The 57671-nt window shown below is 34.7% G+C and carries 61 protein-coding genes, 3 pseudogenes and 1 riboswitch; of the genes and pseudogenes, 17 read left to right on the top strand and 47 right to left on the bottom strand.

Annotation, left to right across the window (positions count from 1 at the left end):
* The first annotated feature begins 201 nt into the window (after positions 1–201).
* From ACQKNX_RS07195 to ACQKNX_RS07205, 3 genes are all read left to right on the top strand, one after another.
* Complete coding sequence (locus tag ACQKNX_RS07195) at positions 202–849, top strand: cupin domain-containing protein (protein ID WP_427428274.1); 648 nt, start codon at positions 202–204, stop codon at positions 847–849.
* A 570-nt stretch (positions 850–1419) separates the two neighbouring features.
* A complete protein-coding gene (locus ACQKNX_RS07200; protein ID WP_427428275.1) occupies positions 1420–1710 on the top strand; it encodes a hypothetical protein in 291 nt (96 codons plus the stop codon).
* Positions 1711–1897: 187 nt separating this feature from the next.
* Complete coding sequence (locus ACQKNX_RS07205; protein WP_427428276.1) at positions 1898–2383, top strand: DUF3231 family protein; 486 nt, start codon at positions 1898–1900, stop codon at positions 2381–2383.
* Between the two features lie 57 nt (positions 2384–2440).
* Here the strand turns inward: ACQKNX_RS07205 and ACQKNX_RS07210 are convergent, their stop codons facing one another.
* Entirely contained in the window at positions 2441–2734 is a 294-nt protein-coding gene (locus ACQKNX_RS07210; RefSeq protein ID WP_427428277.1) for a hypothetical protein, read from the bottom strand.
* A gap of 80 nt (positions 2735–2814) precedes the next feature.
* On the bottom strand, positions 2815–4005 hold the full coding sequence (locus ACQKNX_RS07215) for an MFS transporter (RefSeq protein WP_427428278.1): 1191 nt from the start codon (positions 4003–4005) through the stop codon (positions 2815–2817).
* Positions 4006–4066: 61 nt separating this feature from the next.
* Positions 4067–4166, bottom strand: a riboswitch (purine riboswitch).
* Positions 4167–4348: 182 nt separating this feature from the next.
* On the opposite strand from ACQKNX_RS07215, the gene ACQKNX_RS07220 reads away from it, so the two are divergent.
* Positions 4349–4549 (top strand): hypothetical protein, encoded by a 201-nt coding sequence (locus ACQKNX_RS07220; RefSeq protein WP_427428279.1) that lies wholly within the window; start codon positions 4349–4351, stop codon positions 4547–4549.
* A 55-nt stretch (positions 4550–4604) separates the two neighbouring features.
* Here the strand turns inward: ACQKNX_RS07220 and lepB are convergent, their stop codons facing one another.
* From lepB to dacB, 7 genes are all read right to left on the bottom strand, one after another.
* Positions 4605–5162 carry a signal peptidase I gene (gene lepB / locus ACQKNX_RS07225; RefSeq protein WP_427428280.1) on the bottom strand — a complete coding sequence of 186 codons (558 nt, stop codon included), beginning with the start codon at positions 5160–5162 and terminating at the stop codon, positions 4605–4607.
* Positions 5163–5318: 156 nt separating this feature from the next.
* Entirely contained in the window at positions 5319–5414 is a 96-nt protein-coding gene (locus tag ACQKNX_RS07230; RefSeq protein ID WP_172771884.1) for a transcriptional regulator, read from the bottom strand.
* A gap of 355 nt (positions 5415–5769) precedes the next feature.
* On the bottom strand, positions 5770–6702 hold the full coding sequence (locus ACQKNX_RS07235; protein ID WP_427428281.1) for an LCP family protein: 933 nt from the start codon (positions 6700–6702) through the stop codon (positions 5770–5772).
* 146 nt (positions 6703–6848) lie between these two features.
* Positions 6849–8534 carry a methyl-accepting chemotaxis protein gene (locus tag ACQKNX_RS07240; RefSeq protein ID WP_427428282.1) on the bottom strand — a complete coding sequence of 562 codons (1686 nt, stop codon included), beginning with the start codon at positions 8532–8534 and terminating at the stop codon, positions 6849–6851.
* A gap of 341 nt (positions 8535–8875) precedes the next feature.
* Entirely contained in the window at positions 8876–9310 is a 435-nt protein-coding gene (locus tag ACQKNX_RS07245; protein ID WP_427428283.1) for a MarR family winged helix-turn-helix transcriptional regulator, read from the bottom strand.
* Between the two features lie 29 nt (positions 9311–9339).
* The gene (locus ACQKNX_RS07250; protein WP_340824093.1) at positions 9340–10095 is read right to left on the bottom strand and encodes an SDR family NAD(P)-dependent oxidoreductase; all 756 of its coding nucleotides are present in this window, start codon (positions 10093–10095) and stop codon (positions 9340–9342) included.
* A 90-nt stretch (positions 10096–10185) separates the two neighbouring features.
* Positions 10186–11622 (bottom strand): D-alanyl-D-alanine carboxypeptidase/D-alanyl-D-alanine endopeptidase, encoded by a 1437-nt coding sequence (gene dacB / locus ACQKNX_RS07255; protein ID WP_427428284.1) that lies wholly within the window; start codon positions 11620–11622, stop codon positions 10186–10188.
* Positions 11623–11799: 177 nt separating this feature from the next.
* Between dacB and ACQKNX_RS07260 the strand changes: the two genes are divergently transcribed.
* The 3 genes from ACQKNX_RS07260 (at position 11800) to ACQKNX_RS07270 (ending at position 14113) form a co-directional block, all read left to right on the top strand.
* Complete coding sequence (locus ACQKNX_RS07260; protein WP_427428285.1) at positions 11800–12177, top strand: hypothetical protein; 378 nt, start codon at positions 11800–11802, stop codon at positions 12175–12177.
* Positions 12178–12725: 548 nt separating this feature from the next.
* Positions 12726–13517 carry a hypothetical protein gene (locus tag ACQKNX_RS07265; protein WP_427428286.1) on the top strand — a complete coding sequence of 264 codons (792 nt, stop codon included), beginning with the start codon at positions 12726–12728 and terminating at the stop codon, positions 13515–13517.
* A 320-nt stretch (positions 13518–13837) separates the two neighbouring features.
* Positions 13838–14113 carry a hypothetical protein gene (locus ACQKNX_RS07270; protein ID WP_427428287.1) on the top strand — a complete coding sequence of 92 codons (276 nt, stop codon included), beginning with the start codon at positions 13838–13840 and terminating at the stop codon, positions 14111–14113.
* 111 nt (positions 14114–14224) lie between these two features.
* On the opposite strand, the gene ACQKNX_RS07275 is transcribed toward ACQKNX_RS07270, so the two are convergent.
* Positions 14225–15151, bottom strand: coding sequence for a S8 family peptidase (locus ACQKNX_RS07275; RefSeq protein WP_427428288.1), 927 nt, complete (start codon positions 15149–15151; stop codon positions 14225–14227).
* A 15-nt stretch (positions 15152–15166) separates the two neighbouring features.
* Entirely contained in the window at positions 15167–15346 is a 180-nt protein-coding gene (locus ACQKNX_RS07280; RefSeq protein ID WP_427428289.1) for a hypothetical protein, read from the bottom strand.
* A gap of 343 nt (positions 15347–15689) precedes the next feature.
* Here ACQKNX_RS07280 and ACQKNX_RS07285 point away from each other — a divergent pair, with 343 nt between their 5' ends.
* The gene (locus ACQKNX_RS07285; protein ID WP_427428290.1) at positions 15690–16280 is read left to right on the top strand and encodes a sigma-70 family RNA polymerase sigma factor; all 591 of its coding nucleotides are present in this window, start codon (positions 15690–15692) and stop codon (positions 16278–16280) included.
* Positions 16281–16692: 412 nt separating this feature from the next.
* On the opposite strand, the gene ACQKNX_RS07290 is transcribed toward ACQKNX_RS07285, so the two are convergent.
* Complete coding sequence (locus ACQKNX_RS07290) at positions 16693–18426, bottom strand: ABC transporter ATP-binding protein (protein WP_427428291.1); 1734 nt, start codon at positions 18424–18426, stop codon at positions 16693–16695.
* On the bottom strand, positions 18423–20165 hold the full coding sequence (locus ACQKNX_RS07295; RefSeq protein ID WP_427428292.1) for an ABC transporter ATP-binding protein: 1743 nt from the start codon (positions 20163–20165) through the stop codon (positions 18423–18425). The genes ACQKNX_RS07290 and ACQKNX_RS07295 overlap by 4 nt, the downstream gene beginning before the upstream one ends.
* 596 nt (positions 20166–20761) lie before the next feature.
* On the opposite strand from ACQKNX_RS07295, the gene crcB reads away from it, so the two are divergent.
* From crcB to thiD, 5 genes are all read left to right on the top strand, one after another.
* Positions 20762–21124: a fluoride efflux transporter CrcB gene (gene crcB / locus ACQKNX_RS07300; RefSeq protein WP_427428293.1), complete on the top strand. Its 363-nt coding sequence runs from the start codon at positions 20762–20764 to the stop codon at positions 21122–21124.
* Positions 21121–21453, top strand: coding sequence for a fluoride efflux transporter FluC (locus ACQKNX_RS07305; RefSeq protein ID WP_427428294.1), 333 nt, complete (start codon positions 21121–21123; stop codon positions 21451–21453). The genes crcB and ACQKNX_RS07305 overlap by 4 nt, the downstream gene beginning before the upstream one ends.
* A 27-nt stretch (positions 21454–21480) precedes the next feature.
* On the top strand, positions 21481–21828 hold the full coding sequence (locus ACQKNX_RS07310) for a hypothetical protein (RefSeq protein WP_427428295.1): 348 nt from the start codon (positions 21481–21483) through the stop codon (positions 21826–21828).
* Positions 21829–22018: 190 nt separating this feature from the next.
* Positions 22019–23215: a DUF418 domain-containing protein gene (locus ACQKNX_RS07315; protein ID WP_427428296.1), complete on the top strand. Its 1197-nt coding sequence runs from the start codon at positions 22019–22021 to the stop codon at positions 23213–23215.
* A 266-nt stretch (positions 23216–23481) separates the two neighbouring features.
* Positions 23482–24300, top strand: a complete 819-nt coding sequence (gene thiD, locus ACQKNX_RS07320) for a bifunctional hydroxymethylpyrimidine kinase/phosphomethylpyrimidine kinase (protein ID WP_427428297.1) — start codon at positions 23482–23484, stop codon at positions 24298–24300.
* A 93-nt stretch (positions 24301–24393) separates the two neighbouring features.
* Here thiD and ACQKNX_RS07325 read toward each other — a convergent pair whose 3' ends face one another.
* Complete coding sequence (locus ACQKNX_RS07325; protein WP_427428298.1) at positions 24394–24705, bottom strand: antibiotic biosynthesis monooxygenase family protein; 312 nt, start codon at positions 24703–24705, stop codon at positions 24394–24396.
* Positions 24706–24793: 88 nt separating this feature from the next.
* Between ACQKNX_RS07325 and ACQKNX_RS07330 the strand changes: the two genes are divergently transcribed.
* Positions 24794–25483 (top strand): ArsR/SmtB family transcription factor, encoded by a 690-nt coding sequence (locus ACQKNX_RS07330; protein ID WP_427428299.1) that lies wholly within the window; start codon positions 24794–24796, stop codon positions 25481–25483.
* A gap of 206 nt (positions 25484–25689) precedes the next feature.
* Here ACQKNX_RS07330 and ACQKNX_RS07335 read toward each other — a convergent pair whose 3' ends face one another.
* The 9 genes and pseudogenes from ACQKNX_RS07335 to ACQKNX_RS07375 all read right to left on the bottom strand — a co-directional run bounded on the left by ACQKNX_RS07335 (position 25690) and on the right by ACQKNX_RS07375 (position 33359).
* Complete coding sequence (locus ACQKNX_RS07335; protein ID WP_427428300.1) at positions 25690–26565, bottom strand: DMT family transporter; 876 nt, start codon at positions 26563–26565, stop codon at positions 25690–25692.
* A 212-nt stretch (positions 26566–26777) separates the two neighbouring features.
* Positions 26778–27965, bottom strand: a complete 1188-nt coding sequence (locus ACQKNX_RS07340; RefSeq protein ID WP_427428301.1) for an MFS transporter — start codon at positions 27963–27965, stop codon at positions 26778–26780.
* A 130-nt stretch (positions 27966–28095) separates the two neighbouring features.
* Positions 28096–28557: pseudogene (locus tag ACQKNX_RS07345) on the bottom strand (VOC family protein).
* A 244-nt stretch (positions 28558–28801) separates the two neighbouring features.
* Complete coding sequence (locus ACQKNX_RS07350) at positions 28802–29671, bottom strand: metal ABC transporter permease (RefSeq protein ID WP_427428302.1); 870 nt, start codon at positions 29669–29671, stop codon at positions 28802–28804.
* On the bottom strand, positions 29668–30540 hold the full coding sequence (locus ACQKNX_RS07355; protein ID WP_427428303.1) for a metal ABC transporter permease: 873 nt from the start codon (positions 30538–30540) through the stop codon (positions 29668–29670). The genes ACQKNX_RS07350 and ACQKNX_RS07355 overlap by 4 nt, the downstream gene beginning before the upstream one ends.
* Positions 30534–31283, bottom strand: a complete 750-nt coding sequence (locus tag ACQKNX_RS07360; protein WP_172771904.1) for a metal ABC transporter ATP-binding protein — start codon at positions 31281–31283, stop codon at positions 30534–30536. Before ACQKNX_RS07360 ends, ACQKNX_RS07355 begins: the two co-directional genes overlap by 7 nt.
* An 8-nt stretch (positions 31284–31291) precedes the next feature.
* On the bottom strand, positions 31292–32206 hold the full coding sequence (locus ACQKNX_RS07365; protein ID WP_427428304.1) for a metal ABC transporter solute-binding protein, Zn/Mn family: 915 nt from the start codon (positions 32204–32206) through the stop codon (positions 31292–31294).
* 648 nt (positions 32207–32854) lie between these two features.
* The gene (locus tag ACQKNX_RS07370; RefSeq protein ID WP_340824065.1) at positions 32855–33019 is read right to left on the bottom strand and encodes a hypothetical protein; all 165 of its coding nucleotides are present in this window, start codon (positions 33017–33019) and stop codon (positions 32855–32857) included.
* Positions 33020–33233: 214 nt separating this feature from the next.
* Positions 33234–33359, bottom strand: coding sequence for a hypothetical protein (locus tag ACQKNX_RS07375; RefSeq protein ID WP_427428305.1), 126 nt, complete (start codon positions 33357–33359; stop codon positions 33234–33236).
* 62 nt (positions 33360–33421) lie between these two features.
* Between ACQKNX_RS07375 and ACQKNX_RS07380 the strand changes: the two genes are divergently transcribed.
* Entirely contained in the window at positions 33422–34447 is a 1026-nt protein-coding gene (locus ACQKNX_RS07380) for an S-layer homology domain-containing protein (RefSeq protein WP_427428306.1), read from the top strand.
* Positions 34448–35547: 1100 nt separating this feature from the next.
* Here ACQKNX_RS07380 and ACQKNX_RS07385 read toward each other — a convergent pair.
* The 4 genes from ACQKNX_RS07385 to ACQKNX_RS07400 all read right to left on the bottom strand — a co-directional run bounded on the left by ACQKNX_RS07385 (position 35548) and on the right by ACQKNX_RS07400 (position 39863).
* On the bottom strand, positions 35548–36597 hold the full coding sequence (locus ACQKNX_RS07385; RefSeq protein WP_427428307.1) for a 2,3-butanediol dehydrogenase: 1050 nt from the start codon (positions 36595–36597) through the stop codon (positions 35548–35550).
* A gap of 20 nt (positions 36598–36617) precedes the next feature.
* Entirely contained in the window at positions 36618–37256 is a 639-nt protein-coding gene (locus ACQKNX_RS07390) for a GntR family transcriptional regulator (RefSeq protein WP_427428308.1), read from the bottom strand.
* 287 nt (positions 37257–37543) lie between these two features.
* The gene (gene ade, locus ACQKNX_RS07395; protein WP_427428309.1) at positions 37544–39289 is read right to left on the bottom strand and encodes an adenine deaminase; all 1746 of its coding nucleotides are present in this window, start codon (positions 39287–39289) and stop codon (positions 37544–37546) included.
* A gap of 124 nt (positions 39290–39413) precedes the next feature.
* Positions 39414–39863, bottom strand: a complete 450-nt coding sequence (locus tag ACQKNX_RS07400; RefSeq protein WP_427428310.1) for a pyridoxamine 5'-phosphate oxidase family protein — start codon at positions 39861–39863, stop codon at positions 39414–39416.
* 139 nt (positions 39864–40002) lie between these two features.
* Between ACQKNX_RS07400 and ACQKNX_RS07405 the strand changes: the two genes are divergently transcribed.
* Entirely contained in the window at positions 40003–40629 is a 627-nt protein-coding gene (locus ACQKNX_RS07405; protein ID WP_427428311.1) for a YczE/YyaS/YitT family protein, read from the top strand.
* Between the two features lie 65 nt (positions 40630–40694).
* Here ACQKNX_RS07405 and ACQKNX_RS07410 read toward each other — a convergent pair whose 3' ends face one another.
* The 3 genes from ACQKNX_RS07410 to ACQKNX_RS07420 form a co-directional block, all read right to left on the bottom strand.
* Positions 40695–41330 (bottom strand): 50S ribosomal protein L25/general stress protein Ctc, encoded by a 636-nt coding sequence (locus ACQKNX_RS07410; protein WP_427428312.1) that lies wholly within the window; start codon positions 41328–41330, stop codon positions 40695–40697.
* Between the two features lie 275 nt (positions 41331–41605).
* Positions 41606–42526: an S-layer homology domain-containing protein gene (locus tag ACQKNX_RS07415; RefSeq protein ID WP_427428313.1), complete on the bottom strand. Its 921-nt coding sequence runs from the start codon at positions 42524–42526 to the stop codon at positions 41606–41608.
* A 149-nt stretch (positions 42527–42675) separates the two neighbouring features.
* Positions 42676–43365, bottom strand: coding sequence for a YjjG family noncanonical pyrimidine nucleotidase (locus ACQKNX_RS07420; RefSeq protein WP_427428314.1), 690 nt, complete (start codon positions 43363–43365; stop codon positions 42676–42678).
* A gap of 379 nt (positions 43366–43744) precedes the next feature.
* On the opposite strand from ACQKNX_RS07420, the pseudogene ACQKNX_RS07425 reads away from it, so the two are divergent.
* A pseudogene (locus ACQKNX_RS07425) lies at positions 43745–44011 on the top strand (radical SAM/CxCxxxxC motif protein YfkAB); the annotation flags it as partial.
* Between the two features lie 521 nt (positions 44012–44532).
* On the opposite strand, the pseudogene ACQKNX_RS07430 reads toward ACQKNX_RS07425, so the two are convergent.
* The 17 genes and pseudogenes from ACQKNX_RS07430 to ACQKNX_RS07510 all read right to left on the bottom strand — a co-directional run.
* Positions 44533–45711, bottom strand: a pseudogene (locus ACQKNX_RS07430) (recombinase family protein); the annotation flags it as partial.
* Positions 45712–46014: 303 nt separating this feature from the next.
* Positions 46015–46575: an HNH endonuclease gene (locus tag ACQKNX_RS07435; protein ID WP_427428315.1), complete on the bottom strand. Its 561-nt coding sequence runs from the start codon at positions 46573–46575 to the stop codon at positions 46015–46017.
* Positions 46575–47093: a dihydrofolate reductase gene (locus ACQKNX_RS07440; protein ID WP_427428316.1), complete on the bottom strand. Its 519-nt coding sequence runs from the start codon at positions 47091–47093 to the stop codon at positions 46575–46577. Before ACQKNX_RS07440 ends, ACQKNX_RS07435 begins: the two co-directional genes overlap by 1 nt.
* Before the next feature lie 131 nt (positions 47094–47224).
* Positions 47225–48127, bottom strand: coding sequence for a thymidylate synthase (gene thyA / locus ACQKNX_RS07445; protein ID WP_427428317.1), 903 nt, complete (start codon positions 48125–48127; stop codon positions 47225–47227).
* A gap of 70 nt (positions 48128–48197) precedes the next feature.
* Positions 48198–48518, bottom strand: a complete 321-nt coding sequence (locus tag ACQKNX_RS07450; RefSeq protein ID WP_427428318.1) for a hypothetical protein — start codon at positions 48516–48518, stop codon at positions 48198–48200.
* A gap of 129 nt (positions 48519–48647) precedes the next feature.
* Positions 48648–49181 (bottom strand): hypothetical protein, encoded by a 534-nt coding sequence (locus ACQKNX_RS07455; RefSeq protein WP_427428319.1) that lies wholly within the window; start codon positions 49179–49181, stop codon positions 48648–48650.
* Positions 49182–49201: 20 nt separating this feature from the next.
* Positions 49202–50179 carry a class 1b ribonucleoside-diphosphate reductase subunit beta gene (gene nrdF, locus ACQKNX_RS07460; protein ID WP_427428320.1) on the bottom strand — a complete coding sequence of 326 codons (978 nt, stop codon included), beginning with the start codon at positions 50177–50179 and terminating at the stop codon, positions 49202–49204.
* Positions 50167–53412: an LAGLIDADG family homing endonuclease gene (locus ACQKNX_RS07465; protein WP_427428321.1), complete on the bottom strand. Its 3246-nt coding sequence runs from the start codon at positions 53410–53412 to the stop codon at positions 50167–50169. The genes nrdF and ACQKNX_RS07465 overlap by 13 nt, the downstream gene beginning before the upstream one ends.
* A gap of 4 nt (positions 53413–53416) precedes the next feature.
* Positions 53417–53782, bottom strand: coding sequence for a class Ib ribonucleoside-diphosphate reductase assembly flavoprotein NrdI (gene nrdI, locus ACQKNX_RS07470; protein ID WP_427428322.1), 366 nt, complete (start codon positions 53780–53782; stop codon positions 53417–53419).
* Positions 53779–54000, bottom strand: coding sequence for a glutaredoxin family protein (locus ACQKNX_RS07475; RefSeq protein ID WP_427428323.1), 222 nt, complete (start codon positions 53998–54000; stop codon positions 53779–53781). The genes nrdI and ACQKNX_RS07475 overlap by 4 nt, the downstream gene beginning before the upstream one ends.
* A 48-nt stretch (positions 54001–54048) precedes the next feature.
* Entirely contained in the window at positions 54049–54543 is a 495-nt protein-coding gene (locus ACQKNX_RS07480) for a hypothetical protein (RefSeq protein ID WP_427428324.1), read from the bottom strand.
* Between the two features lie 26 nt (positions 54544–54569).
* On the bottom strand, positions 54570–54992 hold the full coding sequence (locus tag ACQKNX_RS07485) for a hypothetical protein (protein WP_427428325.1): 423 nt from the start codon (positions 54990–54992) through the stop codon (positions 54570–54572).
* A gap of 205 nt (positions 54993–55197) precedes the next feature.
* The gene (locus ACQKNX_RS07490; RefSeq protein WP_427428326.1) at positions 55198–55575 is read right to left on the bottom strand and encodes a hypothetical protein; all 378 of its coding nucleotides are present in this window, start codon (positions 55573–55575) and stop codon (positions 55198–55200) included.
* A gap of 70 nt (positions 55576–55645) precedes the next feature.
* A complete protein-coding gene (locus tag ACQKNX_RS07495) occupies positions 55646–56350 on the bottom strand; it encodes a 3D domain-containing protein (RefSeq protein ID WP_427428327.1) in 705 nt (234 codons plus the stop codon).
* A 143-nt stretch (positions 56351–56493) separates the two neighbouring features.
* The gene (locus tag ACQKNX_RS07500; protein WP_427428328.1) at positions 56494–56925 is read right to left on the bottom strand and encodes a hypothetical protein; all 432 of its coding nucleotides are present in this window, start codon (positions 56923–56925) and stop codon (positions 56494–56496) included.
* Between the two features lie 35 nt (positions 56926–56960).
* The gene (locus ACQKNX_RS07505) at positions 56961–57149 is read right to left on the bottom strand and encodes a hypothetical protein (protein ID WP_427428329.1); all 189 of its coding nucleotides are present in this window, start codon (positions 57147–57149) and stop codon (positions 56961–56963) included.
* Between the two features lie 41 nt (positions 57150–57190).
* Complete coding sequence (locus ACQKNX_RS07510) at positions 57191–57658, bottom strand: hypothetical protein (protein WP_427428330.1); 468 nt, start codon at positions 57656–57658, stop codon at positions 57191–57193.
* Positions 57659–57671 lie beyond the last annotated feature (13 nt).

The following is a 57671-nucleotide window of genomic DNA, read 5'->3' on the forward strand; positions in this document are numbered from 1 at the left end:
GGCAAAATTAAAACTGAGCCCGGTACAATACCGAACTCAGTTTACCCAAGCTGCCTAAATGAAATAACCGTGTCTAACTTTTAGGGGTCACTTCAAAATAAAGGGAGAGGTTTTATTTTTTTAACTAACTCCAATAGGCATTCGTTTAATGCACAAACATCATTTGTCATAAACTGTGATATTGATGAACATGTTAAATATATGAAGGAAGGATGTATTGATTTGCCCATTGATTACACATCTCCATCCACACAGTTTACGTTTGATGTAAATACAAGTCCACTTTTTAGAAAGGATAATCAGAACTACATAAACATTCTTGGTATTGCTCAATTAAATAGTCTAGAAAATGTATCTCTACTTGATATTTTTTTAAGTACAAATAACGTTGTAGAGCCTCATTATCATCAAAATGCAGCAGAGCTTGTTTATTGTATTTCTGGGGCTGCTACCGTTTCCATTTTAAATCCTTTCACTAAACAAATTCAAAACTACCCAATAACACCAGGACAGGTAGCAAACATTCCACAGGGATGGTGGCATTATATTGTCGCGAGTGCAGATAACACGCACATATTAGCGATTTTTGATGCACCTACGCCAGAAGTTATTTTAGGTTCGGATATTTTGAAATTTACGCCTTCGAATATAATGGCACACACTTATTGCTTAGATGAAAGCTTATGGAAGCAAACAATTGCCCCTGTTGTTCCTTCAACCTATATCGGACCTGCAAATAATTGCAATCAACCTTCCATTACCTCACCAAATTCAATGCAAACACATCCACATTACAACTTCAATCCTTACCATTATCCATACATGTATCAAAATGGTTCCTATTATTAATAAAGTTAGGCTGTTTAAGGAAACACCTTTGCGTGTTTCCTTTCAGACTGTAGACAAACTCGAATTTGTCTACAGTCTTTTTTTATTTATAACTAATATAGGGGATGACTACTGCCGTTGATTTCCGCTACGGGCGGGCGCTTTCCGCGGGCACATCGTCAGCCGCAACCCTTGCTAACGCGCGGTTTGTTGCGTCTTACGTACTGTGCGTTCTGAGCAGGAGTCGCCCGCCCTCCGCTCCAATCAACTTTATATGTCTTGCTAACAGTCTACTATAAACGAAGGAAGGGTATCGCCAATATAAATCTAGTCTGAACAGTATGGTCAAGACGATAGTAAGAACCCATTTTTTACAATAAAAATAACAAAAGGGATTAAGATTTCTATTCTTAATCCCTTTTGTCGACAAGCTGTAAGGAAACACCTTTGAGTACTTCCTTTATTGATCGTTTAAAATTGAATAAAGCTCACTTTGTAAACACTTCAACTACAAGTGCATAAAATTTTTAAGTTTGGGAAATCTAACTATTATTCAGCACTACTTTAATACGTAAAAGAGGTGTATAAAAAATGGGCTTTCCAATTATTCATACAAACTTTTGGGATGCTGTAATAGCCGTTCCAGTTGTTATGATTATTACACAATTATTGAAAATATTTTTTCCTATTCAGCCTAAATATGTTCCAGCAATCGCGCTAGTATTAGGTTTAATTATTTCTATTTTTATTAGCCATAAACATAATTTTTTAGCTGGTGTATTTATGGGCTTTTTTTATGGATACGCAGCCATCGGGAATTATGCTTCCTTAAAGACTACTATTAAGAGCTTTAAAAATAAGAAAAAGAAGGATGCTCAATAAGGTAAGCTCCTTAGACTTCTGGCAAACAGAGGAACTGCTGGAGCTTACCCAATGTCAAGACATACATAATTCACTGCTTAGTCGAATCTATAATTGTATTATTTACAAAAATATGTATAAAAAAATCTTTTGTTTCCCATCCTAATCTCACATTCAACAACTATAAAATGAGTTAGGACGTGCAACAATGAAAATGTCAAAACGAAATATAGAATCTTTACGCTTTAAGGAAGTTTTTACAATTTGGAAACAACTTGGCGTAAACAATGGCTATATTGCTACGAACCATTTCTTTTTCAAATATGCAGTTAACAGAGACTTAAAAGTCATTATTTTGGAATTTATTCAATGTTTAAAAGAGGAAAATAAACAGCTTGAGAAGTTACTAAAAGAAAATGGTGTTCTGGCGCCGCCAATATCAATTGACCAAGGAAATTTACAAATTGCTAAAATGCGTGGAAAGGCAGCTATAAATGATTCTGAAATTAGTGCCATCCTATCCATGAATATTGCATCTTCCTTAATTTCAGTCAGTCAAGCAATGGACATGTCTTTCGAGAGCAGTCTTACGACAAAATATAGTGTTTTTCATATGAAATATGCCATTCTAGGTGCTAAGTTAATTGAGCTTAGTAATAAGAAAGGTTGGCTACTTTCTCCTTCCTCAACATAAAACCCATAGCTTCTAGTCGTCTCGCTTCAATACGAGACGACCTAAAAGGCTATCTTTTTATTCACTTAGTTCCTTTTCCCTGTTTGTAACTAATAAATAATCGAGTGCAGTCATTCTAGTTAGCTTATGTGTAAATTTAATTGCATCTGCCTGTGAGTCAAACATAAAGTTTTCGAGTTCGTCTGTTGGTATATATTGATCAGCGATTTTTCGTTTCAGTTTTCGTACAGATAAAATGTGTGAATCTTCTTCGTATAAAATTATTGCACCAACGTTTCGATAAAGCGTATGATCAACCGTTGCGACAACTTTCACATTCAATCCTTCAAATTCCGTTAAATCTACCTGCATTTATTTACCAGCCTCCCTCTCTACTCTTACATTCTAGCTTCAACAATCATAGTCCTTCTTTTTTTAGTAATTTGAGCTTATCATTGATGAACCCTTTGGATACTTCCATCTAATTGATTACTATCTGAAAGTGGCGCTCTCTTAATAGAAAAAATAGCACAACCTAACGCACATAAAACTAAAATTGCTCCGAAACTTGATAAATGCATTACAGAGCCTGTAAGAGTAAACAACGCTCCCCCCACTGCTGATCCTATCGAAATACCAATTTGTAAGGCGGCAGTATTTAAGCTTTGTTGAATATCAGATGTTTCGGGATCTGTTTGAATCAAATAGTTTTGTAATGGTGGCGTAAGTGACCAGCTAAGCGCTCCCCACAAAACAGTTACTATTAAAAATAACGGGAAGGCTACGATTGTATACGGTATTGCAAATAATACGATGGCAAAAGTTGCAATGATTAGTACGATTGATTTGCCAGTACCAATTTTGTCACTTAACCAACCACCAAACGCATTTCCGCTTACAGAAGCAAGACCGAATACTAAGTAACAAATACTAACCCAGGAAGAGTTTAAGTTAAATGCCTCTACTAAAAACGGCGTGAAGTAAGCATAAAGCATATAATGACCAGCAAGCATAAATAATGTTGTTAAATGCGCACTCGCAATTTTTAAATTAGCTAATGACTTAATTTGTGTTTTTAATGGGACAACCTCAACAACTGGCATTTTTTCCAGGAGCATGAAAATTAGAATCATAGATATGCTAGAAAGTAATGCAATCCCTAAAAAAACAGCACGCCAACCAAAAGCCTCAGTAATAAAAATACCTATCGGTACACCAATTACTAGAGCTGAACTTACACCTACAAAAATAAGCCCTAATGCTTTAGCACGATGTCTTGGTTCTACTATCTTTGTTGTAATTGTCAGAGACAAAACTATAACTAGAGCTGTACTCATCGCTGTTATGATTCTTGCAATCATGACAATGACAAAGGTAGGACTAAAATAGGTCATGACATTCCCTAATGTAAATAAAAGTAATGAAATAAGGTATAGTTTTTTCCGCTCCACTTTAGCTGTTAACGATAAAAGGACAGGGGCAGAAATTGCATATACTAGAGCAAATATCGTAATTAATTGTCCAGCCGTTGCTACAGATACGTTCAAATCTTTAGCAATGTATGGCAATATACCTCCAACAATTAGCTCTACCAATCCAACTGCAAAAGTAGTAGCAGCCAGTATAAAAACTCTCCAATTCATTTAATCACCCTTCTGTTGTACTTCCATCTTATAGTGGGCAACAATAAAAAAATCCTGACTACAAAATGAAAGAAATTTTTGTAGTCAGGATTTTATGGTTCCTGGTAGAGACCCTCAATCCATATTATTGAGGTTATACAGATCATTATTTTACTTTAGCTATAGTAGCATATTGATTTTTACGTTACAACATTTTTCTTCTTTTCAGATTCCCCAACACACATTTATTGCATTAAATGAGCTTTGATTTTAGTTATTGTATATTTTTTTGAATTTCCGCTTATATTTTTAGTCTGTCGACCATAAATAATAATAGTACACATTATAGTTATGGGGTGATTGTTTGCGTATATTAGGTTTAGTATGCTATTTTTTAATGCTATTTTATGGCGCAGAATTAGTAGTAGAAGAGCTCACAATCGATCAACCATCACCTAGATTGGACATAAAGCAAAACCCAATAAAAGAAACTGTTGAAAATTCAACAGTTTGCGTCTATTATCCTACTCACAAAATTTGTAAAGCTTTGACCGAAAATAATTAAAAATAAAGAGGCATGCTCATAAGCGCTGCCTCTTTCTGTTTTCATCGTTATTTATCTATTCGCGGCCAACGTGAAAGTGCTTAAACGGATAAACAGTTATTTTAGCTTCACCATAAATAGCTTCTTTAGCAATTAATCCGTAATGGCGACTATCATAGCTTTTCAGACGGTTATCTCCCATTACGAAATACTTACCTTCCGGCACTTTTTTCTCATTTGTTAAACCTTCTAGTGTGAAATTCTCTGTAATACGTAATTGACTCGGATCATCGGTTTGACGATTTACATAATCTTCTTTATACGCCTTACCATTTACATACAATACATCATCTATCATTTCTACTGTGTCCCCTGGAAGTCCTATAACACGTTTAATATATAATTCATCCTCAGTAGGTGATTGAAAGACAATTTGGTCAAAGCGTTCAATTTTACTCGTTTTACTTACAATAATAATGTCCTTATCCTCATATGTCGGATACATAGAAGCACCTTGTACTTTTATCGGTGCAAATAAAAATTGTTTACAGCCTAAGACGACAATTGCTGTAATAACAATAATTTTAATGTAGGATAGAATTTCTTTTTTCATATTCGTTTTTTCTGCTTGCATACTCATACCCCGATACTTTTTTTTATAGTATAGCATTTTCTATTGTATATTGACGAATAATAACACAAAATGTTTCCAAGACATGAAAAAAAGACATAAGCTCAATAGCTTCTGTCTAGGAAATAGCTTTTGTTTTTCACTTTTAGAATGGTCACTTTATGAAGCTGAGTGATGTTGCTCGTTAAATAAATCTACTGCTAAAACAATACCTACCGGCAACGCGATAGCTAATAAAATTGTTCCAATCATCATCACAATCACTCCCTCAACCATTTCTTAAATCTATTATACACTTAATTTTCTGATATTTCAAACGAAATAAAAAATTGAATTGCATTACTAACTAAAAAAATCATTCAACTAGGCATGCATCCTACCTGAATGATTTTTTTAGCATTACATAAAGATTTTAAAACAAAATAGTTGTAACTGTTTCACCATGAATTTGACTGGACTTTTTCGTACTTTACGTTTAGGTACATAGCTTTGCATGCAATTATTTAATGCTGTATACCTAAGCACCTGGGTCCTCCCATTCATTCATCTCTCTCCCTTCGTCGACATATAATTTACAACTATTGTAGCCAATTTGTTACTTTACAACCCCTTATTCTAAGTGCGTTTTTAACTCTGTTTTTATTTGTTGTAGCTCTGTTTCATCCGGAATATAGTACCAAATATGATTAATCATTTGACCCTCTCCTGCCTCAAATGATAACTGATCAATTTTATTATCCATTTTTTTATAAATACTTTGTAGCTGGATTAAATCTTTCACCGTAAAATTCATGCGGACATTGTCTCCGACAACATCAAGCATATCAGTTGCCTTCAACAACATTGATGGTGTTGAAGCTTTTTTCATAACCGCTTCAATAATTTGTCTTTGACGAATTTGACGGCCAAAATCACCCCGTGGATCTTCATAGCGTATACGTGAAAAAATAAGTGCTTCATCACCATTTAATGAAATTTCACCCTCAGGATAATGATACGAATCATAGGTTAAATCCATATCATTTTGAATAGTTACACCGCCAAGTGTATCAATTATTTGTAGGAAACCTTCCATATTTATAAATACGTAATAATCGAGTGGGATATCTAATAAATTTTCAACCGTATCCATTGCCATTGGTACGCCTCCAAATGCATAAGCATGGTTAATCTTATCCACTGTGTCATGCCCAATGATGTCTGTCCGTGTATCTCTTGGAATACTTAACATTTTCATCGTTTGTTTTTCAGGATTTACTGTAATAACAATCATTGTGTCTGAACGACCACTGTCGTCCTTTCGTTCATCAACACCTAGCATCAGCACAGAAAAAGGCTCTTTTTTCGTAATTGTTTTTTGCGTTTTGTCGGAAGAATCTGTAGTTTCTACAAGTGGTGTATTTATTTTATTCATCGTCTTTTGGATAGTATAATAAGCAGTACCTATAAAAATTAGAAAAATTGCTAATAGGCTCCCTATTATCCAAAGCCAAATCTTCTTTTTGCTCTTTTTTTCTTTAGAGCGTTTCATGTTTTTTTCCATACTTATGTCCTCTCTAGCTTTATAAAAAATTTGCCCATCTATTTGACGTATTAGGTTGGAAAAAAGTTTATATAGTCTACTTATATGCATATTGGGCGAAAAAAAGACGTACACTAGTATTTACTAAATATACATCTTTATATTCACTAGTACTTAAAATTAGCAATGCTGTTTGTTAGTTCCAAAGCTTTGTCATTTAAGCTTTCTGAAATATTGTTAATTTCCTGTAGAGTCGCTACTTGTTTGACAATTTGTTGTGCCATTTCCTCAGTGCCTTCAGCATTATTTCGAACATGCCCATCTAATTCTTGTATCGATGCTGCTATTTCTTCTGAGGAAGCTGTCATCTCCTGTGTAATCGCGGTTACTGTTGTAATATCCTCCGTCATCTCCTCGATAGCATTGACAATATTGCTAAAAGCTGTTCCTGCCTGTTCAATGACCTCGACCCCTTGCTCGACAGTTTTTTGATCTAGTAAAACTGCGGCTTCTACGTTTTTTGTTTCCTGTAAAATATCAGATGTGAGCTGGACGATAATATGTGCCGACTCTTTTGATTGGGTAGCTAATTTACGTACTTCATCTGCTACAACAGCAAAACCTTTTCCATGTTCTCCTGCTCGCGCCGCCTCAATGGCAGCATTTAGTGCAAGTAAATTAGTTTGTTCTGTAATATCCGTTATTACTTTTGTTATATTTTGAATTTCTTCAGACTGATTTGTAAGTCTTGAAATAAGCGCTGTTGTCTCTTTAGTAGAATAATAAATCATATTCATTTGTTGCTTTGCATGTTCAATCGTAACCTGCCCTGCATCCGCAGTTTCCTTCGTCTGTTTTGCCTTGCCAAGCACGGAATGTGTAGCATCAGCAATTTGCTGAATACCTTCAGTTGTTTCGTTTATTGCAAGTGAAGCTTCATTGGAAACAGTCGAAGAAATCTTAGAATTTGAAGCGATATGTTCGACAGAAGTGGCAACGCTATTCGAAGTAGTCGCAACTTGCGTTGTACTAGCAGTCAATTCCTCAGCAACAGCAGACAAATCATTAGCAGTTTCACCAGAAGCGCGAATTAACGATTGAATAGATTGCTTCATTTCATTAAAAGCACTCGCTAATGTACCGATTTCGTCTTTAGAATTAACTGGTAAATTTTGTATTGTCAAATCACCTTTTGCAATTTGCTTGACTGCTGTTGCCATCGTTTTTAGTGGATTAGCTATTTTCACTGCCGTTAAAATACTGAAAAATATACAAATACCTATTGTAATTAATCCAATGACAACGGCTGTTAGCGCACTTTTATGTACTTTTTGCTCTGCATCGTTGGCAACCTCTGAAAATTTCATTTTATTAAATGCTAACATTTCATTAGCAACACTACCCATTAAACTATTTAGTCGCCATAATTGCTGATCATATAATTCTCGAGCAGTAGATGAATCGCCTGCTTCTACAGCCGTAATAATTGTTTCAGCTACCTTATCGAAGGATTTTTTGCCTTCTTGCATTTTCTTATTGACTTCCAGCAATTGTTCATCATCAATGATGTCATTTAATTGACCGATGCCTGTTTGAATTTTTAGTTGCGTACTACGAAAATTTTGTAACGTATCCCCATTGCCATTCTCTATATACTGTTGAATATAAATACTTTGTTGCTTTGTATTACTTTGTAAATCTGAAGCAATATAAATTTGTTCTACCTGAGAATCAAGAATGTGGTTGTATTCATTTTTCATGTTTGTTAAATCGAAATATCCGTTTATAGATATTCCAATAATGCTAATAAATAATAATGCAAATGCTAGATAAAGTTTTAATTTAATTGACATGTCTTTCGATATTCCCCTTCAGCAATATGTATGAGTGAAAAAAATCCCTTATGTATCGTTTAGAATAGCAAATTTTCAGTAAATTATAAAGCTATTTTTGTCGATTTTATGAATTTTTCCAAAAAAGGACCAATATATTACGCCAAAAGATATGTAATAAAGTGAATATATTTACTCTAAATATAAATCGCGCGCATGATTATTATCCTGCAAATAAGTTTTTGATTTGTTCTAAAAGAAGCAAGTGTAATATGCCGATTTTGCAAAAAAAGACAAAATATCTTAGGAAGTAAATCCTCAAGATATTTTGTCTACAGTTTGAGCCTCTTCTTAAAGAAGCGCTATTCAGCTCTGTCTTGAATTCCTTGCACTAACTTTTCTTGAATAGACAAATATTGTGCAATTTCTTCGTCATTCAATACTTCAAAAAGTTGAATAAATACTTCCTTCCCTACCTCTTGCGCTTTGATTAAAGCACCTACACCCTCTTCGGTAATCTGCAAACGAATTGTACGTCTGTCGGCATCATCGTAAAGTCTTTCTGCTAAGCCCAGTTTCACTAATTTTTCAGCAATACTTGTCATAGCACCTTTCGTATACCCAATCGTTTCCGCTAATTCTGCTTGTCTTTGAGGACCTTTTATTTTCAGTTCACTTAAAACTAAAATTGGTGAAATACCTAACGGATACGGAAACGCTTTCGTAAAGCGTATAATATTCGCATTATTCATCTGATCAATCATATGAATGAGTTTAAAAATACTTGTCTGTGCCAAAAAAAATCCTCCTCGAACATCCGAGAATATTAGTGAAGCATGATAGAGCCACCGTCAACCATAAGCGTTTGGCCTGTGATATATTGTGAGTCCTCTGATGCTAAAAATACTGCTACGCGGCCAATGTCTTCTTCAACATCACCAAAGCGTCCCATAGGAATTTTACTTTTAACAGCTTCGTAATATTCTGGTTGTGCTTTTGCCCATGCTTGTACACCTGGTGAATTCGCAATAGGGCTAATTAAGTTTACATTAATACCGAAACGTCCCCATTCATTTGCCGCTACACGAGAAATACCACGGATTGCTTCTTTTGCAGCCGCATAGGCACCTTGTGTTTCATGTCCAGCAAGACCCGCGCCAGAAGCAAAATTAATAACATTCCCTTTTGACTCTTTTAGATGCGGTAATGCTGCTTGCATTAAATAAAATGTTGGGTAGAAACCAGTATCAAATGATAAATCTAAATCAGCTTGTGTTGTGTCTTCAATAGTTGCTTGTTTAGAAGCATGTGCATTATTAACTAATACATCTAGTTTACCGTATTTTTCAACAACTGTATCGATAATTTTATGCAAATTAGCACGATCCATTAAATTTGCTTGTAAAAACATTGATTTTGGAGAAATTTGTTGCAATTCTTTTTCCATTGCTTTCCCTGTTTCTTCATTTAAATCAACAATCGCTACGATAGCGCCTTCTTTTACCATTGCTTTTGCCATACCACTACCGATACCACCTGCACCGCCAGTAATAATTACGACTTTGTCTTGTAATTTACCCATGGATAAACATCTCCTTTTCTTAAATCCATTGAATAGTTTATCACTAAATTATTTTTAATTAAACTAGTTTGCTCAATTTTTTGAAACCCTTTACATTTCATTTGCAATTTGTTTTACTATTTCATCAATAGCGGTAATAGCTGAGCCTTTATTGGCTTGTGTTAAAATACTAAAAATATACCACTTTCCACTTTTTCCTTGAACATAGCCGCTTAAAGCATAGGTTCCCGTTATATAGCCTGTTTTAGCTGAAACACTATAACCTTTCAAACGATTTTCTAATGTAGCCCCAACCAATTTTCCTTTTCGGCCTGCATGTGGTAAGGCGTCCAAATAGGAGAAGTACCAGGACTTATTACGAACTTTATATAATAATAAGCTTTCCTGCATACTACTTACTCGGTTCTGATGATTTAAGCCAGAGCCATCTTCAAAGTACCATTGATCCATATTCAGTCCACTATCTATTCCATATGTACGAATTGCCTGTATACCTGCCGACCAGCTTCCTTCTCCAAGAAGTTCTTTCCCTATTTGCTTCGTCAACATTTCCCCCATACCGTTAATGCTTAGCTTTAAAAATCGAAAATTGATATCTTTTAATTGTATTGAATTGGATATTCCTATTCGTTGAGCATTATCTGGAACTTTTCCTACGTCGAGAGGCATTTGCTGAATACCTTTTGCTACTAATTTTTCTCGTAATACATCCAGCGTATACAATGTTGGATTATAAACGGTCACATATGTATTTTTCTCTGTACCAGCAGGTAAATTGCCTGTTACAACAATACGATCTGTTCCATATTCTCTCGTAATATTGATAGTCGATTTCCCACCCTTTTTTATAATCTTAGTTTTGTTAACAATCGGTATTGTGCTTGCATGTGGGAAAAGCTGAACACTTGCAGCTTGGCCAATTTTTGTGCCAGTCACTTTCACTTGGACATTGCCAACATCGTACTGATCATTTGGTGAAAGAGTCAGAGCCGAAATACGAGATGCATAAGATAATGCCTCATCCTCAGGTACAATACCTTTTGCTAAACGATCATCATCAAACCATGTATCATCCGCAATCAATTTCCCTGTAATTTTTGTGATGCCTAATTTTTTTATTCCATTAGCAAATGATTCTAAATGGACAGGAAGCAGTGTAGGATCTCCACCACCTTGTAAATAAATATTTCCTTGTAATACACCATTTTCAACGGGACCATCGATATACGCCTTCGTTGTAAAGCGGTAATCAGGACCAAGTAAATCTAATGCGGCAGCACTAACAAGTAATTTATGTGTTGAAGCAGGACGGATCATTTTATCACCATTATTACTGTAAATGACGTCCCCTCTTTCCATTTCTCGTACAGTAATACTATACTCATTATATTTCCAGTTTTTCGTGATTATAGTATTGATTTTAGTCGCCATTGTTTGCTCTGATGCCCAAGCTTGTTCGACAAATATTAATGGAAAACTACTGAACAACATGAATAACATCGTATAAATAATAATTTTCTTTTTCATAGACCCTCCAGTTGGAAAAATATTCACTTATTTATCCTTTATTTTAAGTAAAATTATTTATTTTTTCAATTCCGCATTAATCCGAAATCTTCAAAGAGGACAGTCATCTTTTTCTTTCGACAAGAATAGACTGTATTAGCTAGCTAAAAACACTTTCAGGAAAGGAGTTGTTTTTCGATGGGAGCAAAATGGATAAAAATTTCTATCTTCTATTTATTACTTGTTTTCGCGTTTGGACTGTTCATGCATTATACAATTCAACTTCAATGGAAGGCGACACATGCTCATATTGGTGTAGTAGGTTGGCTGACTACGGGATTTATAGGTTTAGTTTATTCTAATTTTAAAGAAGCTGCAGAAACAGGGCTCGCAAAGGCTCAGTTTTGGCTTTATAATATCGGTTTACCGTTCCTTTTAGTTGGAATGATGATGGTGTATTTAGATGTTCCACATTGGTTATTTGAGCTGTTCGTATCTGGTGGCGGTATCGCAGTTGCACTTTCTGTCCTATTATTTTTCATCAACGTCTTTCAAAATGTGAAAAGTACTTCCTAAATAAAAACAGAGGACTCCTACGGTTGATTTCCGCTACGGGCGTGCGCTTTCTGCGTAGCACTCAGTTGGCCGCAACCCTCGCTAACGCGCGGATTGTTGCATCTTACGTCCTGTGCGTTCCCGCAGGAGTCTACATGGATTTTTCCTTTGCAAGTCAAAAAATACATGGTTAACATGGAAATTGTTTGAGCGCCTGGCACCCGCCCTTCACTCCAATCAACTGAAAAAAGGCATCAAAAGTGTGAACTTCTTGACGCCTTTCGTCAGCCTTAAGCCCCGCTTAGTAAAGTGGGGCTTAGACTGTGTCAAAAATTGAATAAGAGCTGTTACATCAAGGCTTTAAGTGATTAAAATGAGAGCTATCTAGAAAAAATAGCCATTTAGAACATGTAACTTTCTCCCCAATTCAATAGCTCTTATATAATTTCAATCCCCTCTTTTGATATTACATCAAATTAATTTAGTCATAATAGCTAATTTATAATTTTTGTTTTTTCTTTTGAACATACCTCTTTTATAAAGTATAAGCCACCAAAGGAGGTATAAAAATGAATATTGCTGATATTCGAGTAAGAAAAGTGCCATCAAATGTAGTAAGTGCATTAGATCAACAAGGCCAAGCACTATTAAAAAAAGCTCTAGGGAGATTGAATAAAGAGGAATTATTCAATGCGCCCAAAATGGAACAAATACACTACGAAACTACCTATTCCGCATATGCATTCAATGAATTTAATGAACAAATCAAAACAAAAGTGACACCTAAAGTGGAACAAAAAATTAGCTTCCTACAATTCAACAACTTCCTTATTGGTAATATTTTCAAAACAATTAACACTGAGACAAACAGAATATCTTACTTAGTGAAAGTTGTATCATTAGATATAGAGCAAGGTATAAAAAAGACTATTACGTATTTAGATGATGAACTATTAAATGAATGGGAGCAGTTGTCCACGGAAAGTAAGGTAACGATACCCGAAGATTACGAGCATTTAACATCAGATGAAATAGGACAAAATGATGATGTGGTTAATGCATTGGGGTGGGGATTACCATGTCTTCAAAACGGTTGTTGTTCTTTCCGTTATAAAGGAAATCCATTTAATCCACTTGTTAGATATAACTGGTGCGGGGCTAACTGTGGAGCAGGTCCTACTGTTAATGCATTAGACAATTGCTGTAAATATCACGACCATTGTTATGATGCGAATACGAAATATCCTGAACGTTGTGGTTGTGACCGTATTATAATTGAATGTGCTAATCAGACAGATGAAGCGGGTTCATCACGTATAGTTGGGGCGTTTTCTGCAAAAATGGTTGCAATGGGCTGCTAATTTTCTTATTAATATCCACTAAAGTCATTATAGATAATGACTTTAGTGTTCTTATGTTGGCATTACCAAATGGTTAAAACCCGGTTCTACAACACCTTACCACGGTTAAATTCCAAGTGCCACCTTATTATGATTTACCCATACAAGCGCTGGACGCAACTTTAGAATTCACTCTAAGGTTGCGTCTTTAATTTATATGGTTATTCATCAAACCACGTAAAGGTGATATGGTAAATTGCTATGTCTATTATTTTTTAATATAATCAGTTTATACACGATATGACTTGAGAAAGTAAGAAAAATTAATAAGGAGGGAAATTATGCTGGGTAAAAAAGGGAAGTTATCAGCATTATTTTCTGTAGCAGGACTTATTTTAATTGCTTGCTTTTATTATTTTCAAATCGCTGCTACTGCATGGGTAATCTTAATTTTTGTTGGAGAAATTTTATTTGCCATAGGAATAATCTTTAGTGTTCTAAGCTTTATAAAAAGGGAAAAAGGATTTTGGAAATATTGCCCTTTTATTGTTTTGTGGATTTATTTTCTTGGTATATTCTTGTCAATTATACTAATTGCCATGATAGGTGAGCCTTAGATTATTTATTAATGCATCAAAATATTATACTTTTTATAAAGTAGTTACATATTTATAGACAAAGTCGAGTTTTTCGACTTTGTCTATTATTTAATTCATCAATATCACGCGTTATTTCAACTGAATTAAGCCATTTCCTACCAGACTAATTGGAAAGTCCAATTTTAATGCATGCTTTGTAAAGTAATACTTTATTTGTGCCGGTATAAGTGGTGGTGTACACGATTTAATTAACTGTAGTGCCAGTGCAGTAGCTCCTGAAACATGGGGTGTTGCCATGGAAGTACCGTTCAATTCTACATACTCGCCATTTAAATGCGTTGATAAAATACCTTCTCCTGGAGCCACAAAATCTATATTAAGATGGGAACCTGAAAATATTGAAGGGGCAAGTTGTTGATTAATTGAACCAATAGATAACGTTTCCTTATAAAAACCAGGAAATGATATTTCGTCGGTTGTAGATAAGCCATCACCCTCATTCCCCGCTGCTGAGACAATTACTATACCTAATGTATGCAATTCTTTAATAACTGTATATAACTCATCTTTATGAGTCGGACCACCTAAAGACAAATTAATAACTTGAACCTTTTCCCCGTTTTGCCCCTGCCACCTTTTGATATATTGAAGTGCACTAATTAATCCATTATATGATCCTTCACCAAAGCGATTTAAAATCTTTAAGATGAGTAACTTACAATTAGGAGCAACGCCTAATACACCCATTTCATTATTTTCAGCTGCGATAATACCTGCTACGTGTGTACCATGGCCGTTGTAATCTGTGTAAATATCTTTGTTTCCCCCATCATCAGACGTAAAATTATAGCCACCTATTATTTTGTCAGCCAAATCGGGATGTGTCGTATCAACACCTGTATCAATTATAGCAACGACGACCCCTTGTCCTTTATTGGTTTGTCCCCAAACATCCCTAGCTTTAATAATTTCTATACTAGAGGTACGATTTTGATGCTGTTTGTTTAAAGATCGGATTTTGTACGGTTTAAATGCAATTTTATTCAAAAAAATCACTCCTAACTAAATAAGTTAATCGTACAACTTACAAAAATTCCAAATTTTATTTGAGATATTTTGTGCATCCATTATTATTTCAGAAAGCAACTTTTTTTCTTCTGTATTAAGCTGTTCTGTTTCAAAGTTTTTTAAAAAGAAATATTTCGTTTTTCGAGATTGGCAAAAGCATTTGATTAAACAATCTATGTTCATTTACTTCTCTCCTCCTTAGTTCTTTTTAAATAATTTGCCTGATAGTAAAACCTTTGCAAGAAACGATACTGCTCTACATTCATTTCAATTTTACAGTCATTTATTAATCCTCCAATTCATGAATTGTTCATTAGTTAAAGAGATAATAAATCTGAAAAAGCAAAATTAATTGTATATAATAATTTTACTACCCAAAACAGAATGAATGTTCTATTTTTTTTGTTTTTTAAAAGAAAGAAATCTCTTTATTTTATATAAGCTATAAATTATTACTGGAGAGATTTATGCCAGAAATTGGCTACTAAAGAGAAGTAACTATACTTATTATAAGGGAGGGGTAAAGGTGGATATAAAAATCTTTCTAATTAATTTCGAGCGAAAAAAAATGGATCCTGTCATTCTTTTCTTTTTACAAGATCAGAAAAATCGTGATTTACTATCATCCTTTTTAGCGGAGCCATGCCTTGAAAATAAAGTCCGATTGGACAATGCTTTTAAAGTTCATTACAAAAAAGCAAAGGTAATCAGCTATATTAACAAATTAATTCATTACTATTCAATAGATTTTGATAAAAAAGTTAATCGTTATTATAGGCGAAATATATTTTTATCTTCTTTTGTAAAGGATGAAAACAATGCTCAGGAATTTCCTTCTAAACAATTAGAGCTGCAAAAAGACTTATACGATACAGTTTTAAATAACCAGGGACTTTTACAATCAATTTCAAGTGAAGAGCTGTTACATGCTATAAAAACATTATCTAGTAAACAATTATTAATATTAGATTTAAAATATAGCCAAAATTTAAGTAATAAAGAGATAGCACATATATTAAATGAGTCTCCGCAAACAATTTCCTATAATTTAAGGACTGCTATAAAAAAGTTAAGGGCTAAATTATTTAATAATGGATGTGGAAAGATTGCAAAGTAAACAAGAAATAAACTTCGAGGAAATTATTAGAAATTTTAATCATAAAATTAAAAATATTTCAAAAAATACGTCCGTACAAGAGCGCGAGGATTTAGAACAAGAAATTAAAATGAAAATCTTAGAAAAAATAGACCTGTTGAACAATATCAATTGTCCGGGTTTTTTCGATTATATAAATAACAAGAAATAAATAATCTTTTATATCAGTTATTGTTGAGGTATTTTAGATGAAGAAATTCTTCTAAAAATAAAGAGCGTCATACTTTGCTAATTTTTTGCTTAAAAATTAATTTGTCGGCACTTAAAGCCCCACTTAGTAAAGTGGGGCTTATGTTTATTTATATGCTATATAGTATTCAGGCAACTACATCACTTCCATGTTGCAGTATCTTCTAGTAGTATTGCCCTTCTATTACTGCAATGAGTTAGCTTGCATTTGATACATTTTTTCATAAATTCCGCCAAGCTCTAATAGCTCCTCGTGCGTACCGCGCTCAACAATTTTCCCACGGTCTAATACAAGAATACGGTCCGCATTTTTAATGGTTGAAAGACGGTGGGCAATGATAAACGTTGTACGACCTTTTTTCAAAACATCCATCGCATGTTGGATAATTTCTTCTGTCTCTGTATCGATATTAGATGTTGCTTCATCTAATATTAATATTGCCGGATCAAAGGCTAGTGCACGTGCAAAGGAAATTAGTTGTCGCTGACCTGAAGATAATGTACTTCCTTTTTCAATTACTGGTTCATCGTAACCATTAGGCAAGTTTACTAAGACGCGATCACCACCAACTGCTCTTAAAGATTCCTCAACTTTTTCACGTGAAATTTTCGGATTATTTAAGCTCACATTTGAAGCAATCGTTCCTGTAAATAAATATGGGTCCTGTAATACAATACCCATATGCTCACGCATTGATTGACGCGCGACCGCTGTAATATCAATACCATCGATTGAAATCTTTCCTTTTGAAGGATCATAGAAGCGGAATAATAAGTTCATAATGGAACTTTTTCCTGACCCTGTATGACCTACAAGTGCAATGGTTTCCCCTTGATGAGCTTCAAACGATAAGTTTTTCAAAACATAATCATCGTTTTTATAAGCAAAGGAAACATCCTCAAAAACGACATTCCCTTTATATCTTGGAAGACTTACTTCAGATACAGGTTCACCGTCTATATCTAACACCTCAAACACACGCTTTCCTGCAACGAGCGAGCGTTCAAGCTGAGAAAATTGGTTGACAATGTTTGTAATAGGATTAAATAATTTCGTCAAATAATCGACAAATGCATATAATGTCCCTGCAGAAATCATTTGTGTTGTCGTCATCGACTGTGTCCCAAAGTAGAAAATAAAAATGGCAAACATTAAAAGCCTTAACGTATTCACTAAATTGAATGAAGTCGCCGAATCTAGCACTAATAATTTACGCTCATAGGCATAATGCTCATTATTCATATCGTCGAATTCCTTTGTCATTTGCTGCTCACGGCGGAATGCTTGAATAATGGTCATACCCTGTATTGATTCGTTAATCATCGCATTGATATCAGCAATTTTAGTTCGAATAACATCATTATACTTCGAAGCAAATTTACGGTATAAAATCATCCATACGTAAATGATTGGCACCATTACTAATGCTAAACAAGCCATTTGCCAATTTAAAATGAACAGCGCTACATAGACACCTAAAATTGAGATTAAACTTGTTACGAAATTCGATAGCACCTGTACATATAAATTACGTACTGCCTCTGTATCATTCGTCACACGTGCCACGATTTTCCCTGCCGGTAAGTTATCAAAATATTGAATCGGTAATGTTTGAATATGCTCAAAAACGTCCTTACGTAATTTTTGAACAACGCGGTTTGCTCCCATTTGTAAATAAATATACATAAAATAACGTAATATGGCTGTTGCAATCGCCAATATTAAATACAGTATTAACAGCCATGTAATCGGCTTTATTTCTAATTTACCAATTGTCATATAATTATCGATTATATGCTTCGCAATAAAAGGCCCTACAAGCTCGGTAAATACTGCAATTGTTAAGAAGAATAAACCTAGTAATATTGGTTTTTTAAAATACATCGCATAGCGAGTTAATCGTTGACTCGTACTCATGAGGCACCTCCTTCTAGCTGTTGACGATCAAATTGCTCTTTATACCAGCCTTGTTGTGAAAGGAGCTGTTCATGTGTTCCTTGCTCTACGATTTGCCCTTCATCAAGCACAATAATCATATTTGCATGTTGAATTCCCGATAAACGATGGGTTGTAATAATGGTCGTTCGATCCTGTCGTTCTCGTTGAATATTTTCTATTATCTTCGCCTCTGTTTTAGCGTCTACAGCAGAAAGCGAATCATCGAGTATTAAAATTTCAGGGTCTTTTATTAGCGCACGAGCAATTGACACACGCTGCTTTTGACCACCTGAAAGTGATACGCCTTTTTCGCCAACAAGTGTTTCAAGCCCCATAGGGAGATGGGCTAAATCTTTTTCAAAATATGCTGCATAAATTGCTTGTTTTAGCTCTTCTTCCGTTGCATCTTCTTTCCCAAATAAAATATTTTCTCTAATTGTTCGAGAGAATAACACATGATCCTGCGGCACATACCCAATCCAATCGAGTAATTGCTCCTTTGTTTGTGATATTATATCAATCCCATCAATCGATAACTGGCCCGCTTCGATTGGATATTCACGAAGTAATTGTCGCAGGAAGGTCGTCTTTCCGGCACCTGTCTTTCCAACAATCCCAAGTGTTTGCCCCTTTTTTAGCGACAACGAAATTTGTTGAAGATTCTTCACCTGACTCATTGGATACTGGAAGGATAAATTATCGAATCCGATGGCATGCGGAGCTGCTACCGTTTGAGGTGTAGCAATATTTTGCACATCTGCTTCATAGCGCAATGTCTCCTGTACACGGTCCAATGAGGCATTCCCTTGCTGCATTACATTAATAAGTTCTCCGATTGCAAAAATTGGCCAAACTGCTAATCCTAAATAGACCGTAAATGTTACGAGTTGCCCTAACGACATCGCCTCAGTAGATACTAAGTGTGCACCGTAACCGAGTGCCACAACATAACTAATGCCAGTACCGACTTTCGTAATTGGTCCGAATAAGGCATTTATTTTCGCAGTATGCATATTTTTTTCATAAACAGTTTCACTCATCTCCGCAAATGCTGCTTCGTCCTTTTTTTCTTGAACATATGCCCGTACAACCCGAACGCCTGCTACAGACTCGAGAACACTATCATTTAATTCGCCAAAGGCATCCTGTGCCTTCATATAACGCTCATGCACAATTTTCCCTAAATATTGTATAAGTATAGCCATAATAGGCACTGGTAACATGGCAAAAATGGTTAATTTCCATGAAATCATAAAGCCCATTGCAAAAATAATACATCCCATATAAATGGTTGAATCAATAAGTGTCATAATCCCAAAGCCCGCTGTTAGGGACACGGCATTTAAATCATTCGTAGCACGCGCCATTAAATCACCCGTGCGATTTTTTTCATAAAAAGTAGGCGTCATCCGTAAAAAATGTTGCATTAAATTACGACGCAAAATTTTCTCTAAGTTAATGGCACCTTCAAATAGTCGAAATTGCCATACAAAATTTAATACATAGCCACCAACAATAATACCGCTGAAAATCAAAATATACTTCGATAAAATTGCAGTTGTCATTGTGCCTGCTGTTAAAATATCAATTATGTTCCCAAGTAAATAAGGAGGAATAACCTCTAAAGCGCTTGCAATCATTAATAGCACAATCGCTACTGTATATTGCTTCCAATATTGCTTGAAAAACCAGCTTAATTTGCTTAATACATCAAACATTTTTCATAACCTTCTTTCTCAAATTGCGTTAAATCTTTGCTACCCACTATCTAGCAATTCCTTATTGAAAATTAACTTCCTTGTGATGTTACGCATACGACATACACTCCTTTTCTAGTTCACTACAACTTTTTTGCAATAAAAAAAGACACATCCTCTCAAAAGAGCATGTGTCTCTTATAAAAGGTAAGGTGCGACCATACCTGTTATTGCATAATAAATAACAACGCTAGACATGGACAATGTATGAAGCTGTGCTTTTGTTTTGAACTGTTAAAACCATCATTGTCATGCCCTCCTTTGTTTGTTTTGTTATAGTGTTATTGAAGATTATCATATTATTGAAATAATTGTCAACATTCTAACTGTTATTTTTTATATTTCACAGGAAATAATTAACGCTTTAAAGTAGTGAATTGCTTAAAACGGTAAAAAGGAGAACGCCATGTTAAAACTTACTTTCGAATAGCTACCATCCTACCTACGTCCTTGATACAATACGAAGTAGTAGTGAATCTAAATGATGGACTTTTATTCGTAAGTTCCCTTTCAATTAAAACAATAAATGACCTTAAAAGTTAAAGGAGTCTTTGAAATTGAAAACGTTTTTGGCAATAGGTATAGGTGGATTTTTCGGCGCGATGTCCCGCTATTACCTCAGCGTGTTCCTTCCCAACACTGCTAACTTTCCAACTACAACACTTTTTATTAATTTAGTTGGGTGCTTTTGTTTAGCCTTTCTTTTTACGGCTTTTACTAACCGTACACCACTCGTACTTGGCGTTGGTACAGGCTTTTTAGGAGCCTTCACCACTTTTTCAACCTTTTCTGTAGAAACACTTTTACTCATAGAAAATAACCAATGGGTACAAGCCCTTTCTTATTGTTTAATTAGCGTATTTGGCGGTTTAGCTTGCGCTTGGCTTGGTGCTTTACTTGCAAGGGGGCGAATGCAATGATCCTTGTAGGCATAGGTGGATTTTTAGGTGCATTAACGAGATTTTACTTAGGAAAATGGATTGTCAGTACTTATCCTTGGGCAACCTTCATTATCAATATTACAGGTTCTTTTATCCTTGGTCTTTTATTTGGCAGCCATCCAAGTGAAGCATTATGGCATTTCTTAGGTATCGGTTTTTTAGGTGCTTACACAACTTTTTCGACATTCGGCTTTGAAATGCTACAACTAGTGGAAAAGAAAAAATGGGGACTAGCTTTAGCCTATATTTGTAGTACAGTATTATTAGGATTACTCTTTGCTGCACTTGGTCTTTACATTTTGGCATAATGTCCTTAACATTCAAGAGGTGATTTTTTGACACAAGCGACAATTGAACAGCTCCAAGCGTTGGAGACTGAAATAAAACATACTTTATATACATTAATTGACTTAGAACTGGACGAAGCCTATCAAGAAATGACTACCCACTTTGCTCAACTGCTCGCAAAAGTACAAGCCGCTCATTTAATTGATTATAAACTTACTGTTCTAGTTGAACCTGAAGCTTATGCTACCGAGACTTGTATATTATTAGAAAGTTTACTCGAAGCAAAGAACAGACCAAATAAAAGGCATCAGTTATTAACCCATCGGATTATTTTAAAAATTTGGTTGCGTAAAAATCGACACTTTATAAATGACTTATTACCACAAATGTTTTAAGCACCTTGGTTTTCTAAGGTGTTTTTTAAATTCCCAGTCAGTCCCCTCGACGAATAAAACACATTTATTCTATTTCAATACAACAAAATGCTCATTTTATCGAAACCTTCCTTTTCTCTTTGCGTTTATTAATTATGAACGCTACATGACAATCTATTAATTCTATATAAACTGATAAGAGGTGTTTTTTATGGAGAGAATAAAATTACTAGATGTCGCTAGAGGACTCGCTATTATTGGCACACTTGGAACGAATATTTGGGTTTTTGGATCTTCCTACCCTTTGGTAGAGGTTGATGAAGCCGAAGTTTCGGAAATTGGCTCGTACATATCTAATTTCACAAATTTCTTGACGAATGGTAAGTTTCTCGGTCTGTTAACGATTATGTTCGGTATTGGGATGCAATTGAAATATACTAGTTTTCAAAATCGAGAACTCCCCTGGTTTCGTCTATATTTATGGTCAATGATATTACTTTTTATCGATGGGCTTCTCCATTTTATATTTGTTTTTGAATTTGATGTACTAATGAGCTATTCACTAACAGGTATCCTTGTTGCTTTTATCATCCAATGCTCCGAGCGAATAATGAAAATATGTATGTATTGTGCTGGTGCTATTCATGTCCTTTACCAAGTAGGGCAAGGATTCTTTAGTGTGATTATGTCTTCTAAGCTAGCAAGGATGTTGTTTCCAAATAATCCTTATGCCAATATTAGTGCTGAACGTGATCTCGCTGAACAAGCATTAATTCGATATGATAATCAATTGCTTGAAATATCTGGGTTTACTTGGTGGGAGCAAGTCGTTTACAGGATGGAGCATTTTTGGGTGTTACGATCTGAAGCCATTATGATTTTACCAATGAATGTTTTTTTATTTTTACTTGGCGTCTTCCTCGTACGAAAAGGTTTATTGAAAATGGATGAACGCGGAATTCGACTGCAAAAACGCCTGCTATGGATTGGTTTTGGTATTGGCATTCCAATCAATGCACTATCGCTCTTTAATGTACAATTTGTCGTATTTGACCGCTACGTTTTTGCCCCTATCTTATCACTAGGCTATTTAGGCCTTGTTTTCTTGATTGCTCGCCATCAAAAGTTTGTCAAAACACAACAATATATTAGTAATGTTGGGAAAATGGCGCTTACATGCTATATTACCCAAAATATCGTATCTTCCTTTTTATTCTACAATTGGGGTCTCGGTCTTGCTAAACACTATAGTCCCCTTTTAATATATGCTTTATGGCTTGGTATTACGTTATTTATGATAGGATTTTCAACATTCTGGTTACAAAAATATAAACAAGGACCCGTTGAAACAATCTGGCGTAAACTAGGCAATATTCCTGTGAATCGCTATAAACAAAAACTAACATAATTCCAATGCATATTTACATTAAAACATGTATGTGCTTAGCGAATTAATAAGTACATACATGTTTTAAAAGCTACTTTTTCAGTTCAATTTTATGTAAGCACTCCTATAGTAGATACGAGAAATATAAACTGACATTATAAAAACTCTACTTTCTGGCTATTTTAAATCAACGACATTTATTATTAAAATAAAATAATATTCAAATATTTATTACAGTAACGTAAATCAACAAGCTATTACACAACAAGAAGAGGAGTATGCTTATTATGAAAAAAGCATGTACAATCGCAGGTTCTGCCGCACGTGGTGGGGCTGGTATTCAAGCAGATTTAAAAACTTTTCAAGAACTAGGTGTGTACGGCACTTCTGCCATTACTGCCTTCGTGGCAACACATCCTGATACAAAGCAAGGTGTTTATACACAATCACTAGAAGTTATTGAGGCACAGCTTCATACAATTTCGTCACAAATTGGCATAGATGCTTTAAAAACAGGCATGCTATTTACCAAAGAGATAATTGAGCTTGTTGCGGACTGGCTTCCTACCGCTCAAGTCAAACATGTAGTTATTGATCCTGTTATGTTTGGTAAAGTAGGGACAGCTTTAATGGAGGAAGGTGCCATGAACTCTTTAAAAGACAAGCTCTTACCTCATGCTACTATTATGACACCAAATATGCCTGAGGCCGAATATTTACTAGGGGGTAGAAACCTTTCTACTATTAGCGATTTACAGGACGCTGCCCATGATTTACATAAGCTTGGTACTCAATACGTACTTGTGAAAGGCGGACGCCTCGATGGTACCGCAACGGATGTATTATTTGATGGAGTACACATGCTAACATTAGAAGCTCCTCGTATTGATACAATTCATACAAATGGTGCAGGTTGTTCATACTCTGCAGCGATTACTGCAGGATTAGCACAAGGTCTTAGCGTTGAGGATGCAGTAATCCAAGCTAAAAAATTCGTTACAGCGGGAATACGACGTGCGATTCCTTTTGAAGCTGTTGCTGGTGCAATCGATCACCGCGCATATAAAGAGGTTGGAGAAAATAACATTACGATTACTAGATGCTAGTTTGATGTGCTTTGATTTGAAGGTAGACTAAGAAAAAATCCGCGTAACCTCTTTATAGGTACTGCGGATTTTCTCGTTTTCCTTTCGTATTGCTCATTCCCCTTGAAAAGAGTAGGCACGCATAACTTGGCATATTTCTACATGATAATGACTATACCATTTTTCTTTTCCTAATTGTTGCGCTACAGAATGCTTAGCATTGATTTTCCAATTTCGGATTGCTTCTAGCGATTCCCAGTACGATACCGTAATTCCTTGCCCTTCATGATTTCTTGTGCTCTCAACACGAAGAAAACCAGGCTGTTGTTTTGCTAATGCCTCAATCGTATTTGCCATTTTGGCATACCCAACATTGTCGCTATTCGTCCGCTGTGATGTGAAAATTACTGCATAATAACTATCCATTTTTAGTCCCCCTTCTTCCTTCTTCTCTATTGTAAACGATAAATACTTTCAATATAATCGAACTATGGAATGCAAAGGAGCTGGAATAATGAGTATTAACCCAAATATGGCTGAAGTCGCTTCTTTGCTTGGAGAGACATCAAGAGCAACCATGCTAGCTAGCTTAATGGACGGACGATTTCACACAGCTAGTGAATTGGCATATATGGCAAATATTAAACCTCAAACAGCTAGCTTTCACCTAGCTAAGCTAGTAGAAGGTAACCTAATAAAAGTCGAAAAGCAGGGACGTCATCGCTATTTTCAGCTAGCAAATGAAGATATTGCACAGTTTTTAGAAACTTTTCTAGCGATTTCACCTCCGCCTGAAGTACGTTCATTAAAGCAATCAAGCCAAATACAATTACTACAAGATGCTCGAACTTGCTATGACCATTTAGCCGGTAAATTAGGTGTTCACTTAACTGATTCAATGATCAACTCGGGATATTTGCAAAAAGAACAAAATGAATATGTTGTTACACCTGATGGCGTAGCTTTTTTTACACAGTTCGGTATCGATTTAGAAAAATTAAAAAGGACGCGTCGCTCTTTTTGTCATGCATGTTTGGATTGGAGTGAACGTCGTCATCATTTAGCTGGAGCACTTGGCCACGGACTGCTGACCCATTTTTTAGACTTAGAATGGATTACACGTGTACCTACAATTCGTGCAATTAAGGTTACCGAAAAAGGACGAAAAGGCTTTAAACAAGTTTTTCATATGGATGTGAAATAAGTGCCAGTCACTCAAACAATTCTCAAACAATTTACTACGCTTCTAGTATCTAAGTAAAAATCCACAAGACTACTGCTGGAACGCACGTAATGTAAGACGCCAACAGACGGCGCGACAGCTACGGTTGCGACTTACATCGTGCACGCGGAAAGCGCAGTGGATTTTTACGCTATAGAAGTTGAAGGGCTTATGGTGTAGCATCTGTTTTAATAGTCGCCTGTTCTCGCAGAAGTAAAATTCCGATTCACAAGATAAATACCACTTAAAATAAATAGCCCCCCTATCAAAAGCGACGAGTGTAATGGTTCATCTAATAATATCCAGCCTGTTAATACCCCAAAGAAAGGGGCTAAGAATAAGTAAGCACTCGTTTTTCCTGGATCACTATTTTGTAATAGATAGTACCAGCCAGCAAATTGAACGATTGATGAAAAAATGCTTAACCATAGTAAAATAGCCAATGAATGTCCATTAACGATAAAATATGGCTGCTCCAGTACAATACTACCTAGTAAGAGCAGTAATCCCCCAAAGAGCATCTGATATGCTGATAGAACCCATGTATCAAACAGTACACCCCATTTTTTTGCTAATAGCGTGGCAATTGCCCAAAAAACAGCAGAAAGAAACCCGAAAACTAGACCAATTTTCCACTCGATTTGTGCACCCATTGTAATCATGACACCGATTAAACCGAGAATAACACCGCCCCACTGATACAAACGGTAATGTGCTTTTGTAAAAATAGTAGCCAATACAACGACTAACAATGGGTTCGTAAATGTTAGAATAGAAGATTCACTAGCTGTAATCGTTCGCAAGCTTAAAAATATACAGCCCATCACGCCAGCAGTTTGGAATGTACCAATTATAAGAATTTTCAACCAATTGGCTTTTGTCGTTGGGTGAGGTCTCTTTAAAACAAGAACAATTACAGCCATGAATACACCCGCTACGATAAAACGCAATGCCGCTAATAATAATGGAGATGCGTAAGGTAAACCCAATTTTACAATGGCAAACGAAGAACCCATTAAAAAAGTTGTAAGCAGTAATAAAGCGATAAATTTAACATTATTCATACAAATTCCCCTAACTTTTGGTAATAACTATTTTATATCCATTATAAACATAGAATAATTCAACGCCCATCGAACTATGGAATTCACTGCAAACCATATAAAAAAAGCTACCTCCACATTTAGTGGAAATAGCTTGTAATTTAACTTAATAAAGATAAGGCAATATGTGTTTTGGAAATTTCTATAGCCGTGTTCATTGTGATTAAGCTTTGTTATTGTGCATGCATAATTACATTCTTTTTCTTTGAAAAAAATAGAAAAGACACGGTTAAGCTTAGACTAATGATACCAAATACTAGACCCATTCCATTTAAGCCGATTAAATCAAGCATCATTCCTGTTGATAGTAGAACGATTTGGAAGACGACAGAGTCAATCATATTACGGAAGGAAAAGAAACGGCCATAATACTCTTTCGGCACTTGTTTTTGAAAGATTACCATTGTCGTTGGGAAAAAACAACCTACAGAAAAACCAAATAGTCCAAATGTCAGTAACGCAAAGAAAGAATTATCTGCAAGCAGTAACATAAGCTCCATTAAACCAATGATAAACGCAAGTCCAAATAATAATGTACCTATATTCACTCGCTCAACAATATATTTGAGCCCTGCTGCTCCTAACATAAAGCCGATACCTTCAACCGTATACAATAAACCAGAAATAGTTGTGGACTGGTGAATTTCTGATATTTTCATAATGACTAAATTAAAAGAGCCTAAAAATAATGTAGGGATTAACATTAGAACAAGTGTCATTAAAACGACTGGATGCTCTTTTAGCATAGGTAAAACTTCCTTAAATGCACCTTTTTCCTTATCTTGAACGGACAGATTAATTGTTTCATCTAGCTTTAATCCGTTTGTTATGAAATACATTAGTATGTATACAATAAGCGAAATAATGTATAACCATTTCAACTCAAAATAACTTAACATTAAACCCGCTGCCGCTGTTCCGACAATTCGTGAAATCGTTCGAGCATTCATTTGCCATGCATTCAATGAGATTAAATCTTTATCCTTAACAACCATTGGAATAATTGATTGTAAAGCGGGCATATAAAATGCTGCGGCAATTTGCAATGTAATTAAAAACAGTATCATCCAAATGACCGAATTTGTATAAAGTGCGATAAACATAAAAAATACGCTAATAATGCGACCTAAACTTGCAAACTGAATGACCGTTTTTTTCCTTGATTGGTCAATTAATCGTCCTGCAAGCGGCGCTACAACAAGACCAGCTAAAATTCCAATTGAAATAATTAATGATTTATGAAAATCAGACGGAACTACCTCTTGCATAAATGCTAGATTTCCAATAATCCCAGCCCATAAACCAAGACCTACTACAAACTCACCTAATAAAATAATCCATACGTTGTGATTTTTCCACATGCTGCATCCCCTCGTTGTCCTATATTAAATTTTAATAACACCCATCGTACCAAAATTATAAATATTCGTACATATAAAATTACAATTCTTGTATTTTATTTCTACCTTAGCTCGTGATTATGTATTCTTTTTACCAATCCTCATTTTTGCACCAATCATTTAACGACATCATTGGAAAATCTTCCTCGACATCCAGTCTTAATGGCGCAATCAGCTCAATGGAATTCCCGTCTGGATCAGCAAAATAGATTGCGGCATGTGCATGTGGATTATTTGGTAAAACAAGCGGTTATTGTGCTGGCGTAAAGCCAAATGCTGTTTTTATTTCAATGTCAATGGATCGCAGCCACTCTTTCACTCGTGTTAAATCTTCTTCATCAATTCTGAAAGCAATATGCCGAATAGAAGGATGATAATCTATTTTTGCTTCCTTACTTTCCCAAAGTCAAATCCAACTCTCCCCTTTGACAATCCAGAAAAAAGCTAATTGATTTTTCACATAAGCTAACTCAAGCCCTAGTTTCTCATAAAAAGTTATTGACTTTTGTAAATCACTTACTAGTAAATGTGCTTCATATAACCCTTTTATCATGCTATCGCTCCTTATAATCACTGATAAAAGTATACTATTAATATATAGAGTGAAAATCATGCTAAAGGATGAAATGTTCACCTTATTTTAACCTTTCTCATTATTCGTTCTCGATGTTCCAAAAATAGAAAATGAAGAGATGCTGCCTATTATAAGCCTCACCTCTTCATTATTATTACTTTTTATAGCGTAGGTACCTACTATATGTGCAATCATTCATGGTAGTCCTCACATTGTCTTTCAATTATAAACCCTCTAATTTACCAACGAGGGATTTTCTTCTCCTATCGACAATTTTTTGAGCGAATAACGTGACAATAAATAATAGTCCGACTGCTGTGGCCATCATACCTGCAATGGACGTGTCCCAAAATTTCGCCAAATAATAGCCAATAATCGATGCTGCCCCGCCAAATAACATACTGTATAGAAACATCTGTTTAATCGATTTACTAATTAAATTGGCTGTTGCTGCAGGCCCAATTAACATGGCAACTACTAAAATTGCCCCTACACTATCAAATGCTGCTACAGTTGTGAAGGAAATAGAAGTCATAAAGCCATAATGCAGAAAAATAATTGGAACCCCTATAGACGCCGCATACACTGCATCAAAGGTTGCTAGCTTCATTTCCTTAAAGAATAAAACAAGGAATCCAATATTTATTAATAAAACGAGCAACAACATCCAGACAGCTTTTGGCATTGTAATCGAAAATAATGTCCACTTATCCCAAGGGACAAAGGCAATTTCACCCATTAATACATGCTCAACGTCTAAATGAACATTGCTAGCAAACAATGTAATTAGCAAGACGCCTGCTGCAAATAAAGACGTAAAGACAACACCAATGGCGGCATCTTCCTGTATACCCGATGAATGGAGTAACTGTACTAAATAAGCGGTTAAAATCCCTGCAAATGCCGCTCCTATTAGCATCCAAAAGCCATTTAATGTTTGCGTAACAATAAAAGCCATAACAATTCCGAACAGCACAGTATGGCTAATGGCATCTGCTATCATCGACATTTTACGTAATATTAGAAAAACGCCTGCTATGCCACATGTTATCCCTACTAGAAGACCCGTAAAAATGACCCAAAACTCAATCACCCTACCTCACCTTGCTTTCGAAACTGTTTTTTTCTGAGAAATTTATTAATTTGCCCTGCTGGACTTATTAAATAAGAGATAAAGAAGATGCTAGCAGCTACTAATACAATAATAGGTCCTGTTGATAATCCTGTTCGCAGTGAACTAATAAAGGTTCCGACTAAACCTGATATGCCACCAATAGCAGCACTCAGTACAATCATGGAACTTAGTTTTGCCGTCCATAGTCGAGCACTTACAGCAGGAATGATTAATAGCGCCGACATTAAAATAACACCAACGGATTGGATGCCTGTTACGATCGTTAAAACAATCAATACCGTCAATACAGCTTTTAATGCTTCAACTGGCAAGCCAATGCCCTTTGCATAAACAGGATCAAAGATTAGAAGCTTCCATTCCTTATAAAATAATAGACTAACTAAAATAATGATTGTTGCACATACAAATAGCCATGTTAAGTCGGCTTTCGTCATTGTTGCCGCTTTGCCAAAAATGAAATCATTGAGACCGCTTTGATTTCCTAGTGGGCTATGATTTACAACAGTCAAAAATACAACTCCAATCCCAAAAAACACTGTTAATACTAAACCAATAGCCGCATCTGCTTTCATTTTAGAAAAGGAAACAATCCATTGGATACAATACACAGATAATGCTGACGTAATGGCAGCTCCTAAAATTAAGATTGGTAAGTCTTTTTGACCCGTTAATAAAAAGGCTATTGCAATACCAGGCAATGCTGCATGAGCTGCAGCATCTCCCACTAAACTTTGTTTTTGAAGAAAGGAAAAGGTCCCCGTTATTCCCGCCGCGATTCCCAGTAGCATCGTACCGAGCAAAACCCAAAGTAAGTTACCGCTTAACATACACTGTTCGCTCCTAACGTGTCTTGCATCATGAAAAGTTTGCCACCGTATGTTTTTTGTAATTGCTCTGGTGTAAAGACATCTTCTGTAGCCCCTGATGCTAAAATTGTTTTATTTAATAAAATTGTGTAATCAAAATATTCTTTTACTGTTTGTAAATCATGATGCACAACAAAAATACTTTTTCCTTGTGCCTTTAAGCTTTTTAAAATATCGATAATTGTTTTTTCTGTTGCGGCATCTACACCAGCAAAAGGTTCATCTAAAAAATAGATATCTGCATTTTGCGCTAGAGCCCTTGCTAAAAACACACGCTGTTGTTGACCTCCAGATAATTGTCCAATGGAGCGCTCTGCAAAATCTAGCATTCCTACACTTTCCAAAGCTTGATTAGCAAGCATCTTATCCCGTTTGGAAGGACGTTTAAATAAACCGGTATGTCCGTATCGCCCCATTAACACAATATCAAGTGCATTGGTTGGGAAATCCCAATCGACTGCATTGCGTTGTGGTACATAGCCGACAACTAGACTTTTTGGATCAAAGTTCTTTCCTAGTATTTCTACTTTCCCAACCTTATTTGGTAATTGATTTAAAATCGCCTTTAAAAAAGTCGATTTGCCTGCTCCATTCGGACCAATAATTGCCGAAAGTCTGCCTGTTGGCACTGTAACGTTGGCATTTTCTAATACGGTTTTCTTATCATAAGCAACCGATAAATTTTCAACTGTTAATGCATTCATTTTTCCACCTACTTTAGTGCATCGACAATTGTGTCGATGTTATGTTGATACATCCCAATGTATGTGCCTTCTTTTGTTCCTTCAGCACCCATAGCATCCGAAAATAACTCTCCACCAATAACAATGTCATGCCCTTTCTGTTTTGCTCCTTCTATAACGGCTTTCATCGCTTTATCTGAAACGCTTGACTCTACAAAAATAGCTTTGATTTTGTTATCAACTAAGAAATCTACCATTTCCTGTACGTCTTTCACACCATATTCTGCTTCTGTACTAAGCCCTTGTAAGCCACGAACTTCAAACCCTTGGCTCTCACCAAAATAGTTGAACGCATCGTGAGCCGTTACTAATATACGTTGTTTTTCTGGAATTTCATTAATACGCTTTTTCGCGTAAGTTTGCAATTCATCTAATTTTTTCAAAAAAGCTGTTTCATTTGCTTTAAAATCATCCTTATACTCTGGATATTCTTTCACAAGTGTTTCCGTTACTGCATCTACAACTTGTTTCCATAGGTCAATGTTAAACCATATATGCGGATCGTGAAGTAGCCCTTCATCTTCACTATCAAGTAGCTTATCTTTATCTAACTTATCACCAACAGCTAGTACCGTTTTATCTTTTGACATTTGATCGAAAATATCGAGCATTTGGCCTTCCAATTGTAAACCGTTATAAAAAATTACTTCAGCGTTTTCTAACTTTGATAAATCACTTTGTGTTGCCTTGTATAAATGTGGGTCAACACCTGGTCCCATTAAAGCGGTCACAGTTAAATGGTCACCGCCAATTTCTTTAATAACATCGCCAATATGCCCTGTCGTTGCAACAACGACCCCTTCCCTTTTTCCAGTTTCATTTTTTTCTGCGCTACAACCGAAAAGTAACATCATTAAAACAATTACACCTAATAAACGTTTCATTTACCATTACCGTTGTCAAAACCTTCTAAAACGTTATAAGTTTACGTTTACTTCTTGCTTCATCGTACTCATTTTTACCGAAGCCACTTTCGTTTGTCTTAGCACCACCACAAGCTGATAGTTGCATACAACGAATATATATTAGCCGTATCTTCTGCATTTTAACGACTAATAGAAATTACATAGATGGGCGCAGGATTTTCATCTTACTATGCTACACCCATCACCTTTAGAGATTCTTTCAAATAGGGAAAGCTTTTATTAAAGCTATTTCCACTATAGATTTTAGAAGAAGGATAACATTTAACTGTTTCAATCAAATAAACGCGAGCAAACTCCTACAGCTTTTTGCCCAATGAACTTGAGAAAGATGTGATTATTTAGCATTCTCAGTAGTATTACTTCTCCAAATCGGTTCTAGAAAGTTTATCTTTAATGTTAGTCGCTGCTTAATGAAGATGTTGATCCGGATATTCTTTAAGCGATGTTGAAGCAAACGTTTTATCTTTTTTGTTTTATAGTGTTGCTTGTTTTGACTAAACGGCTTCCCTCCTTAAATTTTATAATTTACGAGATATGTTTCGCTGCAACTTGCGTAAACATTTCTCTTATTTCCGCATTACTGTTGATGCCGCTTTGTCTCTCAAATTAATTATTTATCATAAATTTCTTCATAAGCTGTTTCCAGCCCATCCAAAATACAACAATTGAAATCGCTACACCTACAGATTGGGTCATTTTCCACAACATCGTCAGAAACACTAGTATCCCTAGTGGAAGAATCGTTAGTTTTAATTCATCTAACTTTTTCATTGAGTCACTCTTCTTTCATTTACGATATTTTGTTTCCCTTAGGAAAAATATATGCTTAAAGCGAATAAATTTCAACTGTTTTAACAAAAATTTTTTTAAAAAATTTTTTTCTTGCATATCTTTTATATTTAGCTAACAAAAAAACACCGCCAATTTTTGTACATGTTCTACAAAAATTAGAGATGCCAATCTTGTTTATAAAAAGGACGAGGAATTAATCTTCGTTTTCACCGTTTAAATGTCCTAAGTGGCTAATAGATTCTTCGATATTGCCAATAAATTCTGACCACTTTTTGACTAGTAAAAAGGACATGTACTTGAAAATATCTAATGGAAACATTTGCAGTTTCCATCTATATCCTGCAAACTAAATAGTATAATTGCTAGAAAGGAAGAATGCTAATGAAACAATTATTGAGTATAGTATTGCTTTCATTACTTATCGTTGCTGGTAACCTCAAGGTAGAGGCAGCTGGTTTCACAGATGTGACCGAAGACCATTTTGCTTATGAGGCAGTCATGTGGGCAGAGGAATATGACATTATTGATGGCTATGCTGACGGCACGTTCAAGCCGAATGCGACCATTACCGAGCAACAATTTGCAAAGCTACTTGCCAATTATTATGAACTGGAAACTCCTTATGATGAGTTGAAAAAGCAAACCCCAGCAGCGAACTGGTCAGATGAGTATTATAACCGCCTCGCAAGTTATGGTGTACCTCTTAACGGCTACTTTCATAACAATATCCGAGCAACTGCTATAAAACGCGGTGTTGTTGCACAGGCTATCACTCACCTAGCAGAGGGCAAGCGTGGCCTCAATGAATCCATTCAATTTTTACTCGATTCCTATATTTCCACTGGTCAGAACGAGCAATATGAAAATCGTGACTTGCAAAAGTTTTTTGGCGTTGCAAACAATATGACACGTGCGCAAGTCGTTACATTACTTCATCGCATGGATTCGAGAAATTTGTATACTATTTCTGATGATGCACAAAACATTCATGATAATCCGAACAATGCTTCCTTAAATTCACGAGCGATCAATGGACAACATCAGCTAGATAAAACGATGCAGCAAGTGACACCTTCAAATAGTGCATGGGAAGGTACTTATACGTACTACTATAAATGGGGCAAAGGGGCGAATGAGTTTAATCGCCGCGACGCCATTATTTCTAATGTCACAAGTAAAACTTTTAATATTTCTTTAACAGCAAGTGATGGTCAACAGTTAGGTAGTGTAGATGGGACAGCTACCATTACATCTAATACTAAGGCTGTAATGAACAGATCTGAAAATGGAAATCGCTGTGTTCTGGAATTCGAGCAACTTAAAAATGCGCTAAAAATAATCGAGGTTGATTGCAGTTCAGAGCGCGATGAAGGTACGAATTTTTCGGGTACATTAAAAAAACAATAAACTCTATAAGCCATTCCTGTGAAATGAACTTATTAGCTACACTCACAAGCAAAAGAGCATAGACTAACTCGTTTATTTTGAAAGATTTTAACATTGTGCTCATTCATGGTTTACGACATGCTGAACATCAATATGTTGAGGAAGATTATTTTTCCCATGAATAGGGGTTTATTTTAAGTTGCAGTTCTATTTTGTTGAGCGAATAAAAGAAAGAGAGAACTATAATTAGTTCTCTCAGCTTGTCGACAAAAGGGATTAAGAATAGAAATCTTAATCCCTTTTGTTGTTTTTATTGTAAAAAATGGATTTTTAAGCTTTAGTAGCAACTATTATGCCCGGTGCCAACGCTTAGTGCCAGGTACTCAAACAATTTTTAACACTAGCACTGCTAATAGGGCATTTTAATAATTTCCGAGTAAAAATCCACGTAGACTCCTGCGGGAACGCACAGAACGTAAGACGCAACAGACCGCGCGTTAGCGAGGGTTGCGGCTTACGTGTGTGCCCGCGGAAAGCACAGTGGATTTTTACGATTTAGGAGCCGGTATTATGCTATGAATCTTCTGTTGATTGGAGTGGAGGGCGGGCGACTCCTGCGGGAACAGCACAAAACGTAAGACACAACAGACGGCGCGACAGCGACGGTTGTGGCTTACGATGTGCCCGCGGAAAGCGCCCGACCGTAGCGGAAATCAACAGCAGTAGACCTCTAAATTTATTTAATGATTACAGCAGACGACTATCATATATAATCATAACTGCAATAATTGTACTTTATTTTCACTTTTTCCTTCGTAAGAGCGTGTTGACACTAGTTGATTGGAGTGGAGGACGGGCGACTCCTGCGGGAACAGCGCAAAACGTAAGACGCAACAAACCGCGCGTTATCGAGGGTTGCGGCTTACGTGTGTGCCCGCGGAAAGCGCCCGCCCGTAGCGGAAATCAACAGCAGTAGTCACCCCCTATATTAGTTTTAAATAAAAAAAGACTATAGACAAATTCGAAAAACTTCGAGTTTGTCTACAGTCTGAGAAAACTAATTAGTTCTCTTAAAGATAAAGGAGCTTAAACTAGTATTAAATTCACTATCTGGAGTTGTATTATTTTTCTCCACTCAACTCAACTAATATTTTTGATTGAGTTTTGTCGTTTGTTAACGCTTCAAAACCTTTATCAACGATATCATCTAATTTTATTTGGCTTGTGATAATGCCTTGTGGATTTAGCTGACCAGCACCCATTGCATCAATTGTTCTTTGGAATATTGTTGGTGTATAAACAATTGAAGAAAGAAGATTCACACCAGTGTTTGTAAGATGAATTGGATTCCACTCGATTGGTCTCGCAAAAATAGAAACAATCATCATATTACCACGCGCTTTTGTTACATCAATAGCTTGTTTAAAAGTAGGAGCAACTCCAGCAACTTCAAAAGAAACATCTACTCCATCTGCTACAATCGCTCGAACAGCTTGTACAGGATCTTCTTTTCCTGAGTTAATAATATGTGTTGCACCTAATTCTTTCGCTTTTTCTAATCGGTTATCAGATAAATCTAATACGATGACTTTGCTTGCACCAGATGCTTTAGCAGCAATGACTGTCAATAATCCAATTGGTCCAGCACCAAACACTGCAACTGAATCTCCTAAAGTGACGCCAGCATCTTTTACAGCTTGTACAGCAACCGCCATCGGTTCTACTAATGCACCATCTTGTAATGTTAAATTATCAGCTAAACGATGTACATTTGTTGCAGGCACGTTTGCATATTTTGCAAACCCACCGTTTCCATGTAATCCGATGAAATTAAATCCATCATAACGATCTATATCTTCATGTTTGTTTCTATATGTTAAAGTAGGATTTATTACTACTCGGTCTCCTACTTTAAAATTTGTAACCTTAGAACCAACTTCTTCGATTACGCCAGCAAATTCATGTCCCATTGTTAGCGGAGCAATTTCACTCGTTAAATCAGCTTTTGCATCAACCGGTATGAATACTGGACCTTCTTGATATTCATGTAAATCACTTCCACAAATACCTGCCCAAGCTACTTTTACTTTCACTTCATCTTCTCTTAAAGCTCGTAATTCAACCTCTTCTACTCTAATATCTTTTACGCCGTGCCAAACTGCTGCTTTCATATCAATTTCCCCTTTAAAATTTAATTAAAATGATGCCATAAAATAACATCTTTAATAGCATTTCGGGCATTTTCAAAATCCGATATTTCTATACACTTGATAAACGTATGAATGGACATATGATAGGATTCAACAAGATTCATTTTCCATTTTGTTTGTGCAGCTACATTTGTAACAAATATGGTTTCTTTAAAGAAACGTAGCATCGCAATATTTCCAGTAATATCAAAAAACAATTGTAACAGGTGGGCAAACGATACAACATATTCGTAAATATTTTTTACGGACTTTCTTTGTTCCATCGTTTCAAAACGAAGTAAAAGTTCATTTTGAAATTCGGCAGTCCATTTTGTTTCACAATTTTTAAGTGCAAGATCCAACAGGTAATAAAGGGTCTCCAAATAATCCTTTAATTCCTGATCCGAAATAATTTTTACACTTACACCTTTATGTTGTATTTTTTCAACTACACCATCTTTTTGTAAAAGATACAGAGCCTCTCGGACAGGTGCATGACTTACTTGTAACTCTTTTGCAATTTCCGACTCTATCAAACGCTGTCCTTGTTCATATTGACCTGAAAATATGCGAAATAATAATTGCTCAGCTATTTGTTCTGCTATCGTTTTCTTCGAAATTGAATTTTCATTAAACCCCATCTAACCACTCCAATAAATTTATATCCTCTTATTTTAATAGTTCAGTGTATATGGTGGCTAGTAAAAATGTTATCTATTATAGATTATCGATAATCTATAAATGTTATTTTAATATGAAAACGCTTCGATTTCAATAATTTTGAATCAGGCGCAGTATTATTTTCATTTAATAGTACGCAAAAAATGATTATAATCGTATTGTTTAGCCGCATGAAAAGCAGCTTATGGCATAGATAACAACTAAAAAAACGACCTGATTGCACGCTGCATTCAGGTCGTTTTTATCATTATGCTTCTACCGAAATATGTTGGAATGTTGTGACATCAAATAGTCCTGAATCCGTTAATTTTAAGGATGGGATAACAGGCAATGCCACAAATGAAAACGTTAAAAGAAAATGAAAATCTAAATTAGGGTTTAGCTCATTTAGTGCAGTGTGTAGACTCGCTAATTGCATTTTGGCATCATGTGCTGTTGCATCTGTCATTAACCCACCAATTGTTAAAGGCATTTCTGCTAATATTTTGCCATCTGCTACGATTACAAATCCTCCTTGAATTTCTTGAATACGATTAAGGGCCATGAGCATATCATCATCATTCGCTCCAACGACTAGTGCATTGTGAGAGTCGTGTGCTACTGTCGTTGCAACCGCACCTTTTTGCAATCCAAAACCTTTCACAATACCAAGACCAGTAGTATGCAAATGATGGTGGCGCTCGATTACAGCCAACTTTAGTAAATCCTGCTCTACAGATGGAATAAATTCACCTTTCGTAACCGGTACATCTACTACTAAATGGTTGGTAATAAGCTGATTAGGAACAATTTCCATTACATTAGCTTTTGATCCTTTTGTAAATGGAATGGCAAGCATGTCCGTAGTAATAGTTGGCAAATGAACAGAGCGATGGATATGGGCAGGAACTTCGGGTTCTACACGCGCAGTTAGCATTGTCCCATTTTCAGCAACTTTGACGCCATTTTTCCAGACAGCTTTCGCTCGCATTTTCGTAATATCTTCCACTAAGACAAAGTCGGCTTTATAGCCTGGTGCTATTGCCCCTCGATCGTATAAACGATAACACTCAGCTACGTTAATTGTAGCGATTTGAATAGCTTGCAATGGCTCCATTCCTTCTTCAATCGCCATCTTAATATCAAAGTTGATGCTTCCCTCTTCCATTAATTCGTCAACATACTTATCATCAGTACAAAAACCAAAGCGACGCGCATTTATTGTATTTACAGCCGGTAATAAATCACGTAAATTTTTAGCTGCTGAGCCTTCACGTATTAATACATACATTCCTTGCTCTATACGATCTAACGCTTCTTCCGCTGTCACACACTCATGATCAGTATGAATGCCTGCCGCTCGGTAACCTGTAATTTGTGTGCTAGTCAATCCTGCACAATGTCCGTCTACAACAAGATTAGCTTGTTGTGCTAACATAATTTTTTCAAGCATGCTCTTTTCGCCATTCAGCACAGCTGGAAAATCCATCACCTCTGCTAATCCACGTACATTATCATTGGTCATAAAAGGGGCTAAGTCTGTAGCGGTAAGTGTGGCCCCTGCATGTTCAAAACGAGTGCCTGGCACACTGGAAGGCAGCATTACAAAAATATCCATTTCAGCTTGTTTCGCATCATCTAGCATAAACTGGATGCCTTCAGCACCTGCAACATTTGCTATTTCATGCGGATCTGTGATGACAGTCGTCACGCCGTGAGGAACAAGCACGCGACTAAATTCAGAAGGCGTGAGCATTGATGATTCAATATGTATATGCCCATCCATTAACCCTGGTATAACATAATGTCCTTTTGCATCTTCCTCATTGTTAGCAATAAAACGATTTTGTGTATCAAGGGCTACAATTTGCCCATTCTTCACAACAATATCTGCATTCTTCCACGTTAAAGTAAAAACATCTGCAACTTGTGCATTACGCAAAATAAAATCCGCCTCAATTTTCCCCTGTGATGCCTGTATATTTTCTGCTAGCTGCTGTACTTTTCCTATCATTTTGAGCACTCCCTTTTCTTTTATGACCTATCATGCATGAATGACGAAGGAGTTTCAAGTCATGTTAATTGTTTCGTCTTAATTTTTCTATTTACCTTATTACTAGTATGAAAAAAACGACCATTTATAAATGGTCGTTTGTAAATTCTAACTCTTTAGGTGGCTCACCTTTTTTGTTCATCAATCGCATACGAATAGGTTCAATTTTAAGTGTCACCATCTCATCTTTGTTGCCAATGATAATCCCTGTAAAAAATTCTGCTAATTTATTTTTTAAGCCTTCCTCTTCAATTTCTGTGAGCTTCCCTTCAATTTCTACAAACGTATCGCCAAAGCCTCCATTATCGTAGCCATATAAAATATGTGTATACGGATTTTTCAATAGCTCATCGATTTTCTCAGAGTGCTTATTTGTCACTGTATATAATACGAAGTCTTCATTTTGAAATGTCATATAACGTGAATATGGCTTACCATTTTCAACGGTTGCCATCGTTCCTATTTTTTCTCGATTTAATACTTCTAAAATTTCATCACGTACTGAAGTCATTTCATCCCATCCTTTCATATTCATTATTATTTTACCCCTCGTTCTTAAAGCTAAACCGCCTTTTTTTGAAAAATATGAAATGACTATTTTCGGCGCTTTTTCTAAAACTATTGCTATAATACTTTGTTGGACAACATGAATTTTTCAGAATGAGGTTTTAAATATGAAACAAGCTTTTTTTACACGATGTCTATTTTTCATTGCTGGCATCTTAGTTTTATCCTTTGGCATAACTTTAACTATTAAAGGACAATTTTTTGGCGTTGGTTCATGGGATGTTTTACATATAGGGTTAGCCAAAACATTTGGTCTTACAATTGGTACTTGGTCTATACTAATTGGTTTAGCCATTTTAGCATTTGATATGCTGGTGACAAAGAAATTTCCTTTACCAGGTACATTTATAGATATGTTTTTAGCTGGAATTTTTATTGATATTTTCAACTTTTGGCTACCAGATATTGAGGGCTTTTGGATGCAGCTACTTGCCTACTTAACTGGATTGCTTTTACTTGGGTGGGGCTGTGGCATGTATATGGTAGCGAATTTAGGCATTGGCCCACGAGATACATTAATGCTCTTGTTGGTTCATAAGCTAGGCTGGAGTGTTACACGCGCTCGTACTTTAATGGAAGTAACTGTTGCTATTATTGGCTTTTTACTTGGTGGTCCAATTGGAGTAGGAACAGTGCTAATGGCTTTCGGTCTAGGCCCAATTGTACAATTAGCATTAACTTACAATGAGAAATTATTTACAAAATGGACTGGTGTTAAGAGCGCTGTCGTTTAAAAAATATTCAAAAAGCTTGTGAAATGTAACACTTTCACAAGCCACTTCATTATAATAAAAACTCTTTATTCTCTCGGTTCAGCTGTATTTTGTCCTGTCGCTTCTATTACTTCAGGTGTGCCATCTACTGTTTCCTCTTCTTGTACATTTTCTGCTGCTGGAGGCGTGATTGTCACTAATGTATAGTCGTCTTCATTTAAAATTTCAAAGTGTACGTTTTGACGAATATCTCCAACATACAATGAGGTACCAATTGCGACATTCGTTACGTCAACTTCTACCGATTCTGGTATTTCCGAAGGTTTCACTTTAATACGAATTTCACGATTTGGCTGTAACAGGAAGCCTCCATCTTTAACACCGATAGCATCACCTACTACGGTAACAGGGATATCGACTTCTAGCTCTTCTGACATATTGATTGATTTAAAGTCTACATGCTTTACAAAACCTTTTAACGCACAACGTTGTACTTCCGTTAACACTGCATTTACTTTTTTTCCCTCGACATCTAATTGAAATACACTTTTACTACCAATTTCGCTTAAAACTTTAGCAAATGTTCTAGCATCAAGTGATATCGAAGTGGGCTCCATTTGATAACCGTAAACAACGCCAGGAATAGCACCACTTTGCCTTAGTTTTGTTAATGTTGAGCGTTGTCCTTTATGACGTTTTGTAGCATTTAATATAGTACTCATCAGCTTTTTCCCCTCTCGTGAAAACTAGTCTCATAAATGGTTTTGCCCGATAGTTTATTTTTTATACCTTTTTAAAGATTTATTGTGCTCAATTTCTCTTACAATATTTTGTTCTTTTTATCGAATATTTCACATAATAAAACACCTTTTCTTCCTATAAGGATAAAAAGGTGTTCAATCGCTGATTAGTTTGTAAATTTCGCCGTTAAAATTGCGTTAATCGCCGATAGCTCTGCCAATACCGTCAATAGAGTGCCAGGCACTTAAAATAGCACTTATAATCTGCCTGTTGCTTGCAAAGTGACAGCCAACATTTTTGCGAATTGACCTCGTGTAATATACTGATTCGGGTTTAAATTTGCATTGTCATCTAAAGCACCGATTGTATATAGTGTCTGCGTGTGACGTAATAACTCTCCTTGGAATGTATAGCTATCTTCAAAAGGTAAAATGGTTGTATCATCTTTATCTTCTAGCACAAAATCAACTGCATCTAATGTGCGTCCTAGCATCAATATCGCCTGCTGACGTGTAATTTTGCCGTTCGGATCAAAAGTAGTAGGAGTTTTGCCATGAATAATGCCTAATGAATGTAAAGCACCTACATGACCTCCGTACCACGATGTTTTTTGATTTATGTCTGTAAACTGTTTTGTTGGCTCCTGCTGAAAGCTAAATGCACGGACGAGCAAAGCACTAAACTGTGCACGTGTTAAAGAGTCATTTACACCGAAATTATCTGGTGTACGCCCACGAATAATTCCACGCTCTGCCAAAGTTTGAATGTAGGAGCTAGTTGATGTCTTTGCTAAATCTCGGAAATAGAGTTGCTCAGGTTGCACAAACTTCAACTCTGCATTGTTATGGATTATCGCAACCACACGATCCCCTTCGTCTCGATAGGCAACGGGTTCCATTCCTTTTTTCAATACTTGCTGTAGCACACCGGATTGCCCATTTTTAAAAATGACAACTTCAAGCGGTTGACGATTATTGACGATATTCGCTTTAATGCTATAGACTCCATTTTTTTCAGCTGCAGAAATCGTAGCACCATAGGCAGAATAGATTGTCATATTTTCTGTTTTCATATGTACGTAGTGCGTCGGTTCTTCATAGGCGGAAGCTTCTATCGGGAAAGCGATCGATGCCCCCAGCAATACAAGTATAGTCGTTGTTTGAAATATTCTTTTCATATTGCTCCTCCCTCTTATTATTTTCTATAACTATCATAATAGATTTAATTGTTTAAAAATATAGTATTTTTAGCACATGCTCCTACAAGTTCCCTACCTAAAAAAAACTTCGCCACCTATCAAATAGTAGAGCGAAGTTCCTTTATGAATTATTTATTTAATAACACATGCAACTCATGTAATTTTTTAATTTCATAATGAGGCTTAATATCAGTTGTATTTTGCATATCGCGGATGTTAAACCAGCACGTATCAATCCCTGCTAGTAAACCGCCTTTCACATCAGATGTTAGTGAATCTCCCACAATTAAAGTCTTATCTTTAGTTAATCCGTCGATACGGTCAAAAACATAATCAAAAAATGCTGGCATCGGTTTCTGATAGCCCGTTTGCTCTGAAATAAAAATACCTTTAAAATATTTTGCTAAACCTGCATCTGCTAATCGTTTATTTTGTGTTTTTGTAACACCATTTGAAACGACGTATAAATCGTAACTGTCTGCAAGTTGTGCAATCAGCTCATATGCCCCATCTACGTAATGATGTGCTTCCTGCAAATACTTTTGGAAAACAGTTTCAACATACTCGCCATCTACCTCTATGCCAAATTCCTTTAACGCGATTGAAAATCGAGTATTATGTAGAGAAGTTTTTGTTACTTCGCCTCGCTCAAAAGCACGCCACATTGACTCATTAATTTCTTTATAGCGGGTAATCATAGTCGGTGTAGTCGCAATTTTTTCTTGTTCAAATAAACGGTTTAGTGCTGCATCTTCAGCTAAATTAAAATCTAATAATGTGTCATCTACATCAAATAATAGTATTTCATACTTACTCAAAACAAATTCCTACTTTCTTCGTTACGGTCTTCCCGCCTTGCTTTCTCCATCATAACGTTTTTTTAGAAAAATAGCAGTGTTAATACTCAATCTTTTCTTTGCATTTATGTATTGAAAGAAACCCATTTTCGAACCATATGCTGCCATTGTCTACTTGCAAAAGTATTCTAAACGTAATACCACATACCTATTTCATTTATCATCGCTATTTTCTTTCAAAGATTGAAACGCTAACGAGGATATTTAGAAGCATTTTTTATATCGATACACGAATAAAATTTCCTAGATAGGACAAAAAAAAGCTCTTTCAATAATTTCATATTTGAAAATAGCACTGAATATGAGACAATAGAATGCTAGAAAGGAAGATGTACGAAAAATGACGACCTTACAAAAAATGACGCCCAGTTTTGATCCGTGGGAAGCGTATTTAGATGTCGAACAACATGGGCAAATGACCCTATCAAATATTGAATTTACAACAACAAACCTTTGTAATATGCGCTGCGCTCACTGTGCAGTCGGCTATACATTGCAAAATAAAGACCCTGAGGCACTGCCAATGGACATAATCACGAAACGCCTTGATGAAATTCCACACTTAAAAACACTTAGCATTACTGGTGGTGAACGTCCTATACCAAAGTCTATAACATCTTCATCTTGTGCGTATTCTACTTCAAGGTTTGATAAATCAAGGATTTCACCTATACCACTACGAATTTGCATATTAACTTCCCCCTTCTTGTCGATATAAATATTAGTGAATAAACTTTCTATCATTTGTTTCTGAACTGCGATTGGAGCCACTTCAATTAAGTCTCCGTATTCTTTAGCTAAGTCATAAAACTCCTGATAATCAAATCTAATTTTTTTATCATTTGTAGCATCATCGACTAGTTTCGATAATGAATCCTTTAGATTATTAATTTCTATAAGTAATCTTTCTTGCTCTTTGATGTATTGATTTTGTAAATCTTCATTTTCTATTTTGATTATCATTCGTGTTAAATTTGATAATTCACGCTCTTTACCTTTTATTTCTTTTTCTACTTTCTGATATTCATTTGTGTATGAGACTTTGTCTAAATCAATCTTCTTGTTAAATATTTCAATACAATCATCCGAGGTTAGTTTCTTAACTCTACTCTTCGTCACTTTGATAACTAGCGATTCTAGTGTTTCTTTGCGATATCCATGATTGGTACAACCTTTAGAATTATATCTAGTTGTCTTATTCGCACAACGATAATAAGAAAACTTTTTATTATTTCGAGAAGTCGTAGAAGTAAGCAACTTCTCACCACATTCAGTGCAATAAACTAACCCTGATAATAAGAAAGGAGTATTGTATGCTCTAGGTGCTTTCATACCTGTGTTTTTCTTATTTTTAAATGCGTTTAGTTGTTTTTGTCTGTCTAATGATCTCACAGGTTTAATATAGTCTACTTTTGTAATAATCCTATCAGTATCTACGTTCTTTTTACTTTCATATGATAAATGTCCAGTATAAAACGGATTAAATAATATTGTATTAATATTACGATGATTCCATATGTCAGATTTATTACCTTCAATTGGCTTAGGTATAGGACTTTCCAACTTAGGGAGACCTTTAACTTCATCGGCATTTAAAAATTTAGCGATAGTATGCATACCGTATCCTTGTAAATATAAATCCTCGATTGTTTTAACTATTTCTTCTGTTCCAACTTTAGGTAAAAATTTACCATCCTCATTACGTGTATACCCTATTGGAATAGAGCCACCAGTATATTCACCTCTTTTAGCCATAGATAACATTGTGTCAGCAACACGAGTAGAAGTAATTTCAGATTCCATTTCAGCCATCATAGCCAAAATAGACTCCATCATCTTAGTTGTCCCCGCTTTTTTCAGCTCATCTATTTTAACTTGTGTCTCACCACTTGCTGTAAGGTATATTTGACAATCGTTTTCAGCTAATAATGACCAAAACCACATATTTTCAGATTGATTACGAAACAGTCTATCACGTCGATATGCAATTAAATAATTAATTTTACCATCTTGAATATCTTGAATGACTTCTTGCATAACATCTCTATCTTTTAATGCCGTCTTTTTAGCGGATAAACCTTCTTCCGTATAATATTTATAGATAATACCATTTACATTTTGAGAGTGTTTTTGTGCTAATTCTGATTGCATTTCTAGTGAATCGCCTTCTAATGCCTGTCTATCAGTAGAAACCCTCTGATGAACTCCTATGACGATTTGATTACTATGTGGTCTATTATTTTTAGTACGCTCTTCTTGTATACGGTATTTATTTTCTGTTGAGAATAATTCATTTGCGCTTACCATGACTGTACAACTCCTTAGTTATAGTTTTCGTAACACCTTATTTATAGTTTTCGTAACACCTTATTTATAGTTTATGTAACATTAATGAAAAACACAAGCAATCATCTATATTTTGCCTGTGTTTATATATGTTTATTTTAGTGTACTCTTGTAGTATTGATATAACATCTCTACGTAAATCTCTTTAAAATTTTCTATATTTTGTTTGATATCTTTATTGTTGCTTTCAACGGTAATTTGTTTAAGTCTCACTAAATTCCTTTTACCCATCAGACATCCACCCCTTTGGTATGTAATAATTAATTAAACAGCATTTTCAAGATAATAACTTAAATAGCCTGCGACAAGTGTACTGTTCACCACTTTAAAACCATGAGTATTCATACTTTCGTGAGCGTCTAACCATCGTTCTTCATCTTCGTTATACCAGTTAAAGAATTCTGACACTTCAATGCCTCTGCTCTGCAACTCTTTAACTAAATCGTACATCCAATGCTCTTTTATCATTTTGTCATATGTTCTCTTTTGAACCCATTCAAAGAATAAATTTGTATTTGTTGTATCTGGTGAAGCTTCGTGACACTGCGAGCACATTAAAAATAAATTACTTACATCATTACTTCCACCTAAAGCCTTTGGATGGATATGACATCTCTCTAGTATGTATTTTGGATGATTCCATAACGCTTTAAAGTTACCGTCATTAATTAATTTACTTTCATCCTCATTATGCCACCAACGTTTACATGCCCAACATGAAGGTTCATAGTCATCTCTAATTACCTCATCTCCATTTGGAAGCCTCTTATCCCTCCAATATTCTGCAATCTGTGCTCTACTAGGTAGACTTTTAGTTTTCCCCATCAAACACTTTCCTTTCTTTTATAATCAATAAATTCAAATTTCAATCCATCTTCTTCGTGTTCTTCTCTATGTATTTCTTTAAAGTGTTGATTAACTATCTCATAAGGGAAAAACGTATCTCCCTTTTTGTTATCATATATGTACGTAATATAAACTTTATCAGCGTATGGTAATGCTTGTTCATATAATGAACTCCCGCCACAAATCCATAAATCCTTATCTTGGATTCCAGACTCTAAATAATGATTTAATACTTTTTCAAACGCTGATTCGACAATTACTTCTTTAGGTACTTTTAGTTTCTTATTTGAAGTAAGTACTACATTGATTCTTTTTGGTAAAGGTTTATTTAATTCCAAGAAAGTATTCTTCCCCATTAAACAAAGATTAGGATGACCATTGTTATTAGTTGTGAGAGTTTTGAATCGATCTAAATCCTTTTTAATTTTATAAAGTAATTGTCCATTCTTACCAATTGAGTTTGTTTTATTAATTGCCACAATGATATTTATTGACATGTATTCCTCCTGCTTAAAATTGGCTAATTGTGAATAGAATTAGTAAAATAAGGATGTGACTAAACCGCATCTTCCTACAGTCACTCTTATAATCATTAAAGTGAGTGTCTGATCAACATTCACTTTTTAATTTAAAATGCTTGAGGTGCTTTAATTGATGGATGTGGACTGTAATTTAATAACTCAATGTCATCGAAATCAATTTCACCAATATCTTTAAAGTGCTTAACTCGTTCACTCAATTTTAATGTAGGCAACTCTTTAGGTTCACGTTTCATCTGTTCTTCTAAAGCATCTAAGTGAGTAGAATAGATATGTGTGTCACCTAATTGAGGAATTAACTTACCTACTTTTAAACATGTCTTCTCTGCGATAATATGAGTGATTAATGCATAACTAGCAATATTGAATGGTAAACCTAAGAATATGTCTGAACTTCTCATTTGGAATAAACAATCAAGATAACCTTCACGTACATTAAATTGAAATGCATCATGACATGGTGGTAAAGTTTGAGTTTCTGTTTGCGAAGGGTTAGCTGAGTAAATTTTTAATCTGCGACTATCAGGATTAATCTTCATTGCCTTAACTACATTCATTAGTTGGTCTGTTCCGTCTCCATTAAAATCACGCCACTGACTTCCATAAATAGTTCCCATATCAAATCCATATTTTTTTGTATAATCTCTAAATTCATCTAAAGACATATCTGCTTCCCCATTGAATACATTATCCAAATAAACTTTGTTCTTTAAATAAAACTTCCATGCATCACGAGTCCAAATATCAACCTCTTGATCAAGTAGGAATTTTAAATCTGTAATACCTTTTAAAAACATGATTGTCTCAGCTACTACACCTTTCCAATAGACGCGCTTAGTAGTTAGTAGTGGAAACCCATCTTGTAAATCAATTTCTATTTGATTGCCAAATGAACTAATTGTTCCTGTACCAGTTCTATCTCCTTTAATTACTCCTTCTTTTAACACTTTGAACACTAAATCCTTATATACTAAATCAATATGCTTTCCCAACACTGTTCACCTCATATGTATAAAATAAAGAGAGTAGAAATTAATCCACCCTCATATGTAATTATGTATTTTATTTACCAAATAACTTCTTTAACTTCTTCTTAAGCTTACCTTCCTTTTTACCCTTTTTACTTTTTGGTGTCTCAACAACTAGTTCTGCTTCAAGTACTTCCACCTTTTCTTCCTGAACAATCGGTACACTTTCGATTTCAACTTCCTGTTGTTCCTCTTCTACAGGTCTTTGGAATTGAAAAAATTTATTGTTATAACGTTCATTCCCTACACCAAAATAATCCTCGTATGATTGAACTCCTGTACCATTGTATTGCGGTACGAAAGGTACTCCATTTTGTTTAGCTTCTAATTTTCGTTGTTTACGTGATTTTTTCATAAATATCCATTCTCCTTTAGAATTATGTATTTGTTAATTTAAATTTCAATAATATCCATGTTTTATTGAAAAATAGTGGTATTAATTTGTTATTCATACCAATATTTTGTTAGTTACATCAATTTATTGTTACTTAATTAGACTATTATTGATTTGTCGTTGAATTTCCTCTTTGATCTTATCTTCTGGTGTCCAAAAATCAGGACTTTTTAAAATCTTACCGTCATCACGATATTGAGCATACTTAGTGCCGTCTTCAGCAGTAAATAATTTAGACATATTAGCTTCTTGTACAATATTAAATACTGGTTCTGCCTCTACTCCAATTTCAACGAATGATCCTTTTACAAAGTAATCGGTATCGGTTAGTGCATCAGCTTGAGCAACTACTCGCTCTACATCATCTTGAATAAACTCTTCTTTAGAAGATTTGTCAAAAGCATTACTTAGTCCTTGCATAAAGTCATTGTATGCTTGCTCAAATTCCCCAATATTAGTACAAGAAGCATGAATAAATTCTACAATTTCTTCTCCTGTCCAAATCGAACGGTTAATTGCTCGTTCTAAATTCATTGGCTTAGGTGATTGTGATACTGGATGATTGAATGCTTCATGAAAATCCTTAACATGATTTTGTAATTTGTTTGTGAATGTACTTGTCATAATATATATTTCCCCTTTTTTTATTTTAAGTTTGAATAATCAAATGTTGAATCGTTAATTGCTTCTACTCTAGCAATTGTATATGTTGAACCTTTCTGACTAAAGAAATCGAAAGTACTTCCCTCGTTACGAATACCGTTCATAACAATTGGGTTAATTTCTTCTTCTGGAAACATTGTATCTAATCCAAGATTCATCAATGCTTTATTCGCATTGTATCGTACATACGCTTTAACATCAGGACTTAAACCTGTTTCAGCATAAATGTCATCTGTATACTTAACTTCGTTTTGATAAAGATCAAGAAGTAATTCATAACCCCATACTTTTAATTCATTCTGTTTCTCTACTTCAAATTTATTAAATACATTTTGTGCAAAGTAACCTACTGCCACCCCATGAATTGATTCGTCACGTAAAATAAGCGAAATTACCTCTGAACTATTTCTTAAAGTTCCCTGCCCACCTAGATACAGTGGATAGAAGAATCCAGAATAGAACAAGAACGATTCCAACATTACTGATGCAAACATCGCTTTCCATAGTGACTCATCATCATCTTCTTTAATTGATGTGTAGATATCGGCTATACGATTAGCTTTGTATTGTAGATATTCATTCTTTTCAACCCAATCAAACACCTCTTCAATTTCATCATTGTTGCATAGAGTGGTAAAGATGTATGAATAAGATTTAGCATGAACGGCTTCGAATGCACCGAACAATGTTAATACTGCTTTCTCTTGTAAGTCAGGATTAAACTTTGCAATTTCATTCATTCCGATATTTGTTTGTAAAGTGTCTAGCAGAGTTAATCCTCCAAACACTTTCTTGTATGTATTTTGATACTCAAATGATTTCCATTGCTTAATATCTTTAGAAACGGCTACATCTTCAGGTAGCCACATTTGCTTCCATTGTTGATCCCAAAACACCTTAGTTAACTCATTATTTACTTTGTTCCAATTAATAGCAGGATACGATTTTAAATTGAGCATGAAACACATTCCTCCAATGTCTGCATTCTTTGACGTACATAATACACGCTCTTCATTCCAGTATGATGAGCATACCCGTATAGTCGTGAAAGCTGTTCAGTATTCCATTGGTCTGTAATATATAAAGTCATTGAAATACCTTGATCAATGTGTTTTTGTGCTGTAGCATAAACATCAATCATTTTATACATATCGATTTCATATGCCTCTTTGTATAATTCAGAATTACTGTTATTTAAGAAAGGCATAGGATATATAGTACGACTATCACCATAATCACGAGTTTCAACACGTTCAGTAATTGGCGATAAACTTGCTGTAGAATTACGTACATAAGAAATACTTCCAGTGGGCGCAACTGCTAATCGATAAGCAGAGTATACTCCATGTTTTTGAACATGTTCTTTTAATTCTTCCCACATTTCTGATGTAATGATAGGAATATTACCTAACGCTTTATAAACTTTTTCACTAGGTAGTTTGTTCGTTTTATTTATATATTTATCAAAGTAATTACCATTAGCATATTCTGATTTCTCAAACACATGGAATGACTCTTTTCGCTCTTTGGCAATCAATGAGTTTGATTTTAATGAATAATAGTTAATCGCCTCCATTAGGTAATCAACGAACTCAATTGACTCTTTGGAACCATATTCAATATTTTGAGTTACTAAATGTCCATGTAAATTCATAACCCCTAAACCTACTGAGTGCATTAATTTATTTGCTTTAGCTACAGAAGGAACATTGTTAATATTGGTTAAATCTGAAACAGAAACTAGTAGGCGGTTAGCTGTATCGATTAACTCTTCAAAGTTTTCTCCTTTTGTTGCATTATGTATATCTAACGATCCTAAATTACAGGAAACATCTAAGCCAATATTATCTTGTTCGTCATAAGGATTGATTATACTTTTATGCTGTAATTGGAAAATCTCTGTACAGTTCCCTGTCACAATACCATTAAATATTAAGGATTGATAATCTTCTTGGGTAGTGTCATAGACATCCTCCATTCCTACAAATTCAATAGATACAATTTCAGAGCTAAATTTATGTTTAGGCTTACGAGATTTTGGCTGTAGTGTTTCTGTCATCAAATTGAATTTATACATGTCGTATTCTTTTAGTTTAATGACATCTACAAACTTTTCACGAGAGTCACGGTCTTGTATTGATAACTTGAAAGTTGGATTGACAAAGTATTCCCTACTACCTCCTTTACCATCTGGTAGTATTTCCGTTCCTCTCTTTTTATTTGCGTAAATAGTAGAATAAATCCCCATATTAATCAACATACGTTGAATACCGATCAATAACTTTTCACTAACGCTAGTTATTTCAACTGTTAAAGCTTTATATTTATGATTAGCATTTACAGTTCCGTCCATCTGATATAAACCTGATAAATACGCAGTTTGAACCTCTTTATTACCATTTAAAATATATTCAGGGACTTCTAATTTATTTTGCTTATTAAATCCAAACTTATTTAAAATATCATTAAGAACTGTTGAATTCATATAATACATTTCAACTTCATTTGACTTAGTAAAAGAAGGTTCGAATGATGCATTATGTTTATATTTCTTTTCAGATTTATATTTATCAATGAGAGATTTAACCATTGATTCTATATCATTCTTTAACACTTTCTTATTATCATAAAGATATATCTTTGCGTATCTATCAGTAAGTGTACCATCTCCTGTTATGATACCCATGACGTATGCTAACTCTGCATCTGAATTATTACCATATAAACCTTCATTTGATTGAATTAATAGTTTCTCTCCGATAGATAATTGATTTAATTGTTTTTTATGTATAATGCCTTTATCGTCTAGCGTATAGAACTTATGCCATTCTGTTGCTTTAATTTCAAATCCATTTTTTGTTTTAACTTTATATACTTCTGCATTCTTAGCAGTTAACTGCATTGGAATAGCGTTTACTAAACTAACCCCCTTTTCATCTTGATTGAAGTTTTTGGTACGATTATCAATCACGACCTTTAAATCTTTTTTGGATTCGAATAGCTCTTTGGTTGAAACGTATCCATCTTCAGTCAATAACAGTGAGTCACCTGTAACGCATAAATTTGACATTTTCACTTGCCCAATATCTTTTAAAGCATGGATTTTATTAGCATTATCGATATACATTTCATATGGGTAACCTGATTCAAATTGAGATTTCTTAATTTCTGTATAAAGTTTTCGAGCATTAACCTTTTTAATCTTACGAATCTTAGGATTATCCAATAACTGATAGTACATTTCACTAATGTTTATTTCAGACATTCTCTTTCCATATTCATTTTTAATATCGTATGAACTAAATAATACTACATCTTTATCCTTCTTCATCAATTCAAAGAAGATACTAGGAATGATGACTCCAGTTGAAAGTGTAGCTAATCGAATTTTTTCATCTGCATTAGGTTTCTTTGCACTAATGAATTCTTCAATGTCTGCATGGAATACATTTAACCACACTACTCCACTACCCTGTCTCTGACCTAATTGATTAGAATAAGAAAATGAATTTTCGTAAATCTTGCATACTGGCATTACACCACTTGCACGATTTTCAATTTTCTTAATAGGATCACCTAATGGGCGTAAATCTGTCACATCTATTCCTACGCCTCCTCCTAGACGAGATAACTCTAAAACGTTTCCGATAGAGTGAGAAATACTATTCATTGTGTCGTCAACCGATAATTCAAAGCAAGACACTAATTCACCACGAGCCTTCTTTCCTGAATTATTCATTGTAGGCGTTGCAGGTTGATAACTTTCCATCATTGCACGAACTGATTTTTCAGCTAAGACTTTATCTCCTTGCGCTAAGTACAGCGAAACAATTGCCATCCGGTCCTCGTATTTTTCAAGAATTTCTTTTCCATTTCTACTTTCCAATGCGTAGCTATTATAGAATTTGCTTGCACTCATGAATGAAGGAAATCTAAAATTGTACGAGTAAGCAATCTTGAAGATTTTTTTGATAAAGTTAAAATCATATAAATCCAAGAATTCCTTCTCGTAATAACCTTCGTTGACTAGATATTTAATCTTTTCCTCTAAGTCAATAAAATACCGCATCTTAACATTAATTTCGTCTAAAAAATAACGTTTGGTACTTAACTTCTCTTTCTCTAAATCTAAGTATCCTGTACTATGATATGTATTCGCAATTTCATTGTTGAGTTTTAAATATTCCTTCACTCAATTACCCCTTCCTCATTATCAAATCGTATTGTTCTTTGATGAATTTATAATCCTTTTCAAATCCTCGTAACTCTATCTTATGTATTACTGGAATACCGTATTTCTCATTTATTTTATCAGCAGAAGCACAGAATACATTTACTCCAAAATTACTGTTGCCACTAGCAATTACACCTTTGCAATTTTGATAGTTATTAATCATGAATTCATCCACTGCTTTTGGAATATTACCTAATCCATCAGTATATGTAAAAATAATAAAATTTGAATCTACTGTTTCTATGTCTTTAATATCTAAACAATCAATGCTTTCTAATTTCGTAGTTATGTATCGAACATTACCTGTCCGACTAGAATAAATAATCATGAATTAATAATCTTTGTAATCTCAGTTTGATTAATATAATACTCATCATTAAATTCTAAGATAGGTAATGATTGAAACCCTTTACCTTTTAATTCTTCTCGAATACCTTCATTTTCATCTAAATTAATATATTCCACTTGAGACTCCTTACCTGCTTGCTCAATGATGAATTTAACTAACATGCACTTTGGACAAACGTTCTGAGTATATAATTTCAAAATATCTCCTCTTTCCATATGTATTATATAATTGTTTTATTTATTTAATTAATAGTTAAGTAAAATATGTTCAACAATTTCCATTGTTGTCAGCTTACCTGTATCAAATTTAACCACTTCTAAATGTTCAACCTTATGTAATGCCTCTTCGTATTTGTATTTAGCATACTTTAACTTTTCTAATGAAACATAGTCATCACCACGACAATTAAAACGTTGCTCTAATACTTCGTCATCTGCATATAAGTAAATGATTGTTGCATTATTCTTCATTTCTTTCTCTATAAGCCTGCGTTGTCCATCTGATAACATTGCAAAGTCATCATACATGGGCGCATACACTTCATTACAATATGTAAATCGATCAAATATGACGTTTTCCATCTTAGTAAACTCTAAAAACTTTTCAAATAATTCATTTTGAGTACACTGCGAATGAGAAAAACTTGAACCTTTCATTACTTTAAATTCTGTAATGTCGGCTAACATATTTATTAAACTAGTCTTTCCACTACAGTCTGTTCCAACTACAATATAACTCAATTAATCACCAACAATCTCTATGTATTTTAATATGTATTTTGTAACACTTTATCACCATAACTTAAATCGTATAATTCTCTAGGTTTATACTTTCTAGTCTTGTGTTTACCAACAATTCCTCTAACTTCTCCTACCGCACTATTAAATACACTAATGTTTGGAAGTTTAGATTTTAATTTATCATTTGCACATTTCATTACATCCAATAAATCTTTTGCCTTCCTACGTTCGTTCCTAACTATATGCATTTTTCGATATGCTTCGTACCCTTTATTAGCTGATAAACTTTCAAACTCCATGTGATGCAATAAATCTTCTTGTTCTTTTTGTTTAGTTTCTACTAATTTAGTAAGGTGTTCGACCTCTTTAGGTAACTTATCTAAGAAGTTTCTTACAAAAGTTAAATCCTTTTCAAACTGAGTTATTTCATCGATTACAACATCATCCAATTCACTCACCTAACTCTCGATGTAGGTATTGTTCAAATGTAATCCCTTCGTTCTCCCGTATCTTACTATTTACAAACTTGAATCCTAAATACTCTAATACTGAATCACTTATCTTCATTTTTATCATCCCCTTTTGTATTTCTTAAATTAATTATATCATCAAGATTCAATAACACAAGTGTATTATGTAATTATTTTATTAATTTTAATAACCATCTTGATAACCCACTTCAAAATACAATCCATGATCATCCTCGCCATAGATAAACAGTAAATTATTGTACTTAGATATCCTATCACTAATGTAATCCTTTGTGTACTTGAATAATTCTTCTAACTTGTATTCATTAAAATACGTACCATACGCCTTATGATATAATTCCAATTCAACTTTAAATGATTCATCACGTAATGTATTGACATCCATGTAGTATCTAATGCATGTTTTATTGTTATAGATGAATTCATATTGGATGCGTTTATATAAATGTATGTAGAAAGGCTTTTTATGTAGTATGTCACGGATTTTCAACTTTATTTTGTTTACTTTCTTAACTAAATAAATCTTAGTTTGGAACTTCAACGACTCTCACCTCTTTTGAATTGAGCAGAGAAAGAACACTCAATCTCCACTCAATTAATTATGTATTTGATTATTTATTATGAGTTTTTAATATTCTAATTTTTACATTATGACGACCTAGTCTATAAGCTTCTTCTGTAGATGATACTAACACATCGATTTTGTTAGACTTTATTGCCCCTCCCGTATCAAGTGAGATGGCTTTGAAGGTTTCGTATGGTGTCTTTACTTCTACAATTGTTCCTAATTTGATTATTCTTGGATCAGTTGCAATAATACGTAACCCGTTATAGTAAATTGTATTCGATACATCGTAGCCGGTTGCAGTTATACCCGTACAGCCCTCTGAGCAGAATGCAGTGTAATAACTAGCATTAAACGAAATCCAGTCTCCTGTAATACCAGTATCTCCTCTACTAACCACTTGCTGTTTCCTCTTTTGTTCTTCCAGTCTCTTTTGTTCAGTTAACTTATTAGCTTCTTCAATCTTAGCCAATCTAATTTGCTCTAACCTTAAGCGTTGACGCTCCAACTCTTCTAATCTTTTTCTCTCTTCCTCTTTTAAACGTTCTGATTCCGTATGAATAAAATTAATTGATTCGTTTACTTGGTATGCAATTGAATAATTATTTAAATTATCCATACTTTTTATTACGTCTTCAGACTCTATAGATACCCCTCTGTTATCATTAATTACTTGAATCGTAAACCAAGACCATCCAAGTGTACAAATAATAATAGTTGGTACTGTTAAAGATTTTTTAAGTCGTTTCATTTATTCGCTTATTCTCTACAAAACATGTCTCATTTGAAGTTCCTACGACAATAATTTATTGTGCACTTCATTTGCAGATAAGCTACCCTTCTTTCTTTTATGTAATTATTTAAATAATAATTCGCCATCATGATTCTGTCAACCTAATATTGTTTACCATGAATAGAAATATTAACTTTACTTTTATCAACTTTGCTCGAAATCATATAACCATTTGCAAGTAGAATCTCAGTTAACTTGTATTGATCTTGTCCACCAGAAACGGTTAATGTGTAAATATCACGTTCAGTTTCAACCGCATGTTCTAACGAGTTATAGCAAACTTTATCTTTTATTCGAATAACCTTACCATCCTCATCTAACTCATATTCATTATCATAAAGAAGCTTTTTAAATTCCTTAGTATAAATATTCTCAGAACCAAAGATAATTTTATTAGGTAAATCATATTTAAACCGTTCGTATAACTGAGTAGAGATATTCTCATCATAGGTATAGTATTTGACTGAAACATTTCTTATTTCGACTTTCACTTTAGACATGTCATCTGCGGTTACTACAGTCATTATTGACATTAAATCACTTACCTTTCTTAAATATAATCAAAATATTATTTAACACTCAATTGTTCATAATATAATTTTTCATTTTCCACATATAATGCATACTCATCAAAGGTAAGACCTAAGTATTCAATAAGACTTAAATCACCTTCGTAATCTGTGTGCCATGTATCAATCTCTTCCTCAATGTCCTCTGGTAAGCATAATCCTAATTTTAATTTTTCCTTATAATTCATATTAAGTTGTTCACATCCTTAATAATATTGTCATTTTATGATTACTTCTCGATTAACTCGAATTCAAAGTCATCTGAGGTAATCGCAAACACATGAGAGAATTCACTAACTTTACCTAAATCAACATTTACACCTACTCCAGATGTTAAAATTGATTTATCAATAATGATTTTGAAATCATGAGAAGCTACCCCGTCACCGTTATACAACGTGCCCTCAGCGATTAACTTAAAATCTTTGAAATCAGTAATTGATTTAGTTGTTTTAAATCTAATTTTCGTTGACTTTGGTGCTAATTCTTTTTCAAAATCAGATAATGTTTCATTATTTTTCAATTCTCCAATAGCTTTCATTAGTTCAATATCAAAATCAACAATATTTATTGCAAAATATGAATCTTTTTCATTATGTACTAACTTCCCTTTTGTAGCTGTATCCAATTTTGTGATGAACTTACCTTTTTCATCAAATACTTTTAAATCCATTACATCCATTAAAAAATTCTTCATTCTTTATTCTCCT

The sequence above is a fragment of the Lysinibacillus sp. NPDC093712 genome (assembly GCF_050280025.1).
In the GTDB taxonomy this organism is placed as follows: domain Bacteria; phylum Bacillota; class Bacilli; order Bacillales_A; family Planococcaceae; genus Lysinibacillus.

What these genes read in the sequence shown, in the direction of transcription:
- ACQKNX_RS07295 (WP_427428292.1), bottom strand. Translation starts at nt 20,165, where the DNA reads ATGTTTGATGTATTAAGCAAATTAAGCTGGTTTTTCAAGCAATATTGG.
- ACQKNX_RS07385 (WP_427428307.1), bottom strand. Translation starts at nt 36,597, where the DNA reads ATGAAAGCAGCAGTTTGGCACGGCGTAAAAGATATTAGAGTAGAAGAG.
- ACQKNX_RS07380 (WP_427428306.1), top strand. Translation starts at nt 33,422, where the DNA reads ATGAAACAATTATTGAGTATAGTATTGCTTTCATTACTTATCGTTGCT.
- ACQKNX_RS07375 (WP_427428305.1), bottom strand. Translation starts at nt 33,359, where the DNA reads ATGTTTCCATTAGATATTTTCAAGTACATGTCCTTTTTACTAGTCAAA.
- ACQKNX_RS07510 (WP_427428330.1), bottom strand. Translation starts at nt 57,658, where the DNA reads ATGAAGAATTTTTTAATGGATGTAATGGATTTAAAAGTATTTGATGAA.
- ACQKNX_RS07360 (WP_172771904.1), bottom strand. Translation starts at nt 31,283, where the DNA reads ATGAATGCATTAACAGTTGAAAATTTATCGGTTGCTTATGATAAGAAA.
- lepB (WP_427428280.1), bottom strand. Translation starts at nt 5,162, where the DNA reads ATGCAAGCAGAAAAAACGAATATGAAAAAAGAAATTCTATCCTACATT.
- ACQKNX_RS07340 (WP_427428301.1), bottom strand. Translation starts at nt 27,965, where the DNA reads ATGTGGAAAAATCACAACGTATGGATTATTTTATTAGGTGAGTTTGTA.
- ACQKNX_RS07355 (WP_427428303.1), bottom strand. Translation starts at nt 30,540, where the DNA reads ATGTTAAGCGGTAACTTACTTTGGGTTTTGCTCGGTACGATGCTACTG.
- ACQKNX_RS07370 (WP_340824065.1), bottom strand. Translation starts at nt 33,019, where the DNA reads ATGAAAAAGTTAGATGAATTAAAACTAACGATTCTTCCACTAGGGATA.
- ACQKNX_RS07365 (WP_427428304.1), bottom strand. Translation starts at nt 32,206, where the DNA reads ATGAAACGTTTATTAGGTGTAATTGTTTTAATGATGTTACTTTTCGGT.
- ACQKNX_RS07440 (WP_427428316.1), bottom strand. Translation starts at nt 47,093, where the DNA reads ATGTCAATAAATATCATTGTGGCAATTAATAAAACAAACTCAATTGGT.
- dacB (WP_427428284.1), bottom strand. Translation starts at nt 11,622, where the DNA reads ATGAAAAAGAAAATTATTATTTATACGATGTTATTCATGTTGTTCAGT.
- ACQKNX_RS07305 (WP_427428294.1), top strand. Translation starts at nt 21,121, where the DNA reads ATGATCCTTGTAGGCATAGGTGGATTTTTAGGTGCATTAACGAGATTT.
- ACQKNX_RS07290 (WP_427428291.1), bottom strand. Translation starts at nt 18,426, where the DNA reads ATGAGTACGAGTCAACGATTAACTCGCTATGCGATGTATTTTAAAAAA.
- thiD (WP_427428297.1), top strand. Translation starts at nt 23,482, where the DNA reads ATGAAAAAAGCATGTACAATCGCAGGTTCTGCCGCACGTGGTGGGGCT.
- ACQKNX_RS07230 (WP_172771884.1), bottom strand. Translation starts at nt 5,414, where the DNA reads ATGATGATTGGAACAATTTTATTAGCTATCGCGTTGCCGGTAGGTATT.
- ACQKNX_RS07260 (WP_427428285.1), top strand. Translation starts at nt 11,800, where the DNA reads ATGGGAGCAAAATGGATAAAAATTTCTATCTTCTATTTATTACTTGTT.
- ACQKNX_RS07400 (WP_427428310.1), bottom strand. Translation starts at nt 39,863, where the DNA reads ATGAATATGAAAGGATGGGATGAAATGACTTCAGTACGTGATGAAATT.
- ade (WP_427428309.1), bottom strand. Translation starts at nt 39,289, where the DNA reads ATGATAGGAAAAGTACAGCAGCTAGCAGAAAATATACAGGCATCACAG.
- ACQKNX_RS07215 (WP_427428278.1), bottom strand. Translation starts at nt 4,005, where the DNA reads ATGAATTGGAGAGTTTTTATACTGGCTGCTACTACTTTTGCAGTTGGA.
- ACQKNX_RS07505 (WP_427428329.1), bottom strand. Translation starts at nt 57,149, where the DNA reads ATGAATTATAAGGAAAAATTAAAATTAGGATTATGCTTACCAGAGGAC.
- ACQKNX_RS07235 (WP_427428281.1), bottom strand. Translation starts at nt 6,702, where the DNA reads ATGGAAAAAAACATGAAACGCTCTAAAGAAAAAAAGAGCAAAAAGAAG.
- nrdI (WP_427428322.1), bottom strand. Translation starts at nt 53,782, where the DNA reads ATGATTATTTATTCTAGTCGGACAGGTAATGTTCGATACATAACTACG.
- ACQKNX_RS07455 (WP_427428319.1), bottom strand. Translation starts at nt 49,181, where the DNA reads ATGACAAGTACATTCACAAACAAATTACAAAATCATGTTAAGGATTTT.
- ACQKNX_RS07325 (WP_427428298.1), bottom strand. Translation starts at nt 24,705, where the DNA reads ATGGATAGTTATTATGCAGTAATTTTCACATCACAGCGGACGAATAGC.
- ACQKNX_RS07435 (WP_427428315.1), bottom strand. Translation starts at nt 46,575, where the DNA reads ATGGGGAAAACTAAAAGTCTACCTAGTAGAGCACAGATTGCAGAATAT.
- ACQKNX_RS07495 (WP_427428327.1), bottom strand. Translation starts at nt 56,350, where the DNA reads ATGAAACGACTTAAAAAATCTTTAACAGTACCAACTATTATTATTTGT.
- ACQKNX_RS07450 (WP_427428318.1), bottom strand. Translation starts at nt 48,518, where the DNA reads ATGAAAAAATCACGTAAACAACGAAAATTAGAAGCTAAACAAAATGGA.
- ACQKNX_RS07200 (WP_427428275.1), top strand. Translation starts at nt 1,420, where the DNA reads ATGGGCTTTCCAATTATTCATACAAACTTTTGGGATGCTGTAATAGCC.
- ACQKNX_RS07415 (WP_427428313.1), bottom strand. Translation starts at nt 42,526, where the DNA reads ATGAAAAGAATATTTCAAACAACGACTATACTTGTATTGCTGGGGGCA.
- ACQKNX_RS07265 (WP_427428286.1), top strand. Translation starts at nt 12,726, where the DNA reads ATGAATATTGCTGATATTCGAGTAAGAAAAGTGCCATCAAATGTAGTA.
- ACQKNX_RS07390 (WP_427428308.1), bottom strand. Translation starts at nt 37,256, where the DNA reads ATGGGGTTTAATGAAAATTCAATTTCGAAGAAAACGATAGCAGAACAA.
- ACQKNX_RS07335 (WP_427428300.1), bottom strand. Translation starts at nt 26,565, where the DNA reads ATGAATAATGTTAAATTTATCGCTTTATTACTGCTTACAACTTTTTTA.
- ACQKNX_RS07240 (WP_427428282.1), bottom strand. Translation starts at nt 8,534, where the DNA reads ATGTCAATTAAATTAAAACTTTATCTAGCATTTGCATTATTATTTATT.
- nrdF (WP_427428320.1), bottom strand. Translation starts at nt 50,179, where the DNA reads ATGCTCAATTTAAAATCGTATCCTGCTATTAATTGGAACAAAGTAAAT.
- ACQKNX_RS07205 (WP_427428276.1), top strand. Translation starts at nt 1,898, where the DNA reads ATGAAAATGTCAAAACGAAATATAGAATCTTTACGCTTTAAGGAAGTT.
- ACQKNX_RS07250 (WP_340824093.1), bottom strand. Translation starts at nt 10,095, where the DNA reads ATGGGTAAATTACAAGACAAAGTCGTAATTATTACTGGCGGTGCAGGT.
- ACQKNX_RS07195 (WP_427428274.1), top strand. Translation starts at nt 202, where the DNA reads ATGAAGGAAGGATGTATTGATTTGCCCATTGATTACACATCTCCATCC.
- ACQKNX_RS07410 (WP_427428312.1), bottom strand. Translation starts at nt 41,330, where the DNA reads ATGAGTACTATATTAAATGCTACAAAACGTCATAAAGGACAACGCTCA.
- ACQKNX_RS07270 (WP_427428287.1), top strand. Translation starts at nt 13,838, where the DNA reads ATGCTGGGTAAAAAAGGGAAGTTATCAGCATTATTTTCTGTAGCAGGA.
- ACQKNX_RS07405 (WP_427428311.1), top strand. Translation starts at nt 40,003, where the DNA reads ATGAAACAAGCTTTTTTTACACGATGTCTATTTTTCATTGCTGGCATC.
- ACQKNX_RS07500 (WP_427428328.1), bottom strand. Translation starts at nt 56,925, where the DNA reads ATGTCAATAATGACTGTAGTAACCGCAGATGACATGTCTAAAGTGAAA.
- ACQKNX_RS07280 (WP_427428289.1), bottom strand. Translation starts at nt 15,346, where the DNA reads ATGAACATAGATTGTTTAATCAAATGCTTTTGCCAATCTCGAAAAACG.
- ACQKNX_RS07210 (WP_427428277.1), bottom strand. Translation starts at nt 2,734, where the DNA reads ATGCAGGTAGATTTAACGGAATTTGAAGGATTGAATGTGAAAGTTGTC.
- ACQKNX_RS07330 (WP_427428299.1), top strand. Translation starts at nt 24,794, where the DNA reads ATGAGTATTAACCCAAATATGGCTGAAGTCGCTTCTTTGCTTGGAGAG.
- ACQKNX_RS07315 (WP_427428296.1), top strand. Translation starts at nt 22,019, where the DNA reads ATGGAGAGAATAAAATTACTAGATGTCGCTAGAGGACTCGCTATTATT.